This window comes from Cyanobium sp. ATX 6E8 (genome assembly GCF_024346335.1).
Classification (GTDB): Bacteria; Cyanobacteriota; Cyanobacteriia; order PCC-6307; family Cyanobiaceae; genus Cyanobium_A.
Window position 1 is genome coordinate 220,191 of the sequence record NZ_JAGQCT010000002.1, and the last position, 52,961, is coordinate 273,151.

Below are 52,961 nucleotides of genomic sequence, written 5' to 3' on the forward strand. Positions count from 1 at the left end.
AGGCCGTTTCCGATTGGTTGAGGCTGCGGGCGATGCCCTGGAGGGCCTGGTCACCCATGGGCTCGTCCAGGAGCACCACGGCGGCACCATTGCCGCAGCAGGGCCCATCGGCAAAGGCCTCCACCAGCACGGCTGGCCGCTGCACCAGGCCACGAACCAGCTTCGGCTCAACCCGTGGCGGGCTGCTGGTCATGGCTGGGCCCATTCCGGCCGCAGATCGCGCTCCATCAGGGCGCGCACCGCATCCGCCGGGGTGGCGGCGCCATCGAGCACCTGCACCACCTGCTCACAGATCGGCAGGTGCCAGCCCTGGCGAGCGGCCAGCTGGAGGGCCGCCCGGGCGGTGCGGGGCCCCTCCACGGTGGCGGCGATCTGGTCGTAGGTCTGCTCCTCGCTGCATCCCTCCGCCAGCAACAGGCCGCAGCGGTAGTTGCGGCTGAGGCGACTGGTCGCGGTTGCCAGCAGATCGCCCAACCCAGCGAGTCCGTAGAGGGTGCTGGTGACCCCACCGAGCCCCTCCAACACCACGCCGATTTCGGCCAGACCGCGGCAGAGCAGCGAGGCCTTGGCATTGGCGCCCAGGGCCAGGCCGTCGGAGATGCCGGCCGCCACGGCCATCACGTTTTTGAGAGCACCGGCCGCTTCGGTGCCAATCGGATCGCTGTTGGTGTAGAGGCGCAGGGCCCGATCGCTCAGCTGTTGCTGCAGCAGCTGGGCCAGCGCCTCATCAACACTGGCCACCACACTCGCCGCTGGCAGCCCCTGCTGCACCTCCGTGGCGAGGTTGGGGCCGCTCAACGCCGCTAGTGGTGTGCTGGCCAACTGGGCGGCCCAGAGCTGGGTGGCCGTGGTCAGCTGGGTGAGGTCCAGCCCCTTGCTGCAGCTCAGCAGCGGCAGGCCTGCGGGCCAATGGGGGCCAAGCTCCTGGGCCAGGGGCGGGACGCCAGCCATGGCCACTGCCGACACCACCAGATCCTGCTGGCTCAGCAGATCCACAGCGCTGCCGCCGTCGCGCCGGGACCAACCCGACACCGTGTGGCCCTGGCGCTGCCAACGCTCCGCCAGGGTCTGCCCCCAGGCCCCCAAGCCCAACACAGCAATGCGAAGCCCCATCGGTACCGGTGCAGCAGGCCATTTGGCGCTGCCATCATGCGCCAGGGCTGAGGTCGTGTCGCCAGTCCAGGGTTTGCGTGTCTTCAGCTCCCCCTTGCCCCAACCCCCTGCACGCCTGGCAGGGCAGCGCCCTGGTGGTGGGCTGTGGCGGCATCGGGCAGGCGCTGCTGCAGGAGCTCACGCGGCGAGCACCTCAGCTGCAGCTGCTGGGGGCCTCGCGCCGCGACTGGCGACGAACGGGGGATGCCAGTTGGCAGGGCGTGTCGCACCTTCCCCTGGATCTGGTCGACGACGGCAGCCTGGCCCAGCTGGGTCCCACCCTCGGAGCCTTCCCCCCCCTGCGGCTGGTGATCCACACCGCCGGATTGCTCCATGGGCCTGGCTTGCAGCCTGAAAAACGCCTCAGCCAGGTGAGCCGTGCTGCCCTGGAGCAGAGCTTTGCGGTGAATGCCTTTGCGCCCCTGCTGCTGGCCCAGGCCGTGGATCCGGCCCTGCCGGCCCAGGCCCCCTTTCACTTCGCCAGCCTTTCAGCCCGGGTGGGCAGCATCGGCGATAACCATCTGGGCGGTTGGTACGCCTACCGGGCCGCCAAGGCCGCCCAGAATCAGTTGCTGCGCACCTTGGCGCTGGAGTGGCGGCGCAGAAAGCCCCAGGGTTGCGTGAGCCTGCTGCATCCGGGCACCACCGCCACGGCCCTCTCCAGCCCCTTCCAGGCGGGTGTGGCGCCAGAGAAGCTGTTCAGCCCCGCACGGGCCGCCAGACAGCTGCTGGACGTGCTGGAGGGGCTCACGCCGGAGCAGAGCGGCCAGTTCTGGGCCTGGGACGGCCAACCCATCCCCTGGTAGGCGGTGGTGCCGGGCCAGAGCGCCAGCCTCAGGCTGCGTTGGCCTGCAACAACTCCAGCGGAATCACCTCCAGGGCTGTGTTCTCCGTGGCCTCCAGACGCACCGGCGGGGCCATGCCGTCTTCGTAGGCCTCCAGCCAGCGCGGGGCGCAGACGCACCAATGGTCGCCGGGCTTGAGGCCGGGGAAGCCGTAGTCCGGGGCCGGGGTGCTCAGATCGTTGCCCTGGGCCTGGCTGTAGCGCAGGAAGGCTTCTGTCACCACGCAGCAGACGCTGTGGCGACCCAGGTCGGCCGCATTGGTGCGGCAATGACCATCCCGAAACCACCCGGTCATCGGCTGACAGCCGCACACCACGAGGGGTTCGCCCAACACGTTGAGGTCGGGGCTGGGTCCGGCGCTGAACTCGCTCACGGGATGACGTTCTCTGGGGCGGTGGCCCAAGTCTGGCCAATGGTTCGCGCCGTTGCAGGGCCTTCGAGGCGCGTCAAGACCCAAAGGTTCCAAGGCAACACACCGGCACAAAGTTGGCCAGGGTGGTTGACGGATTCCGGGGGGTAGGCGTTAAAGGTCGGTGAGCGCGTTCACCTTGTTTTTCAGCGCGGCCCCCTTCATGAGCTGGGAATTCACCGAAGATGCGGCCTTTCTGGCCCTCTGCGACGCCTACAAAGAAAGCGGTGAACCCTCCGCCATGGAGTTCCTCGCCCACGGCGAAGGGGCCTTCCATTTCCAGGAACTCACCCAGAACGCCGCCGGCGAGGGGATCGATCTCAGCGACTCTTCAAATCTGGAGGAGTTTCAGCAGGAGGTGATCGATACCCTTGAGGACATGTGCAGCTAGAGCTCAGGAGTAGAAGAAGGCAATCTCCTTCGGCTTGAGTCCTTCCCATCCCGCAGCCTGCAATCGGGCATCGAGGGTGGCCTGATCAAAGTGCTTGGAGCCCGTTTTCACGATCCGGTTGCGCATCGATTTCTTGACGCCACTGCGGGCACGCTGGCTCTCCAGGTCCATCACCTCCGTGTAGAGGGCCACCATCTCGGCGGGGATCGGAGTGCCGTCGAGGTCGATCCCCGCGGCGATGGCAGCGTCAACGCCGCCGGGTCCGGCAATGGCCATGGCCGTGCTTCACAAGAACGATCAGGCTAGAAGGACCCACACGCGCTCCCAGGCCAGAACGGCCTTGTTTTCAGGCCGAGAAGTAGCGGGCCTGGCTGTGCAGCGCCACCAGAGCCGTGGTGCTCTGCTCCGGCTCCAGCTGTTCGCTCTCGTCCATCGACAGCCCAATGCGATCAGCCCCGAGCCAGGTGAGCTGCTGGCGGGAGTCGGCCACATTCGGGCAAGCCGGGTAGCCGAAGGAGTAACGGCTGCCGCGATAGCGCTGGGCCAGCACATCCCGCAGCGGCATCTCGGCTGGATCGGCGAAGCCCAGCTCGCGGCGAATGCGGGCGTGCACCCACTCCGCCAGGGCCTCCGCCATCTGCACTCCCAATCCGTGGAAATACAGATAGTCGCTGTATTGAACCGCCTTGAACAACTCCTGGGCGAAGCGGGTGGCCCGTTCCCCCATGGTCACGGCCTGCATCGGCAACACATCGGTTGGCCTCGCCGCGCCATCGGCTCCCACGGCGAGATCGCGGTAGAAATCGGCGATGCAGTAGCGGTTGCCGGAGCGCTGGCGCGGCAGCGCAATGCGGCCGAGCTCGCGTCCATGCTCAACGGGGTCGAACAGCACCACCGCATTGCCGCTGCGACCACAGGGGAAGTAGCCATAGGCCACGCGAGGCGACAGCAGCCCTTCCGCCAGGCAACGCTGCTTCCACTGCTGCAGAACGGGCTCCGCCTTCTCGGCCAGCATGGCGTCGTAGTCGCTGCGGCTCTGCTGCTGGGTTTTGCGCAGCTGCCATTGGCCGGCGAACAGGGCATTGCGATCGAGGTAGGCAAACACCTCCTCCAGATCGATCTGCTCCTCGGTCAACACCGCACTGCCCCAGAACGGTGGCTCCAGGGCGGGCTCTTCAGGCACGGCCTCGGAGCGCTCGTCGTTGGGGGCGAGCTCCGGTGCCGTGCCCGCGGTGGCGGGCTCGGCTGGAGCCACTGGCTCCGTGCTGCTGGCCGGCGCATCTGCAGCATCACTGGCTGCCAGGCCCAGGCCTTCCGGGATCGGCCCCAGGAAGCCCTGGTGATCGTTCCAGACATCGGCGGCCTTGGCCTCCATCAATGCATCCATGAAGCGCAGATCGGCAAAGGCGTCGCGCCCGTAGATCACCTGCCCGTTGTAAGCGGCGCGGCAGTCGCCGTTGACGAAGCGGGGCGTGAGGGCGGCTCCGCCGAGGATCACCGGCACAGCGATGCCGGCCTTGTTAAAGGCCTCCAGGTTGTCCTTCATGAATGCCGTCGACTTCACCAGCAAGCCGCTCATGGCGATGCAATCGGCCTGGTGTTGTTGCTGGGCCTCGATGATCGCCTCGCAGCTCTGCTTGATGCCGAGGTTGATCACCTCGTAGCCGTTGTTGGTGAGGATGATGTCGACAAGGTTCTTGCCGATGTCGTGCACGTCACCCTTCACGGTGGCGATCAGAAACTTGCCCTTGGCCGAGCTCTCCCCTTCAACCGTCTCCATGTGGGGCTCAAGCTGGGCCACGGCCGCCTTCATCGTTTCGGCGCTCTGCAGCACGAAGGGCAGCTGCATCTGGCCGGAGCCGAACAGGTCGCCCACCACCTTCATGCCATCGAGCAGGAAGGTGTTGATGATCTGCAGGGGCGGGTAGGTCTGCAGCGCTTCATCGAGTGAGGCTTCCAGGCCGATGCGTTCGCCATCAATGATGTGCTGCTTGAGCCGCTCCTCCACCGGCAGGTCGGCCAGGGAGGGTCCTGAGGCCCGGGCCTCTTTGGCACTCACGCCCTCAAACAGGGTGGTGAGCACCGTCAGGGGGTCGTAGCTGCAGATTGCGCCCGGCTGGTCGGTTTCGAAACGGCGGCGGTCGTAGATCAGGTCGCGGCAGACCTGCTGATGTTCCGCACTGATCTTGGCCAGGGGCAGGATCTTGGCGGGGCTCACGATCGCCGCATCCATGCCGGCTTCGCAGCAGTCGTGCAGGAAGACGGAATTGAGCACGATCCGCGCCGCCGGCGACAGACCGAAGCTCACATTGCTGACCCCGAGCACCACGTGCACTCCGGGCAGATCCGTGCGAATGCGTCGGATCGCCTCCACGGTGGCCGCACCATTGAGGCGGTCCTCCTCGATGCCGGTGGAGATCGGCAGGGCGAGGGGGTCGTAGAAGATCTCGTGGGCGGGAATCCCGAACTCGAGGGCATCGCGATAGGCCCGCTGGGCGATGGCAAACTTGCGCTCCGCCGTTCGCGCCATGCCCTCCTCATCGATGGTGCCCACCACCACACCGGCGCCGTAGGCCTTGGCGAGCTCCAGCACCTTGAAGAAGCGTTCATCGCCGTCTTCGTAGTTGGTGGAGTTGAGGATGCACTTGCCCCCGGCCACCTTGAGGCCGGCCTCCATCTTCTGCCACTCCGTGGAGTCGAGCATCAGCGGCAGGTTGACGTTGGTGACCAGACGGCTCACCAGCTCATGCATGTCCCGCTCGCCATCGCGACCGACGTAGTCGACGTTGACGTCGAGCACATGGGCGTTCTCCTTCACCTGGCCCCGGGCCACGGCCACCAGGCCATCCCAGTCTTCTTCAGCCAGCAGCTCGCGCACCTTCTTGCTGCCACTGGCGTTAAGCCGCTCGCCGATGATCAGGAAGGAGTTGTCCTGGTGATAAGGCGTGGTGCCGTAGATCGAGGCGGCTGCAGGCTCTCCCTGCAACAGGGGTCGCGCGTGCTGGCTTTCGGGGGTACGCACCGGCCTGGGCGCCGCCTGCAGCTCGGCCGAAAGGTCTGCCAGGGCGCCGATGTGAGCGGGCGTGGTGCCGCAACAGCCGCCGATCACCTGCACCCCGAGGTCTTCGACGAAGTGCATCAACTGCATCTTCATCTCCACCGGCGTCAGCCGGTAATGGGCCACTCCGCCGATGTTCTCCGGCAGGCCGGCGTTGGGGATGCAGCTCACCACAAAGGGGCTGTGCTCGCTCAGGTAGCGGATGTGCTCCTTCATCTGCTCCGGGCCGGTGGCGCAGTTGAGGCCGAGCACATCAATCGGAAACGGCTCGAGAATCGCCACCACAGCGGCGATGTCGGAGCCCACCAGCATTGTGCCGGTGGTCTCCATTGTCACGCTCACCATCAGCGGCCGGCGTTGGCCGGTTTTGCTGAACGCGGCCTCAATGCCCTGCAGCGCTGCCTTGATCTGCAGCACGTCCTGACAGGTTTCGACGATGAACAGGTCGACGTCGCCAGCCAGCAGCCCTTCGGCCTGCTCGGCGAAGGAGGCTTTCATCGTGTCGAAATCGACGTGCCCCAGGGTCGGCAACTTGGTGGTGGGCCCCATCGAGCCGGCCACAAAGCGGGGCTTCTCTGGGGTGGAGTAGGCATCCGCCATCTCCCGGGCCAGTTCGGCAGCGCGCTGGTTGAGGGCAAAGGCCTGATCGGCGATGTCGTATTCCGCCAACACCAGGGAGGTGGCTCCGAAGGTGTCGGTCTCGATCACATCGGCACCCACCTCCAGAAACTGGCGATGCACCGCCTGCACCGCATCCGGGCGGGTGAACACCAAGACTTCGTTGCAGCCCTCCAGCGCTGGACCGCCGAAGTCGTCGGCGCTCAGGTCCATCTGCTGCAGCGAGGTGCCGGTAGCACCGTCGAACACGAGCACGGGCCGCTCGGGCGCGTGCAGCCGCTCCAGAAAACCCATCCTCTGTCCCACCCGGGGTGCCACCGCCGTGCCCATCTCGCTCAACCGTCCACGCGGATCCGTGTCACCCAACGGTCATAGGCGGGATCGCGGCCCTCCGTGATCGCTGTGAGGCGCTCGCGAATCGCCTTCATCACCGGCCGAGCGCTGGGCAGGTCAGTGGATTCGACGCGACGCACCGGGGTGACCTTGGCGGCGGTGCCACTCAAGAACACCTCATCGGCAATGAACAACTCGCTCTTGTCGACGGGGCGTTCCAGGGTGGGGATGCCCATCGACTTGGCCAGCTCCAGCACGCTGGCGCGGGTGATGCCCTCAAGGATGTCCTGATCAACGCCGGGGGTGATCAACACGCCATCGCGCACGATGAACAGGTTCATGCCGCTGGCCTCGCTCACCTTGCCGCGGCTGTTGAGCAGCAGGGCTTCATCGAAGCCGCTCTTGACCGCCTCCGTTTTGGCGAGGGAGCTGGTGATGTAGGCGCCGCTGATTTTGCCGCGCAAGGGCAGGGAACGATCTTCCTGGCGGGTCCAGGAGCTGATGCGGCAACTCACTCCCTCGGGGGAGAGGTAGTCGCCCAGCTCAAGCCCATAGATCAGGAAGTCGGTTTCGATGTTGTGCAGCCGTGGGGCGATCCCCAGGTCGCTGGTGTAGACAAACGGCCGCAGATACACCGGGCAGGTGGGCTTGTTGGCCCGCAGAAAGACGCCGATGGCGTCGTGAATCGTCTGCTCCGGCAACTCGGTGAGCAGCAGCCGGGCGCTCTGGCTGAGGCGCCGGGCGTGCCGGTCGGCGCGGAACAGCAGGATCTCAGCGGGGTCGCTGGGATTGGGCAGGGCCCGCATGCCCCCGAAGGCGCCGGTGCCGTAGTGCAGGGCATGGGTGGCCACCGACAGGGTGGCTTCGGCAAAGGGCACGCATTTGCCACCAAACCAGGCGTAGGGCAGGAACTGGTGCATGGTGGGGCGAAGCGGGCGGAGCTGAGGCGTCGGCCGGAGGCCGTGATGCCCCGATCTTCTCACTGCAGCAAGCAGGATGGGGCCATGCATCGCTTGGCATCGGTACCGGGAGGAGGGGAGGCAGCCGATGTCGGTGCCCTGGTGGAGCAGCCCCCCGCACCGGTGCTGCTGCTCAGCAGTGCCGACACCGACCTGCTGGCCATCGACCAGTTGCTGGCGCAGGAGCCGCAGCTGTTGGGGACCGAACTGCGGGGCCTGAACCTCGCGGCTCTGGCCCATCCCGCCCAGATCGACCACTACCTCAGCTCCACGGTGCGCCATGCCCGGCTGCTGGTGGTGCGGCTGCTGGGTGGGCGGGGCCACTGGAGTTATGGACTGGAGCAACTGCAGCTCTGGGCGGCAGCCCAGCCAGATCGCCAGTTGCTGGTGCTGGCCGGCACGCCGGAGGAGGAAACCGCCCTAGCCGAACTGGGCACGGTGGCGCCTGAGCTGGCGGTGGGCCTGGCCCAATGCTTGCGGGAGGGCGGGCCGGCCAATCTGCGTCGCTTGCTGGTGTGCCTGCGGGGGCTGCTCGATGGCGAAATCCCGCCACCACCTTGCGCCGAGCCCCTGGCCGATCCCCTCCCCCACGACTGGCGCGAGGAGCCGGGAGCACGGGTGGGGGTGATCGCCTACCGGGCCCTGCTGCAAGCCGGCGACCTTGCGCTGATCGAGGCCACCCTCGCGGCCCTGCGGGGGGCTGGTCTCTGCCCGCGGGCGCTCTGGGTGAGTGGGCTGCGGGATCGGGCCGTGCAACGGGGCGTCGCCGACCTGTTGCACCAGCAAGGGGTGCAGGCGGTGCTCTGCAGCACGTCGTTTGCGTCGGTGCAATTTGAGGAGGCCGGTTTGGGGGCTCCCCTGTGGGAGCAACTCGGGGTGCCGGTGCTGCAGTTGCTGTGCAGCAGCCAGCCCCGTAGCCAGTGGCAGGCCAGCAGCATTGGCCTGGGCCCCATCGACCTCAGCCTGCAGGTGGCTCTCCCCGAACTGGATGGCCGGCTCACCACCCGCATCGGCGCCTTCAAGGAGACGGTGGGGGCCAGTGAGCGCCTGGCTTCAGCCCTGCAGCGCTACCAACCAGACCCGGAGCGCCTGGCCTGGATTGCCCAGCTCAGCGCCAATTGGATTCGCCTGCGGCAGACCCCAGCCAGGGAGCGGCGCATCGCGCTGGTGCTGGCCAATTACCCCGCCCGCAACAGTCGCCTGGCCAATGGCGTGGGGCTCGACACGCCGGCCTCCACGGCCCTGATGCTGCAGTGGCTGGCCGAGGCGGGCTACCAGCTCAGTGAGGGCCTGCCCAGCAGCGGCGAAGCCCTGATCCAACAGCTGCGGGCCGGCCGCAGCAACGATCCCGAAAGCGAACACCGCCCGCCCCTGGCCCTGTTGCCCCTGGCCGACTACCAGGCCTGGTATGCCGGACTGCCGCGGGAGGGACGGGAGCTCCTGGAGGCCCGCTGGGGGCCACCGGAACGGGATGCGGGTCTGGTGAGCGCCCCCGGCCCTGGGGCCGCGCTGGGGTTCCCGATCCGCGGACTCCAATTGGGCCATGTGGCCGTGCTGATCCAGCCGGAGCGTGGTTACGACCGCGACCCCGCCCTCAGCTACCACAGCCCCGACCTGCCCCCCACCCACGCCTACCTGGCCCAATACCTGTGGCTGCGTCAGACCTTTGGGGCCCATGCCGTGGTGCACGTGGGCAAGCACGGCAACCTGGAGTGGTTGCCCGGCAAGGGTCTGGGGCTCTCAGACCAGTGCTTCCCGGAGTGGGCCCTCGGGCCGCTGCCCCATCTCTACCCCTTCATCGTCAATGATCCGGGCGAGGGCTCCCAGGCCAAGCGCCGCAGCCAGGCCGTGATTCTCGACCACCTCACCCCACCGCTGGGTCGCGCCGGGCTGCACGGCGCCCTGCAACAGCTTGAGGTGCTGCTCGACGAATACTGGGAGGCCAGCCAGCTGGGCAGCGAGCGGGCCGCACTGCTGCGGCAGACCCTGGCGGAACAACTGGAGACCCTGCAATTGCCCCTGGGCACCGCCGCGGAGCTGGATGCGCGCCTGGATGCGGCTGATGGCTACCTCTGCGAACTCAAGGAAGCCCAGATCCGGCTCGGGCTGCACACCTACGGCACCCTGCCGGAGCCCCAGCGGTTGGCGGAGCTGCTGCTCTGCCTGGTGCGCTGCCCCCTGGCCAACCAACCCGGCCTCACCCAGGCCCTGGCCCATGACCTGCAGCTCAGATTCGACCCCTGGGCCGATGCCGATGCCACGGCGCTCGAACCTGGCGACCAGCTTCGCCTCCAGGCCGCTTTTGGGGGTGAGTCGCCTCGCCTGGTGGGAGATGGCGTGGCTTTGCTCGAGCGGCGGGCCCTGGCGCTGGTGGAGCAGGAGCTGCGGGAGGACGGGCCAGGGCCAGTCGAGGCCGGTGAGCTGGGGCCAGCCGTGCAGCAGGCCTTGCAGCATCTGCGTCAGGCCGTGCTGCCACGGCTGCTGGCCTGTGGCGCCGCTGAGCGCGAAGCCTTCCTGCGGGGGCTCGACGGGGAGCGCATCGCCGCCGGGCCCTCCGGAGCCCCGACCCGAGGCCGGCCCGATCTGTTGCCCACCGGCCGCAATTTCTACAGCGTCGATCTGCGCGGCCTGCCAACGGAGGCCGCCTGGGACCTGGGTCGTCGCAGCGCTGAACTGCTGCTGGAGCTGCATCTCCAGGAGCAGGGGGAGCACTTGCAGACCCTGGCCTTGTCGGTGTGGGGCACGGCCACGATGCGCAATGGCGGCGAGGACATCGCCCAGGTGCTGGCGTTGCTGGGCGTGCGGCCGGTGTGGGATGGCCCCACCCGCCGGATGGTGGACCTGGAGGTGATCCCCCTGAGCCTGTTGGGTCGGCCGCGGGTGGATGTGACCCTGCGAATCTCGGGGCTGTTCCGCGACGCGTTCCCCCAGCTGGTGGGCTGGGTCAACCGGGCGACAGCTCTCGTGGCGGCGCTCGAGGAGCTGGATGCCGACAACCCGCTGGCGGCGGCCTGGCGGCGGGACGGTCACAGCGCCCGGGTGTACGGCTCAGCCCCAGGCGCCTATGGGGCGGGGCTGCAGGGCCTGATCGACAGCGGCCAGTGGGAGCAGCGCGGCGACCTGGGCGAGGCGTTTCTCAACTGGAGCAGCTGGCGCTACGACAGCCAGGCGGGCATTCCGGGCCAAGCGGGCATCGAGGCCCAGGCCGATCGGGACGGCCTCGAGCAACGGCTGGGTGCCGTCCAGGTGGTGTTGCACAACCAGGACAACCGCGAGCACGACCTGCTGGATTCCGACGATTACTACCAATTTCAGGGGGGACTCAGCGCCGCCGTGGAAAAGCTGTCGGGGCAGAGGCCGGCCCTTTGGTTTGGCGACCACTCCCGCAGCGCCCGGCCAAAGCTGCACCGCCTGGAGCGGGAATTCGACAAGGTGCTGCGCAGCCGCGTGCTTAACCCACGCTGGATCGAGGCGATGCAGCAGCACGGCTACAAGGGCGGCTTCGAGATGGCTGCCAGCCTCGACTATCTGTTTGCCTACGACGCCAGCACCGGCCGGGTGCCCGACTGGGGCTATGGGGCCCTCTGCGACCAATGGCTGAGCGATCCCGCCGTGCTCGCTTTTCTAGAGCGGAGCAATCCCTGGGCCCTGCGGGACATGGCCGAGCGGCTGCTGGAGGCCCACAACCGTGGGCTCTGGGACGGCGCACAAAAAAACCAGCTGGAGCATCTGCGCCAGCTGGTGTTGGAGAGTGAAAGCTTGATCGAACAGAACTGAGCTGAGCCAGCTGAGCGAAGCACTCAGCTGTTGAGATCTCTCACCATCTGCTTGAACGGATCGATGGCACCGGCCTTGCCGGTGGGCTGCTGGCTGATCTGGGGTTGGGCCTGTGGCTCGGCCTGCACCTGCTCCTGCTCCTTCTTGATGGCGGCAGTACCCCCGGGCACATTCACCCCAAAGGCCGTTCCCTTCATCCGTTGGTCCAGCTCCGCCTGGGACATCGTCTGGGCGAAGGTTTTCTTCACCGGCTTGGGGATGCCACCGGTGAGGTTGATCGACTCCTGCTGGCTGGTCTGGCCGCCAAGGCCTTCGGACATCTTCTCGAGCTTGGCCTCCATCGCGGCCACCTCAGCCACCATCTCCTTGTTGCCGGGGCTGTCGACGGTGCCGGGGAAGGTGCGGCGGATGGTGTTGGAGCGCCGCATGAACTCGACATTGCCCATGCTGCTGGAGGCGTCGGCATCGAGGAAGAAGGTTTCGGCCTCCTTCTTCGGCTGGGCGGGCACATTACCGTTGTTGGTGTTGCCGCCACGGGCGGCGAACAGGCGATCAAACAGACCCATCGACTGGCACGGGAAAGCGTCGCCAAACCCTAGCGGCCGTGAAGCGCTAAGCCATGGGTATCCGTACCACAACTCATCAAAAGGCCCCGTTGCTGGAGGTCGGCGGCGATCGCTTCGCACACCACCGGTGTGGGCGCCCAGCGGGGCTGCATCTGGTAGTCGTACCAGGCCTCTGCTCCATCAAAGCCCAACCGATCGGCGGCGGCGATCAGCCGCTGGAAAGGCAGGCGGTAGCGGGCCGGATGGGCGAGCAACAGCAACGCCCCGGCCTGGCGGCCGGCTTCCAGCACGGCTTCGGCCTGTAGCGCCGGACCCACCACGGACTGTCCGTGCAGGTAGGGCCCCAAGCTGGAGTGATGCTCGCCAAAGCCCAGCGCCAACACGTGCACCAGGCAGCCTTCGAGCAGGCAACTGATCTCCACTCCCCGCCAGAGCCTCGGCACCGATTGGCCTGAGTGGGATGCAGCCTCAAAGTGTTCCAGCACCGGCCCGTAGGCGGAGATGCTGTGGTGGTCGGTGATCGCCAGGTGCTCCAGGCCCAGAGCGACGGCCTGCTCAGCAAGCTCCTGGGGGAGCAGGCTGCCGTCGCTGCAAGTGGTGTGGCAGTGGAAGTTGACCCGGCCCGGGCAACAGCGCGGCGTCAGCTGCTGCAGCACGGTCCGCAGCGGATGGTGGGCTGGCTGGGGATTAAGCACCGGCAGCCAGGCGTTCGGCCCGCAGCCGCCGCCAGCGGGCATAAAACTGGATCGAGGCCGCCATGAACACCACCAGCGCCACGATGAACCAGGTGGCAGCACCTGTAGGAAACTGGTTTTTGAACACCACCAGCATCACCACGATCACCAACAGCAGGGTGGGCAGCTCGTTGAGGGCCCGCAGTTGTTTCGGGCTCCAGCTGCACTGGCCGGACCGCAGCTGCCCCATCAGCCGGTAGCAAAAGACGTGATAGGCAAGCAGCGCCGCCACAAAGGCCAACTTGGCGTGCAGCCAACCCTGCTGGAGCCAGGCCGGGTTGACGCTCAACAGGCCCGCCGCACAAACAACAGCTACCACCATGCCGGGGGTGGTGATGATGTTGGCCAAGCGGCGCTCCATCAGCCCGTATTGCTCCTGAAAGGCCAGGCGCAGGGGGGTATCGAGCTCCTCAGCTTCGCGGTGGTAGATGAACAACCGCACCAAATAGAAGAGTCCGGCAAACCACACCACCACACCCACGATGTGGAGCGTTTTGAACCAGAGATAGGCCTCCGGGGGCCAGCTCAGGGCCAGCAGGGGCATGGCGGTGGTTGTCAGGGCGAGCCACAACGTAAAGCCCCAGGCCCCCTGGCCTGGGTGGCGCAATCCATGATCCCATCAATCCCAGCGAGCTGGATCCTGGCTAGGGCGGAAGCTGCCGAAATCCAACGGCCGTTGCATCAAGTCGTTGGTGATCGTGCTGCAGATGGCATTGAGGGGTAGCGAGAAGCTGCTGCCATCGCGATCAAAGGGTCCCTCCACGTAGGAACCGATCCGCTCGGCGGTGAGAAAGCCCATGAACAGCACCACCCCAACCAGGATGTGGCTGGAACGTTGAAATTCCAAGAGCAACTGCAGGCCATAGAGCCAGGTGATCATCCGCACGAACACGTCGTAGGACGCGGGAATGGGTGTGTTGCGAATGCGTTGCAGACCACCAATCGCGTCGTGGCAGAGGTTGCTCACCTCGCTCAATTGTTGCCGGCCCCAGCCATCAATCCAGCCATCGCGATGCAACCGCTCGATCGCCTGGGCCCGTTGCCGGCAAACCTCCTGCAGGGAGGTGGCGGGCTGGAGCTGCAGGTCGGCCAGCAGGCCCTCAACGCCGCGGTGCAGATCGGTGCGCCAGAAATTGCGCAACTCGAAGTTGAGCAGCCACACCTGGGCCACCTGATACTCCATCAGGCAGCGTCCCCGCTGGGTGGCGAGCTGCCGCTGGGGCAGCAGGGCCAGAAGCACATCGCGCCACTTGCGGCTGTGGTTCACCATCGCTCCCCAGAGGGTGCGGGCTTCCCACCAGCGGTTGATGGCCTGGGTGTTGCGAAAGGCGATGAAGATCGACACGGCGATCCCCAGCACCGAGATCCCCATGGGGGTGAGGCCCCAACGGGTCGGCAGGGGGCCGCGCCACACCGCAACGGCCACCAGGAGCCCAAATAGCAGCAGATCGAGGCGCATCCTCCAAAACAGCTGCAGCACCACCAGTCCGTAGTCGTAACGGCGGGTGCGGGGTGGATCACCATGACCACCCGTCAACAGCGTGGACATGGTGGGACGCGAACGCCCGACCATCATCCCGGACACGCTTCAGCGCCCAGGTGGGCCTCAGCTGCAGACCGGATCGCGACAAGTTCGTCGTGAGGGATTTTCTCGAGCTGCTTCATCACCAGGCCCATGCGGGGATTGCGCCGCAGGGTTTCGGCGTGGCGGCTCAGAAAGTCCCAATAGAGGGCATTGAATGGGCAGCCCGTCGGGCCCGTGCGCTGCTTGGGGTTGTAGCGGCAGCCCTTGCAGTAGGTGCTCATCCGGTTGATGTAGTTGCCGCTGGCCGCGTAGGGCTTGCTGGCCAGCAAACCGCCATCGGCAAACAGACCCATGCCGAGCACGTTGGTCTGCATGACCCAGTCGTAGCCATCGACAAACATCCTGTGAAACCAACCGGTGAAGGCCTGGGGATCGAGGCCGGCGATCAGGCCGTAGTTGGCGAGCACCATCAGCCGCTGGATGTGGTGGGCATAGCCGCTGCTGTCCAGCTCAGCCAGCACCGTGTCCATGCAGGCCATGCCACTGCCGCCCAGCTGCTCGAGCCACACCGGCAGGGGGCGATCGGCGCCGAAATGATTGCGCTGGGGATAGTCGGCCCCAAACCACCAATACAGCCCGTGGGTGTATTCACGCCAACCCAGGATCTGGCGGATCACCCCCTCCAGCGACGCCAGCGGGGTATCCCGCTCCAGGCCCGCCTGCTCCAGCCGCCGGATCACCTCCAGCGGGTGCAGCAGGCCCAGGTTGAGGTACGGAGAGAGCAGGGCATGCCAGAGGGTGGGCTGGCCACTCACCATGGCGTCCTGGAACGGTCCGAAACCATCGAGGCGGGTGGCGATGAACTGCTCCAGCACCGCCAGGGCCTGGCTGCGGGTGACGGCCCAGCGGAACGGTTCGCTCTGTCCGGGTAAGTCCTCGGCGCCACTCGCCGCCAGTTCCGCGGCCAGGCGCTCAACCTTGGCGATCACCGCCTGGGTGGTCGCATCGGGCGCGAAACCCAGCGGTTCTGGGCCGGCCAGCCCCTTGGGCGGGGCCTTGCGGTTGTCATGGTCGAAATTCCACTGGCCGCCCAGCGGCTGGCCGGCGTCGCCCATCAACACACCAAAACGCTTGCGGCCCTCCCGGTAAAACAGCTCCATGCGTAGCTGCTTGTAGGGCTGGGCCCAGGCCGCGAAGTCCTCCTGGCTCCAGAGGAAGGCAGTGGAGCGCTGCCACACCAACGGCACCGTCAGGTCCAGGCGCTCGATGGCCGTCCGGAAGGGACGCTCGGCCGGGTCCATCAGGTGCAGCTCACGGATGCCGTGCTGCGTGATCCAGGTCTGCAGAGCAGCGGCGAAGGTGGTGGCTTCGCAGTAATCCACGCTCCAGCCCAGCTGACGCAGCTCAGCGGCGAAGTGGCGCATCGCACTCCACACCAGCACCAGCTTCTGGCGGTGATAGCGGCGCTGCTGCAGCACCGATGTGCTTTCGATCAGCAGCACCCGAGCCTCGGCAGGTGCGAGGGAGGCCAGGGCCGGATGGGTCTGCGAGAGCTGGTCGCCCAGGATCCAGATGCCGGCAGTCATGCGGCGGAATCACCGGCCAAGCGGCAAACCCGTCGCGCCACAGCGGCGGCATAGCCCCGCTCCACCGGACCAGCCAAGGGGCTCACGACCCCATTGCGGCAATCCACCACCAGGCGCTCGTGCTGGCCCTGCTGGTCGCTCACCCGCAGGCGCAGCTGCCAATGGTGCTTGGCGCTGCGGCTGATCTCATCACCGCACACTGGGCCGACGCAAATCCCGGGTGCTGCCCAGGCCGGACCAACCCTCCCCGGCAGGAGCTGCAGCAGCAGCACCAGCAGGGGAAGCAGCACCACAGCAGCAAGATGCCTCAACTGGCCAATTCCTCGCCGGCGAGGTCGTCACTGGGATGAAAGTAGTCCCACACCTGGCGGGCCAGAGCCGGCCCCACCCCCGGGGCCGCCGCGATCTGATCGGGACTCGCCAGCTGGATGGCATCGATCGAGCGGAAGTGGGCCAGCAGCTCCTTCACCCGCTTGGGGCCCAGGCCGGGAATGTCGGAGAGGCGGGAGCGCTTCATCCGCTCGCCCCGCTGCTGGCGATGGAAGCTCACCGCGAAGCGGTGGGCCTCATCGCGCAGGCGGCGCAGCAGCTGCACCCCCAGCTGGTCGGGTTCGCTCTCGAGCGGCTGCTTCGCCCCCGGCACGAACACCTCCTCCCGCTGCTTGGCCAGCGAGCAAACCACCAGCTCCTCGTCCAGGTTCAGCTCGCGCAGAGCCTCCATCACGGCGGAAAGCTGGCCCTTGCCGCCGTCGATCATCACCACATCGGGCCAGTCGTTGAGCCCGCCGGAGTGCAGGGCCGTGTTGGCCGCCCGACGCAGGGCCCTCAGATCCGCTCCCTCCGCTTTGGCCTGGGCCCAGCGCCGGAAGCGCCGCCGCATGATCTCGGCCATGGCCATGAAGTCGTCGGAGTGGCCGGCGCGGATCGAGCTGCTCTGGATCTTGTATTTGCGGTAGTGCTGCTTGGCCGGCAGCCCATCGATGAACACCACCTGGGAGGCCACCGCATCGCTGCCCTGAATGTGGCTGATGTCGTAGCCCTCGATGCGCCGCGGCGGACTGGGCAACTCCAGCAGCTGGGCCAGGTCTTCGGTGGCCAGCAACTGCTGTTCAGCACCCCGTTGGGCGCGTTGCAGCTCGTAGCTGGCGTTGCGCTCCAGCAGCTCGATCAGATCGGCCTTCTGCTGCCGCTGGGGCACGGCCAGCTTGACGCGCCGGCCGCGGCGCTCCACCAGCCACTCCTCGATCAGGGGCTGCTGGGGCAAGGGGTGCTGCAGCAGCAGCTCGGGCGGAATCTCCACCGGCTCCACCTGGCTGTAGTGCTCCTCGACCACCCGCTGCAGAATCCGGCCGGGCTCCAGGGGCACGCCATCGGCGCCAACGGCATCGGCGGTGAACCCCAAGCGACCCACCAGCTTGCCGGCCCGCATCTGGAACAGCTGCACGGCCGCCACCCGCGCATCGGCCGCCAGGGCGAGCACATCGCGGCTCACCGAGCTGTCGCCGAGGCTCATCTTCTGGTCGGCCGTGAGGGTGTCGATGCCCTGCAGCTGGTCGCGCACCCGGGCGGCACTCTCGAAGTCGAGCCGCTCGGCGTACTTGCCCATCTGCTCGTGCAGCAGCTCCAACAACTCCTCGTTGCGCCCCTGGAACACCATCGCCACCTGGCGCAGGGTGCGGTGGTAGTCGTCTGAACTGATCTTCTCCTGGCAAACGCCCGGGCAGCGGCCGATGTCGAAGTTGAGGCAGGTGCGGTCGCGGTAGAGCGGCTGGGGCCGCTGGCGCAGAGGGAACACCCGTTTCACCAGGGTCAGGGTGCGGCGCAGCAGGCCCACATCCACATAGGGGCCATAGAAGCGATCGAGGGGTGAGCGGAAGCGGCGCCGCCTGGTGATGAAGATGCGCGGGTAGGCCTCACTCCAGGTGATGCAGAGGTAGGGATATTTCTTGTCGTCTTTCAGCAGCACATTGAAGTGCGGCTGGTTCTGCTTGATCAGGTTGGATTCCAGCGCCAGCGCCTCGGCTTCGCTGTCGGTGACGATGAACTCGATCTCGGCCACCTGGCGCACCATCAGTGAGATGCGCGGGCTATGGGCGTGGCCGCTGCCGCTCTGGAAGTAGCTGCGCACCCGGTTGCGCAGCAGCTTGGCCTTGCCGATGTAGAGAATCCGGTCGCTGGCGTCGCGCAGCAGATAGCAGCCCGGCTCGGAGGGAACCTCCCGCAGCCGGGCCTTGAGCCGATCGGGCTGCTGCAGCAGGGGCAGGCTCAACCGCCGTACTGCCAGCCGGTGCCTCCCAGCTCCAGGGCAGCGCCATCGCGGTGCAGGGTGGCGCTTTTCACCTCGCCGACAAACACGGTGTGGTCGCCATGGGCCACCTGCCCCACCAGTTCGCACTCCACTGCGCCCAGCGCGTTGTCCAGGATCGGCAAGCCCAGCTCCCCGAGCTGGAACGGGGCGGCGTCAAAGCGCCCACCCACCCCTTTCTGGGGCTTGAAAAACACGGCAGCCAGGTCTTTCTGGTCGGCAGCCAGCACGTTCAGGGAAAACTTGCCGGTGCGCTGGATCATGCCGTTGCTGGTGCTGTCGGCCCGCACCGCCATCACCACCAGGGGCGGCTCAAAGCTGCCCTGGGTCACCCAGCTGGCGGTGAAGCCGTTCACCTCCTCAGCTTCGGCCACCCCGCAGATGAACACCCCATGGGGAATCTTGCGCAGCAGCGTCTTCTTGGCTTCGGCGTTGAGGGTGGCAATCGGGGCCATGGCGGCAGAGGCGCCCGGGGGCGCGGGGAACTGGCCCAACTCTAGAAACGCTGGGGGCGCCCATAGGCTGGCTGGATGCGTGCCCTTTACCCCGGCAGTTTCGATCCCCTCACCCTGGGCCATCTCGATCTGATCGAGCGGGCGGCCCGGCTGTTTGACGGTGTGGTGGTGGCGGTGCTGCAGAACCCCGGCAAACAGCCCGCCTTCAGCCTGGAGCAGCGCCTGGAGCAGATCCGCAGCGCCACCGCCCACCTCAATGGCGTGGAGGTGGGCAGTTTTGATGGGCTCACCGTGGATTTCGCCGGTCGCAGCGAGGTTCAGGTGATCCTGCGCGGGCTGCGGGCCCTGAGCGATTTCGAATTCGAGCTGCAGATCGCCCACACCAACCACAGCCTGGCCCCCCAGGTGGAAACGCTGTTTCTCGCTACCGCCGTGCGCCACAGCTTTCTGAGCAGTTCGGTGGTGAAGGAGGTGGCGCGGTTCGGTGGCGATGTGCGCCACATGGTGCCTCCTGGAGTGGCGGATGACCTGGCCAGGCTTTTTAATCGGACATCTGTTTAGAGCCGTCCATGGCCGAGGCCACCATCACCGTGCTCGATCAGCTCGATCAACTCGAGGAGATCGTGCTCGAAGGCAGCCGCATTCCCTTCAGCGGTTGCCGCCTGGTGAACGAACAGGACGCCATTGAAGTGATGGATGCCCTGCGGGAGGCGCTGCCAACCCAGCTGAGCCAGGCGGTCGAGCTGATCCGGCAGCGGGAGGACTTCATCGGCCAGGCCCGCCAGCAGGCCGACGAGATCATTGCCACCGGCAAGCGCGAGCGTGAACAGCTGATCAACGGCGCCGCCATCCGCCAGGAGGCGGAGCGACAGGTGGCCGAGTTGCGCGACCAGGCCCGCCAGCAATGCGAGCAGCTGATGCTGCAGGCCCGCCAACAGGTGGCCCAGGCCGAGCAGGAACACCAAGCCCGCACGGCCCAGATGGAGCAGCAATTTGCGGCCCGCCGCCAGCAGCTGGAGCAGGAGGCCGCCGAACGCAACCGTCAGCTGCTGGAGCAACACGAGCGCAACCGGCAACAGGCGATGGCGGAGCTGGAGCAGGTGCGCCAGGAGGGGATGCGGGTGCAGCGCGACAGCCAGGCCGAAGCGGAGCGGCTGCACAACGACGCCCTGCAGTTCCGCCAACAGACCCAGCAGCAATGCGATGCCCTGGTGTCCCGCAGTCGCCAGGAGGCCGCCGCCATCCAGGAAGGGGCAAACCGCTACGCCGAACAGGTGCTCGGCGAACTGGAAGGGCGCCTCAAGGAGATGAGCCAGGTGGTGCTGGGAGGCCGGCGCGAACTGGTGCGGCTCCAGACACCGGAAGTGGCGTCCGCCGGTAGTGAGGAGCCGGTCAGCCGCCGCCGCCGGGTGGCCAACACGCTCAAGCAGCTGGCGGGTTAGAGCGGGCAGAGCTGGGTGATCTGCGCCTGGCGCAGCACCCGGCCGATGGTGTCGTTAGGGGAGCTGGCGCCATTGCTGATCGCACTCACGTAGCGAGGGCCAGCACTGGTGAGCAGCACGCCACTGATCGATCGCACCCCGCTGATGGTGCCGGTTTTGCCGAAGAATTGGCCCTGCAGAGGGCTGCCCACGTAGAGATTGCGCAGGGTGCCTCGCTGACCAGCAACAGCCATGGAAGCCAGGTAGGCACGGCCGTAGGGGTGTTGATCCATCCGCAGCAACAGGGCCGTCAGGAAGCGACTGGTGAGGCGATTGGCCCGGTCGAGGCCACTGCCATCGGCGATCCGCACGCCATCCATCGGCAGGCCCTGCTCACCCAGCCAGAGGGTTTGGCGCTGGGCGGCCTGACCCAGATCCCAGGTGCCGGCAGCTTGCCGCAGCAGCACCTCGGCGGTGAAGTTGTGGCTCTCGGTGTTGGCCAGGCTCAGCAGGTTGTGCATCGGCGCTGAGGGTTCCTGATGCAGCAGCACCGCATCACCCGGCAGGGGCGCGCGCGACGACACCTGAGACACCTGCACCTTGCCGCCCTGCTGGCCCACGGATTTCTGCAGCAGGGCTTGCAGACGGGAGGGCGGATTCATCACCGAGTCGTGGATGGCATTGCTGGTGACGGCCAGCCGGGTGATCGGGGCCCCGTAGGCGTAGTAACGATCATCGGGATGCCAGCCCTGGGGCCACCACGCCTGGCGAGGCTCTTCGGCGATCTGGAGGCGCACCAGCGAAGGGGTCTCGCCGCTGCTGCCACCCGATCCCAGGGCCAACTTGGCAAAGCGTTGCAGCTGGGGCAGGGCCAGATCAGGGTCGCCCTCACCGGTGAGACGGAAGCTGCCGTCGCTGAGAAGCCAGAGCTGGGTGTTGAGGCGGTAATCAGGCCCGAGCCGATCGAGGGCATAGGCCGTGCTCAGCAGTTTCTGGTTGGACGCCGGAATGCGCGGGCGGGTGCCGTTGAGATCGGCCAGCAGTCGCCCCTGGCTATCGGCAATGCTGATGCTCCAGACCGGTGCCTGGCTGCCCACCGTGGTCAGGAGCCGCTGCTGCAGCGCCGGGCAGCTCACCTGCAACTGCAACTGGGGCAGGCCCACCGGAGGGGGCAGCGGCGGCAGGGTGGCCAGCGGTGCCGGCTCCAGCGCGTAGGCGGTGATCGCCGGGGCTTGCTGGGCCAGGGCTGCCGCTGGCAGCACCGCCAGCGTGATCAGCGCCCCAGCAGCTTGAACGGAACCACAGATGGTGCCCATCTCACTGGCCTCCGAGTTGCAGGCCACTCACCGTGCCCCCAACGCGGTACTGCAACCCCTCAATTTCCACGGGGGCGCCGACCTTGAGGTTTTGGTTGCCGAAGACGACGCCGCCGCCGCTCTTGCGGCCCTGGCCCTGCAGCACAAAGCGGGCATCCAGGCTGCCCAGGGTGGCCTGGTTCGGATCCACTGCCGTCACCACCGTGCCGTTCGGCTGCACGGCCGTCAGCAGACGCTGCAAGGGCAGCACCTGCTTCACGTCCACCGAACCATGGGGCTGGTTGCGGATCACGATGGCCACCTTGCCCTCGCGCTTGGCCGCCTGAATCAAGGCGGCGGGATCCGCCACCGGCACACCGCGCACATCCACCAGCACCGTCACCTGCGTGAGGGCACCGGTGGCCTGGGCCACAGCGCCACTGAGCTTGGGACTCCAGATCACACCAACGGCGGCGAGCACCACCGCGGCTGCGGCGCCGAGGTCCACCAGGCTCCAGGAGCGGCCGTTGCGTGCAGATGACAGGTCGCGCTCGGGGGCCATCGGGCTGTGCAAGGGTTCGGCGCAGTGTACGGAGGTTCGCCGGGTCCCACCAGAGCCGATACCGGCCAGCGGCAGGCCAGAACCTAGTTGCGCAGCCCCTCGATGAAGGCATCCATCACCTTGAGGTTGCCGCCGAGCCCCAGCCCGCCCTCACCGGCCAGAGCCAGGGCCTGCTGCTCCGCATCCGGTTTCTGATCGAAGTGGGCCACAAAGCGGTAGCCGTCGGGATCGCAGCGGTAGAGCTCCCAGGGATCAGGGCAAGCCCGGCGCAGCGCCCCATCGCCGGAGGGGATCAGGGCATAGGCGCTTTGCCAGCCCGACAAAAATCCTTTGCGGCGCTGCCGGGCGACGCTGCCGATGCCCACCGCTGCATCCTCCAGGCTGCCGTTGAGCAGCACCACTGCCCCACGGTGCAGGGCGCACACCTGCTCCACCTCCTCATAGTCGGCGGGGGAGGGGGCCACCAGCAGCAGCACGCCCTCGCTGCCGCCATCGGCCTGTTGCAGGCGCATCTGATCCCGCAAGCTGGCGATGCGGGCGGCGAAATCCGGGGCATCGCGCTGGGCCAGGGCCGTGGCGCCGGCGTCCGGGCACAACAGCCGCAGGCTGGGCTGAGCCGGGCTGAGGGCCGCCTGCAGACGCAGGGCCAAGGGCAGTATCCGCAGGCCCTCAAAGCGCAGCTCCACGGTCCACAGACCCTTGGCACCGCCGCTGAGGGCTGCCTGGACCGCCGTGATGGCTTCAGCCTCGGCGCTGCGCAGGTCGGGGGGGAGCATCAAGCCAGCACGTGTCGGCTGACCCTAAGGGCTCCCTGACCAAGGCGTCAGTCTGCTGGGTGTTCAGCTTGCAGCCACAACCGGGCCTGCTCGAGCGCCGCGGGAACACCCGCCAGATCGGCAGCGGTGAGCCAGGGCCCCAGGCTCAGGCGCACACCACTGGCGGCCGCCGCATCGGCATAGCCCATGGCCTGCAGGATCGGACTGGGAGCCAGCCCCCCCGGCTGGGCAGCGCGCCCACTGCTGCAGGCCGCACCACTGCTGACCGCATACCCCTGCTGCCAGAGGGCCTGCACCAGGCGACGGCCCGACAGGGGCGTGCCGCATGGGCTGGCCACCAACAGGCTGAGGTGGTGGGGTAGGCGGGGAGGATCGCCGGGGTGGCGGGGATCGGGGCCGCTGAGGCACACCCCCTCCAGCGCCAGCACGTGGGCCAGCAGGCCATCACGCAGATCCGTGATCGGATCACGGCCCCCGTGGGCCTGCAGGCGCGTTTGGGAGAGCTCCAGGGCACGGGTAAGACCCGCCACCAGGGCCACCGGCTCGGTGCCACCTCGCCGCCCATCTTCCTGGCCGCCGCCGGCGATGAAGGGAGACAGCGTCAAGCCTGGGCGCACCAACAGGGCGCCGACGCCCCGGGGCCCCTGCAGCTTGTGGGCCGCCAGGCTGAGCAGGTCGATCGGCAGGGCGTCGAAGGCCAACGGCCGATGGCCCAGCACCTGCACCGCATCCACATGCAACAGCACGCCGGCATCGCGGCAGCGGGCCCCGATCGTTTCGATCGGCTGGATCGTGCCCACTTCGCTCTGGCCCCAGATCAGCGACACCAGCCGTGTGGGCGGCACCAGCAGGCGATCGAGGGCCTCGAGATCGACCACCCCCAGGTGGTCCACCGGCAAGATCTCCACCTGCCAGCCGAGCCGTTGCACCTGTGCCGCAGCAGCCAGGGTGGCCGGGTGTTCGACCGCTGAAATCAACAGCCGGCCTGGCGTCCCCTGCCCGGCAACTCCAAGCAGGGCCGTGTGGATCGATTCGGTGCCCCCCGAGGTGAACACCAGCTGACTGGCGGCACAGCCGAGCAGCTCGCTGAGTCGCCAACGGCTGCGCTCCAGCTGCTCGGCGGCGGCCAACCCAAAACCATGCAGGCTTGAGGGGTTGGCCCAGGCATCAGCCTGAACCGCAGCCATGGCCTCGAGCACCTCCGCTGCCGGTGGGGTGGTGGCGCAGGCGTCGAGGTAGATCGGTGCGGAGGCAGCCGGTGCGGAGGGTGCCAAGGCGCTAGCTGAACAAACCGCTGTCCCGCTCCACCCGAGCCCGCGTGCGCGACTCCAGGGAGCTGGTGGCCAGGGCCACCAGGTCGTCGAGGGAGCTGCTGCTGAGCAGGGCCGCCACCCGGGCCCGGGCCTCCGCGGACGGACAGGCATCCGGCCGCAGACAACCGTTGATGCAGACCGTGGCGCAATCGATCTCGGCCTCTGCCGACCCGGCAATCGCGATGTCCTTCGCTGGTTGTTGAACGTTCACCGGGAGTCCGGTTGCAGGCTCATCAGAGCCTTCGAGGTCTGCGGCACTTTCACCCCACAGCTCGGGGGTGACGACACCGTCAAACACCGCCACCGCCGGACCGGTCATAAACAGATGGCCGCTGGTTTCATCCCAGGCAATCTCCAGCGGGCCGCCAGGCAGATCCAGGCGGGCGCAGCGCTCCGCCAAGCCGAGGCGATGGGCCACCACCAAGGTGGCGCAGGCCCCGGTGCCGCAGGCCAGGGTCGGCCCAGCACCCCGCTCCCACACCCGCATCACCAGATGGGTGGGGCTGAGGGCCTGCACGAAGTGCACGTTGGTGCGGGCGGGGAAGGCCGGATGCACCTCCAGGGCGGCGCCGTAGCGCTCCAGATCGACAGCCGCCACATCGTCCACAGGAATCACCACATGGGGATTGCCCATGCCAGCGGCTCCCACCGCGAAGGTCTCACCCGCAACCTCCAGGCTGCCCTGGGCGATCCCGGCATCGCCAAGCGCAAGGGTGGTGGGGATGGCCGCCGGCTCGAGGAAGGGGGCGCCCATGTCCACCCGGATGGTGCCGTCGGCGCAGAGCTCAGGAACGATGCGCCCGGCCAGGGTTTCGATCTGCCACTGCCGGCCCGGGGCATCCCCATCGCTGTCGGCCAGGAAGCGCGCCAGGCAGCGGATGCCGTTGCCGCACATCTCCGGTTCGCTGCCATCGGCATTGAAAATCCGCATGCGCAGTTCTCCACCCTCCCGGGGCGGAAGGGCCAGGATCACCCCGTCACCGCCCACGCCGAAGCGGCGGGCGCATAGGCGTTGAATCCGTTCCGGAGTGAGGCCCAGATCGCTGTCGCTGCTGCCCGCCCCCCGGGCATCGAGCATGAGGAAATCGTTTCCCAGACCTTGATATTTGCTGAACTGGAGCACGATGGGGGCAAACGCAGCCACCGCCAAATCCTATGCAGAGCTTTTTCGAGAAGCGCTTGGCGGCTCTCGATACCTCCCAGCCGAGCATTCGCCATCTGCAGGATCTGATCCGCCACAAAACTCCCGTGGCCATCCAGGTGATGGGTGTCGGTGAACTGGAAGGAACCCTGCATTGGCAGGACGTCGCCTATCTCGCCCTCAGCCAGGCGGAAGGCCGTCCTCTCACCTTGATCAACCGTGCTGCGGCCTGCACGATCCGCGCCCTTGGCTGATCCCGCCCTCACCGACTGGGCTGTGGCACGATCACAACTCTGATCCAGGCCTGGCTGCTGTGAGCGACGCACCCCGCTACCAACCCCAGGCCCTTGAATCCCGCTGGCAGCAGCAGTGGGATGCCGCCGGGCAACACCGCACGGCCGCTGCTGATGGCGAGCCCTATTACGCCCTGTCGATGTTTCCCTATCCCTCGGGGAACCTGCACATGGGCCATGTGCGCAACTACGTGATCACCGATGTGATCGCCCGGGTGCAGCGCATGCGCGGCAAACAGGTGCTGCATCCGATGGGCTGGGATGCGTTCGGCCTGCCGGCGGAGAACGCCGCGATCGAGCGGGGCATCGATCCGGGCGTGTGGACCGATCAGAACATCGCCTCCATGCGCGCCCAGCTGCAGCGCCTGGGTCTCTCGATCGACTGGGACCGGGAGGTGGCCACCTGCCACGCCGATTACTACCGCTGGACCCAGTGGCTGTTCCAGCAGTTTCTCGAAGCCGGCCTGGCCTACCAGAAAGACGCCACGGTCAACTGGGATCCGATCGACCAGACGGTGCTCGCCAACGAGCAGGTGGACAGCGAAGGCCGCTCCTGGCGCTCCGGTGCCCTGGTGGAGAAGCGCAAGCTGCGCCAATGGTTTCTGAAGATCACCGCCTACGCCGACCAGCTGCTCGACGACCTTCCCAAGCTGCAGGGCTGGCCGGAGCGGGTGCGCACCATGCAGGCCAACTGGATTGGCCGCAGCACCGGCGCCGAGCTCAGCTTCCCGGTGGTGGATGGCGAGGGCGCAGACACCGGCGAACACATCACCGTGTTCACCACCCGGCCGGACACAATCTTTGGCGCCTCCTATGTGGTGCTGTCCCCCGAGCACCCTCGGGTGGCCTCACTCACCACTGCGGAGCAGGCGATCCACGTGGAGGCTTTCTGTGATCTGGTGAGTCGCCAGAGCGAGCAGGAGCGCACGACCGACGACAAACCCAAGCGCGGCGTGCCGATCGGTGCGCAGGTGCGCAACCCCGCCAACGGCGAACTGATCCCCCTCTGGATCGCCGACTACGTGCTGGCGGACTACGGCACCGGCGCCGTGATGGGGGTGCCCGCCCACGACCAGCGCGACTTTGTGTTTGCCCGCCAGTACGAGCTGCCGGTGCAGCAAGTGGTCATCCCGGAGGGCAGTGATGAGCACGCTTACGAGGGTGGCGCCTGGACCGAGCCCGGCGTGCTGATCCACTCCGGCCGCTTCAATGGCCTAGCCAGCGCAGAGGCCAAAACGGCCATCACCGCCGCTGCGGAAGCCGAGGGCTGGGGTCGGGCCCGCATCACCTACCGCCTGCGCGATTGGCTGATCTCCCGCCAGCGCTACTGGGGCTGCCCGATCCCGGTGATCCATTGCGACAGCTGCGGCGTTGTGCCCGTGCCGGCGGAGCAACTGCCGGTGGAGCTGCCCAAGGGCGCCAACCTTGAGGGCAAGGGCGGCTCACCCCTGGCCCAGCTCGAGAGCTGGTGGCGTGTCGAGTGCCCTTGCTGCGGTAAGCCCGCGCGGCGCGAAACCGACACCATGGACACCTTCATGTGCTCCAGCTGGTACTTCCTGCGCTACAGCGATCCCCACAACTCGGCCCTGCCCTTCAACCGCGAGGCGGTGGATTCCTGGCTGCCGGTGGACCAGTACGTGGGTGGCATCGAGCACGCCATCCTGCACTTGCTCTACTCGCGCTTCTTCACCAAGGTGCTGCGCGACCGAGGCCTGCTGGGCTTCGATGAGCCCTTCGCGCGCCTTCTCACCCAGGGCATGGTGCAGGGCATCACCTACAAGAACCCCCATAGCGGCAAGTACATCGCCCCGGCCGATGTGGCCGATCCCAGCGATCCCCGTGATCCGATCACGGGCGAGGTGCTGGAAACCTTCTACGAAAAGATGTCAAAGTCGAAATACAACGGCGTCGATCCCGCCGTGGTGATCGACAGATACGGCGCTGACACCGCCCGCATGTTCATCCTGTTCAAGGCGCCGCCCGAGAAGGATCTCGAGTGGGATGACGCCGATGTGGAGGGTCAGTTCCGCTTCCTGCAGCGCCTCTGGCGCCTGGTGGATGGGGCCGTGGGCCAGGGCCAGGGGCTGGGGGATGGCGGCTCCAGCACCGCGTCCAGCAGCCTCAGCCCGGAGGACAAAGCCCTGCGCCGCGCCGTTCACACCGCCATCAGCGAGATCAGCGATGACCTCGACGGCGACTACCAATTCAATACGGCCGTTTCGGAGCTGATGAAGCTGAGCAACGCCATGGGCGAGCACCTGCAGGGGGCTTCCGCGGCCGTCGCCAGCGAAGCCCTGCGCACCCTGCTGGTGCTGCTGGCGCCTTTCGCGCCGCACCTGGCCGAGGAGCTCTGGCAGAGGTTGGGGGGCAATCCCGATGGCCAAACGAGCGTGCACCACCAGGCCTGGCCAAGCGCTGATGCCAGCGCCCTGGTGCGCGACACGATCCCGCTGGTGATCCAGGTGAAGGGAAAGGTGCGCGGCAACCTCGAAGTGCCCGCCGATGCCGACAAGGCCACCTTGGAGCAGCTCGCCCTAGCCAGTGAGATCGCCACCAAATGGCTGGAGGGCAAAGCCCCCAGCCGAGTCATCGTGGTGCCAGGCAAGCTCGTTAACCTGGTGCCCTAAAGCGTCAGAACCACTCGGCGACTGCGTCCTCCACGGTGTTGACGTTGGCTTCGGGGGTGGAACGGCTGAACTCGAGGGTGATGTGGCGGCGCTGCTCGCCATCGGCCGCCACTGCCGTGATCGGATACTGCTGCTGACCGTCGCGGAACGGCACCTGGATGCGGAAGGTGCCGTCTTCGGCGAGGGGTACCAGCTCCTCGCCGATGCGCAGGGTGGCCGAGGGATCGGTGGCGCCGTAGACGATCAACTCGGCATCGGCAACCAGCCAGAAGGAGCGCTGGCGTGAGGCAACCCCACCGGCACCCGATGCCGTGCGGCCGCTAGCCCAAAGGCCAGCACCGGAGGCGTTGAGCCCCTGGCTGGAATCGGCGAAGGTATCCACCTCATGGAAGGCTTCCGAACCGCGACCCGTCGCCCTCCAGGTGGAGGTGGCCACCTGGTAGACGCGCTCGTGAATTCCCGGTGCCGCCTCGGAGATCAGCGGCGCAGCCGGGGCCTCGGTCACCGGAGCCTCGAGGGTGAAGGGCACGAATTGATCCAGGATCAGCTCGCTGGGATGGAGCGAGGGCACGTGGGCCACGGCGGAAAAGGCCAAGGAACGCCAGGCACCGCCCGCAACCCGATAACCCAGTTCAACCCGGTAGGCGCGGTCACTCAGGGGCACTGGCAGGTACCACTCGGTGGCGTGGCTGTTGACCACCACTTCCTGCATGGTGTGGGGATGGGCGCCGCCTTCACCAAGTCCGGTGACATCGGCGATGCGCAACACCAACTGGTTGGCTCCGTCGGCCATCGCCTGGCGTCGGTCGGCATCAGAGAGCTCCCAGAACACATAGGCCCACTGGGGATCACGGGGCAGAAAGACCACGGACGTTTGGGCCTCCGGCCGAGGGGCCGGAGCCATGCCCGCCTCCAGGGCGCGGAGGTCGGCTGGGCCCTGCCCAGGCTCGCCCGGAGAGGGCGCCTGACGCTCGATAGCCCGCAGCAGCTGATCTTTCAACATGCGGCTGTAGCGCCCGATGCCGAGGCTGCTGGCCAGGTGACGCAACTGCCGCAGGGTGAGGTCGCTCGCCTCAAGACTGTCACCGGAGATCGGGAAACCTGAGGAACTCGCCACTGCGCATATCGAAAAAAGATGGGGCAATTTTGTCGGTCTTCCGCGTTTTTGGTCGAGCGTGTCAGCAGATCACTATCCGGGAGCAGCAAGTCAGGAGCTCAGCCGGGCTTTGCTGTCAGCGGGAGCAAACCAAGGCATCACGGCCATGACGAAGCGATTTGGCCTCAGTCGTGACCGCTGAGCTGCACCCAGCAGCGCGGCAGCGCCTCACCGGAGGGAAACACCAGATGATCCTTGCTCACGGGCCCCGGATCCTGTAGCTCCTCTCCGGCATGGAGACGCACCAGCACATCGGCAACAAAAGGATCCAAAAGCTGCTTCAGATCGAGCACCTCCACCAGGCTCTCGTCGTCGGCATCACGCAATTTGAGAAACATCAATCCCCCCTCCCATCGCTGTTATCAGTCTGATGCGATCTTCCGGAGTTGGATGCACACGATCATGCAGCTCGCGTGCTGCAACATGCTTTGGATCAAACTTTCTGACTGAGCCGCCACAACTCATTGACGTGCTCACCAGACTCCACTGCCCGCAGACGCTTGACCAGCTCAAACACCTCGCTGGCAGCCAGCTCACCGTTGTCTTGCCATTCCAGACTGCGGGGCTCAAACAGATCACCGCTGGAGTTGAGCTCCTCCCGGGAAGCCATGACGAAACCGCACGTTTGTGAACCCTATGGAGATTTGGAGCTGATCGAGGCTGGAGCAGCAGGTTTTCTACGGAAGATTGTGTGAAGAACGCCGCCTAACGGGTCGAAGCCCCCTAAGGCATCGCCAAGGTGCGGCGGCCAAGAGCAGCCAGCTGCAAACCCGCTGCCAACTGACGACCTCGACGTGACCGCTTAGGCCTGATCCAACTTGGCCGCGAGCACCGCATCGGCGCGGGTGAGCCCATCCACCTTGTGGGTGTACACCAGCGCTTCAGCGTGGCCCCAGCCCAGGGTGAACTCGGCGTGATGGCCCTGTGCCTCGCAGATCGCGCCAGCACGGTTGACCCAATCGAGAGCCTGCTGAAAATCGGCAAAGGTCCAGGACTTGTGCAGGTGGTGCGCCTCGATCACCTGCCAACCCGGCAGCTCCGGCAGAAGGGCGGCGAGCTCGGTGTCGCTGAGGGTGGGCGCACCATCGGTGCAGGGAATGCAGGTTTCCTGAGAGAGAGCCATGGGTTCGCAGCCAGTCGGGATCCCTCAATCATGGCGAGATCAGTCTGGGTGAGATGGGCGCAGCCGCAGCTGTTGCCTCCAGCCGGGGAGCCCGCTTCCGAACAAAGGGCCTTGCTCGCCCTGGGGGAACAGGACGTCGATCCGGCTGGTCTGGGCCCACCGGTTGGGGTGACGATCCGGGGAGCCTCGAGTGATCACCTGGTGGTCGGATGCACGGGCACCGCTCCCCAGGTGGGCGATGAACAGCGCTACCAGCTCAGCTACAGCGCCCTTTTGCGCGCCATGACGTCACCCTTTGTCAGCCGTTGTTTCATCAACGACCGTTCCTAGGGTTGTTAATTGGCACGATTCCCCGATGCAGTCGCCCCTTCGCTCCGCCGCCAGTCCAGAGGGGCCGGGAGCAGCCTTCAGCCTGATCATTGCCGTGGTGGTCGGGCTGGCGATCCTGCTGAGCCAGACCGTCTTCATTGTTCCGGCCGGCAACGTGGCCGTGGTCACCACCCTCGGCAAGGTGACCGGTGTTCCGCGCAATCCCGGCGCCAACATCAAGGCGCCGCTGGTGCAGAACACCTCGTTGTTTGACGTGCGCACCCAGGTGCGACCCGAGCAGTTTTCCACCCTGACCAAGGATCTGCAGGTGATCCAGGCCACGGCGACGGTGAAATATGCGATGAAACCGGCCGAAGCCGGGCGCATCTACGAAACGATTGCCACCGACGACCAGCAGATCTACCCCCGGGTGATTCAGCCATCCCTGCTCAAGGCGCTGAAATCCGTGTTCTCGCAATATGAGCTGGTGACGATTGCCACGGAGTGGAACTCCATTTCCGAGCTCGTGCAGGAGAAGGTGGCGGAGGAACTGCGCAAATTTGACTACGTCACCGTGCAGGGCCTCGACCTGACGGGCCTGCAGATCGCCGAGGAATACCGCGCCGCAATCGAGCAGAAGCAGATCGCCGAGCAGCAGCTGCTGCGGGCCCAGACCGAAGTGCTGATCGCCGAACAGGAAGCCAAGCGCTACGAGACGCTCAACACCAGCCTCGATGACCAGGTGCTTTACAAGCTCTTCCTCGACAAGTGGGATGGCCAGACCTCCGTGGTGCCGGCGCTGCCCGGTGCCGCTGGCGGCTCTGGCAACGCGGTGATCGTCAACGGACGCCGCTAGACGTGGGTGGGCTCACGCGACTCATCTGCCTTGAAGACCTTCCTCGTCACCGGTGCCAACCGGGGCATCGGCCTGGAGTATTGCCGCCAGCTGCAGCAGCGGGGAGAGCAGGTGATCGCCGTCTGCCGCACCCCCTCACCTGAGCTGGAGGCACTGGGGGTGCGCATCGAGGCGGGGGTGGACCTCACCCGTGAGGCCGCTGTTGCCGATCTGGTGGATCGGCTGGCGGGCCTGCCGCTGGATGGGGTGATTCTCAACGCCGGCGTGCTGGAGGCCACCAGCCTCGAGCACCTGGATCCAGACAGCCTGCGGCGCCAGTTTGAGGTGAATGCCCTGGCACCACTGCGGCTCACTCACGCCCTGCTGCCCCAGCTGCAGCGCGGCTCGAAGCTGGTGCTGATGACCAGCCGCATGGGATCCATCGACGACAACACCTCCGGCGGCTCCTACGGCTACCGGATGTCGAAGGTGGCGTTGAACATGGCCGGCACATCGCTGGCGATCGACCTGAAGCCCCGGGGCATCGCCGTGGCGATCCTGCACCCCGGCCTGGTGCGCACCCGCATGATCAACTTCAACCCCCAGGGGATCAGCCCGGAGGAGTCGGTGCGCGGACTGCTGGCCCGCATCGATGCCCTCACCCTGGACAACTCCGGCAGCTTCTGGCATGCCAATGGAGAGCGGTTGCCCTGGTAAGGGGCTCCAGACCCTTCAGCAGCCGCAGCCCGTTGGCGATCACGCAGGATTGCTGCAGCACTGATCGGCAGGTTGGGGGCAGCTCCTCATGGGCTCTGGCGTCTTGCCTAAGACCATGTTGTTCAGGTCTGTCGTTATGGCTCAAACCACCACTCCCACCCCAACCCCGTTGCATGCCACGTCCCAGGAGGTGGCGATCCACATGATTGCCGCCGGTTGAGCGTGAACGAAGACGGCGAACCTGCGGATTAGCTGCCCCCGCCAGGTGCCGTCTGCTGCAACCAGCGCACCAGGGCCTTGCGGGGATCGCTGAGCTCGTCAATCGAGCCGTAGAGGGAATCCTGCCAACCGTGCTGCGGCAGGCCGCTGAACACCATCAGGTTGAGCGGATAGTCCTCCGAATCGCTGCAGCGGCGGAAATCGTCGCGATACAGAAACACCGGTTTGACCAGGGCGATCGCCGCCCCCAGCTCCAGCATCACCCCCTCATCGGGAGGGGTTCCGTTGACGATCGCGAGCAAAGCATCAGCGTCGCGCACGTCCTGCAGGTCGGCCTGGGCCACCCGCCAGGCCCAGCCCTCCTGCGCCAGATCCACCTGGCCATTGCGGCTGAAGGGCTCCCACACCTCCAGCCCCAGGGCCTCGAGGGCGGTGATGAAATCCGGCAGCAACCGTTCGCGCCAGTGGGGCGAGAAGCCGTAGGGGGAGGCGAGGTAGAGGGTGGGGCTGGGCATCGCTGGCATCGCTGAGATCAGCTGCGCGAGCTGCGGTAGCGCTGCTCATCGGCGGCGGCGGCAGCCTGGGTTTCCCACGGAAACACAATCCAGTCGCTGGAGCTGGTCACCTCCACGGCATGCCACCACTGCGGTTCCGCCTTGCTGATCCACACCACCGCCTGGGCTTCGGGCAGCTGCCGGTGGGCCTCCAGGGTGAGGCCGGTCTCGTAGACATCGTCAACCAGCAAGCAACCAGGGCGGGCGTCAGCCAGCAAGGGCAGTGCCAGCCGGTGGCTCAGGGCCACCGCCAAGCACAGGCCACCGCGGGGAATGCCGTGAATACCGCTGAAGCGGCGCTCGGCGCAGCGGGCGGCGATGTGATCCACGGCGCGATCGAAATCGCTCCAGCTGAGCAGGCGCATGGTGCTGGTGCTGGCGCCCATCAGGCCACGAAGCGCTTGTAGAGCCAGCGCACGAAGCCGCCCACCAACGGCACCGGCGCAAAGGTGGGGCCAACGAAGTCGAAGTAGTCGCGATGGTCAACGATGCGGCCATCAGCCCCGAAGCGCAGCCGACTGGTGCCGGGATAGAGGAATTCGATCCCCTTGATCTTCAGGCCCATGCGCCATTCCACGAAGGCGGTGTCGCCATCAATGGCCACCGCATCGGCCTCCAGAAACACGTCATCGCAACGTTGCACCAGGCCCTGCTGGGCGGCGATGTAGGCATCCACGCCGTCTTTGCTCTGGGTGGGGTCTTCAAAGTGCACGGTTTCGGCGTACACCTGCCTCCACTTTTCAGCCGAGGGCGCGGCCACGCCATAGGGCTTGGTGAACAGCTGGCGCAGGCTGTCGTGGTTGAAGGGCGGGGTCAGGGGTGCGGACATATCAGGAGGGACAGGACTGGTGGTCATGATTGTGCTGCCGCATCAGGAGCCTGCCCTTCGGCACTAAGGGAGCTGCGGCGGCGACGGCAGCGGTCGGAGCAGTAACGCACCTCGTCCCACACGTCCTTCCACTTCTTGCGCCACTGGAAGGGGCGCTGGCACACGGGGCAGATCTTGGTGGGGCGGTCAGCGTGGTGGGGCATCGCAGAGGGGTAAGGGTCAGGGATTGAGGCGCTGCTCCGCCCAGCCATCCTCGCGGCACCAGCGGCGGCGGCGGTGGGGGTGGTTGGTGAGCTCCAGCAGCTCCACCTGCTCCAGGCCGATGCGCAGCAGCTGGAAGCTGGTGGGGATCGGCAGCTCATCGCCGAGTTCGGCAGGGAAGCACGCCTCGGCTTCGAGCGGCTGGCCCGGGGCCGGCCAGCCCCAGAGCGCCCGGCCGCCCGGGGTGAGGCCCTGCCAGTGGCGTTGCCGCTCGCGGGCCTCCAGCTCCGCCGGAAGGTGCAGCACCGCGCCGCGCAGGCGGAACTGGCAGCGAGCCTTGGGCAGCAGCCAGCCCAGCTCAACCGCTGGCTGATGGTGCAGCTCAGCAGCCTTGGCGCTGCGGCCATCGGTGAGCAGATCCAGCTCCGTTGCGCCGGCCCAGCCGCGGAACACCAGGGTGCGCAACCGCGGCGTGCCGTCGGTCGCCACGCTGGCCAGCTGCAACCAGCGGGCCTGGGGGGAGCGCCCCTCCCGCTCGCGCGCCCCCCGCAACAGGGGCCGCCAGGGCGGCAGTGGATCAGCGCTGGCCATGGAGGGCGGCCTCACCCCGGCGGTGGATCTCCGTGGCGTAGTCGGTCCAGGTGCCCTGGCCCCAGTAGCGGAAGCAGCTGGTTTGGAGCAGCAGCAGCTGCAGCAGGGCCTCTTGATAGGGCGCCCTGCGGGTGACGGCGGGATCGGCCGCCACCAGGGCATCGAAACGCTGGTGAAAGTCAGCGCTGAGGCGGTTCATTGGCTCCAGCACGTTGGCGTAGCCCTCCACCCAGCTGAGGTTGTTGGTCCAGGAGGCACCGGCCATCGAGAAGCTGGAATCGCCGGCCTGGAGCTCGGCGATGGCGGCCTGCACGGACTCCGGGCTGGCTGGCCCATCCAGGTGTTGCCACAGCTTGTGCTGCTGCACCGCCTGGATCTGGGGGTAAGCCTCAGCTGTCACACCGCCAGCGTCCAGCAGTTCAAGGTATTCCGTGCCGTTGAGGGCCACCGTGCGCTCGCCTTCGCCGCCGCTGTCACCGGCCAGCTTGCGGTGCGCCTGGAGAAAGGCCTGAGGGAATTCGTTCATCATCACGCCGCCGTTTTCGCCATCAGCGATCTGGGACACGAGGGCGGGAATGGTGGTGTCGCCCAGCGGCATGCGCCCGAGGCTCAGGGCCTCGTAGCAGGGCTGCATCTGGCCCACCAGCTTGGTGTCGGAGCCCTGGGTTTTGATCAGGGTGGTGATGCTCACCGTGTCGCCGCTGGAGCTGCGTGCCACCAGCTGATTGGGGATGTACTTCTGCGCGTGGCTGAGGCCGGAGCCATCGAGGTTTTCGACGCTGTGTTCCTGCACCAGCAGCCAGCGGTAGCCGCACTCCCGCAGGGCCTTGACGAATTCATAGAGGGTGTCGGGGTGGTTGGGCAGGTGCATCTCCGGTGGTGAGAAGCCCTTCACCCGCTGCAGGGCCGCTTCACCAAACAGGGCGGCGAAATGCTGTTGCCAGGCCAGGATCTGCAGCTTCAGATCGGGGATCGGCGTGGAAGGAGCCACGGCGTGACTCCAGAAGGTGCCGAGCCACTCAACGTGGGGTTGCATGGTGGGATCGCAGGCCAGAAAGCGCAGCGCCTCGAGGATGTCGGCGCGGCCCATCTGCTCGAACCCCCAGAGCAAATTGCCGGAGTAATCGAGCATGATCCGCGGGTTGCAGCCCTCGCTGATCAGCTGGGGAATCAGCTCGGCGAGGCGCCGGTAGCACTGGGCGAAGGGTTCGGCGTTGTGGTTATCGCCCTCGCCGGGATGCTCGAGCATGTACTGCAGATGGGAGATCAGCTCCCCATTGGCCCCAGCTGGAATCGTGGGCTGGTGCATGTGCAGCGCACAGGCGAAGGCCGAGTGGATCTGCGCGAGATCGCGTCTGCCGGCGGGCAACAACACGGGCCGGTTCTGCTGCACCAGGGCCAGGATCTCGGCTTCTCGCCCGGCGATCGGCGGCAGAGCATTGGGATTCATCCAGATCAGACAGGCCAGCTGCCGCAGTCTGCAGGGAGCGGCGCGTCTGAACCTGGAGCAACCAGGGTTTTCGAGAAGATCGGCAGTTTTGGCAGGTTTACAGCGTTCCGCTGACGTATTTGTGCAGCACGCTGCTGATCAGGGTTTGGTACGGGATGCCCTCCTGCAGTGCACGCGTACGAAGAGCTTGCAGATCACCGCTTGAGATGCGGATGTTGATGCGCTGGTCTTTCAGGCCTGTTGCCTTGGCGGACTGACTGAGCTCTTGCAGCAGCTCTGGGCTGGATGTGCTGCGCAGGGCACCGGCTTCAAAATCGTTGAGCAGCTGGTGTTCCTCTGCATCCAGGCGAGGAGTGGCGGGAATCGTCTTCATGGTTCGGTTTGGTCGGTTTTTTCAGAGGTGTACTGCCGATGGGCCTTACGGCTGGGAATGATCGTTTTTAGAAAAAAATGCTCGTCGGTTTCCACAATGGGTACCAAGTGCACGTATCCCACAAGGCGCACGATGAGGATCCGTTGGCCTGGGTAGCGCTGCGGGTTGGGATGCTCCAGCACATCCAGCAGATCTCCCCCCTCTATGGCGATGACGACAGCTTCGAAGCAGACTTGCCGCTCCACCATCAGCTGAGCATTTTTCTCAGGACTCCACGCGAAGGGCTTCATTTCACCAGCGTAGCGACTCTGTGTGCCTAATGTCCTCACCAAGGCTGCACTATGGTGGCTGCCTCAGGGGTTAGTGGTGACGCTCGAGCAGCTCAAACACTTCCTGGCCCGCGTGCAGCGTGATCCGGCCCTGAAGCGGCAGGTGGGAGACGCGATCACGGCCGATGAAGTGGCGCTGCTGGCCCAGGAGCTCGGCTTTTCGGTGTCTGGAAGCGACATCCTGCGCTTCTCCGGCCAGTCCGCCTCGGGCGTGCGGGTGCGTCGGATCGAGCATCCGGGCGAGTATCCCGGCCGGTATTACTGAATCCCGGGCTGTCGCCTGTGCACCACACCATGAGCCGCTACCAGATCCTCCGCGACGACGGCATCCGCGACGGCATCGCTGGTGAGCTGTTCACGAGCTACGGCGCAGCCCACGCAGTGCTGGAGCGGTACTACGCCGATCTGTGCTGCTCCGACGATCGGGAGTACTACCGGATTGAGGCTGTGGCCGACGAGCCTGGTGGAGCCTCCAAGGTGGAACACGATGGTTGACCTGCCTGCATCACCCCGGCCCCTGCCCAGCACCGGCGCCAGCACGGGCGCGCTGGAGGCCCTGGCGTTTTTCCGCGACGCAGACTTCGCCCAGCAGCGCTTTGAGCAGTTTGGCAACGTGTATGAAACGCGGCTGCTGGGCCAGCCGCTGGTGTTCATCCGCGGCGGCCGGGCAATCACCGATCTGCTGGCCCAGCCCGACGCCACCGAGGGCTGGTGGCCCGAGAGTGTGCGCCAGCTGCTGGGCAGCCGTTCGCTGGCGAACCGCAATGGCGCCGACCACCGCGCCCGACGGCGGGTGGTGGGGCAGTTGTTTTCGGCGGCGGCGCTGCGGCGGTACACCCCCACGATCGTGACGCTGGTGGAGGAGCTGGCCGCGGAGCTCAAGGCCGCCAACACACCGGTGCCGCTGGTGGCGCGCATGCGCCGCTTTGCCTTCACGGTGATCGCCACGGTGGTGCTGGGGCTGGAGGGCGACGACCGCGACGCCTTGTTTGCCGACTTTGAAATCTGGACCCGCGCCCTGTTTTCGATTCCGATTGCGCTGCCCGGCAGCCCCTTTTCCCGAGCGCTGCAGGCCCGCAGCCGCTTGTTGGCACGCCTGGCCGGGGTGCTGGAGCGGGCCCGCCAGCAAGTGGCGGAGGGAGAACCCCTGGCCGGTGGCCTGGATCTGCTCAGTGGCGGCCTCGATGAAGCAGGCCTGCCGCTCACCGACGACGACCTGGTGGAGCAGTTGCTGCTGCTGCTCTTCGCCGGCTACGAAACCACCGCCTCCTCCTTGAGCTGCCTGATGGCGGCGCTGCTGCAGCACCCGGAGGTACTCCCCTGGCTACACGCCGAGCTCGATGGCCTGAGCTGGCCGTTGGCCGAGCAGGAGGCCACACCACGGCTTTCGGCCGTGGTGCAGGAGGTGATGCGGCTTAACCCGCCGGTGGGCGGCTTCTTCCGCCGCACCACCCGCGACTTGGTTCTCGATGGCGTGCTGGTACCGGCGGGCCGGGTGGTGCAGGTGGCCCTGGCCGCCTCCAACCGCTTCAGCAGCGCTGCCGACGGCGGATTTGATGGTGGTGCCGGCGACGACGATCTGGAGCAGTTCCGCCCGGAACGCCATCTCAATGGTGATAGCGGGCTCACCCTGCTGCCCTTCGGCGGCGGCGAGCGGGTGTGCCTGGGCAAGGCCCTGGCCGAACTGGAAATCCGCCTGATGGCAGTGGGCCTGCTGCGGCAACTGACCCTGCAGCTGGAGCCGGATCAGGACCTCAGCCTGCAACTGATCCCCAGCCCCAGCCCGCGAGATGGCTTGCTGGTGCGGGCTGAGCCCAGGAGCTGAACCGCACCCCTTTGCAACGAAACGGAAGCAATCCGGTGGATCATGTGGTATCAACCGCTACCAAGCGCTTAAATAGAGATACGTTGATCCACCCAGCGGTGGATGCAGATCGTTCCGCGCCAGGCAACGGGGACGCGGACACTGTGGAGAGCGTGATGAACGTGCTCGAACTGATCCGCACCCGGATCCTCAAGGCCCAGCGTCTCGATGACGCCCAATACCTGATGGCCAAGTCCTACCGGGGGGTTCCCTACGTGGATGCCCACCACGACGAGCCCAAGCCCGGCGAGGTGACCAAGCAACTCACCTACCGCGGCCACCACTACGCCCACCACTGATCGGCAGAGCTTTCAGCCGATCAGGAATCACAGGGGGGCCGCAAGGCCCCCTTTTTTGCGCCGAATGCTCAGCGCAGATCGGTGTCGGCAGTGATCGCCCGCCGCCCTTTGACGATTGCGTTGATACGGCTCTCCGGTACGCCGATCGCCAGCGCAAGGGTTCCGTAGCCCAGCCGGATCTATCGGTCCATCGGGTGCTCCACTCCAGCAGCGCAGTGGCCCGCCGAGCCAAGGAGCCTGGCTCCTTGGTGTACGAGGCCATGAGCGAGGGTGTTTTACTCGATGGCCAGGCCGGAAGCGCTGAGGCTGCAAGATCCCGTTTCGGTGCGGCCTCATCCTTCTGGATAGAAGTCACAGCACTGCGCTCAAGCAGACGTCCGCTGCTCCAGCCGACGGCGACGCGCACCGCCGAGGTCAAGTGCCTCGAGCACGGACTCGCCGGCATCGAAACGTTGATCGAAATCAGAACTGTTCATAGAGCTCCACCTCTTCTGGTCTGGACCGCCGAACGGAAATCAATCGGATGCACTGGTCGCGGTAGGTGATCACGGCCAGTCCTCACGCCGCGTCAAGGATCGGGCCATGCGCCCTCCTGTGTCGGGCGTCCTTGTCGCCGCGCTGCGGCCGGCCGGTGGGGGTGGGGTTCTCCGCCGTCCCCCAGATGGCTTCCCCGCTTTCCCCTGTCCCGCCGCCAGAAGCCGGCTCAAGCCCTAAGCCGCTCTGCTCTCAAGGCCCGCAATGCCTTGGTGCTGGAGCACCTGTCCTTGGCCGATTCCATCGCTGCCAAGGTGGCCTGGCGCTTCTTCCCGCTCGTTGATCGGGAAGATCTGATCCAGGTGGCCCGGGAGGCTCTGCTTCTCTCAGCTCCCAGCTGCCGCGCCGGCGAGCCTGCAGCTCCCTATCTCCGCCGCTGCATCAGCGGGGCCCTGCAGCATCACCTGCGCGATCGGGTCCGCCTGGTGCGGGTGCCCAGGCAGGTTCACGAAGCAGGTGATTGCCCCCTGGGCCACAGCAGCCTGGATGCCAGCTTCGATGGCGAGCCGTGCCTGCTTGATCAGCTGGCCGCTCCAGAGCCCGAGGCAGCTGATGGGAATTGCGCCGATGGGCTGGCGCTGGAGCAGCTTGTGGAGCAGCTCCCCGCTGCCCAGGCGATGGCCCTGCGGCTCACGATCCTCGAGGGCCTCTCGCTGCGGGCTGCAGCCGAGCGGCTGGAGATCAGTGCCATGTCGGTGCAGCGGGCTCAGAGAAAGGCCCTTGCCGCCCTGCAGCAGGCCCGGTTGATCCGGGCCTGGCTCCATCCACTCGCTCCCGCACGGGATTGCGCCGCCTGCGGCCCCATCAACGCTTGGCCAGGGTTTCTACGGTGCGGCAATGGCTCCAGACCTCAAGCATCCCGCCACCGGCGATCTGATCGTGTTGGCGGAGGGTGAGCAGCTCTGGCGGATCGACTGGCCTGGCAACCCCGTGCTGGTCGTCACCAAGAGCGGGCCCGATGGCAAGGCCCTCTACCGGCTGGCCGACCCGAGATGCAAAACCTGGAACAAGGTCGGCGACATGCGGCTGGTCCCCTGGCCGGATGCCACCAGCTGAGCCGGGCCGCGCCACCAGGAGTAGAACGGCTGTACTGCTACTGATGGCTTGATGTTGGCCGACCTGCCCATTGGCGAGCCTGTGCCGTGCCGACAGGGCTCACTGGAGGAGGACCTTGATCTCCACGCCGTCCTGGTGCCCAACCCGGTCTGCACCTTCTACATGCGGGTCAGCGGTAATGCCATGCGCCAGCACGGGATTCAGGACGGCGACCTGCTGGTGATCGACCGCAGTGTCGAGCCAAGATCTGGCCATGTCGTCGTCGTGGCCCACCAGGGCTGCTTCCTGTTGCGGCCCCTGCGGCGTCAGGGCGAGCAGTGGTGGCTGGAGCCGCTGCGGCCCGGGGAGGCGGCGATTCCGCTGGATCTGGACAGTTTTGATCGCTCAGGGCTCTTTGGGGTAGCGGTGCATGCGGTGCATCACCTTGGCAAGAAGCGGCTGAGAAAAATCTGAGCTTGGGTGATCAGGGAAGCAAGCCGACTCAAACAACTGAAATTCGAATGTTTGATCGCTCGGCGCTTCCACCCGCTTGCTCCCGCTCGGGGATTCCAGCTCTGCGCTCAACAGGCTGCAGACCCGGCCTTGCTCCACCCGTTAGCGCCTGCTCAGGGATTCCGCTGCAACCCAAACAGCCCCAGACCTTGATCCCCTGGGTTGTCCACCAGTGGCTTGCTCCGGGCTTCCTCAGTCTGAGGCATTCCTGCGTCATGCCTCGGCTTCTGGAAGTCCCTTCGCTGCGCCAGATGGCGCAGAAAATCATGGCTTCTCTTTCAGCTACCGCTTCACCGTTCTGCCGTCCAGAAGAAGATCCGTTCCTGCTGCTCGAATCCACTCTCCGCTCGATCGAGGTGGTGCTGATGCTGCGGCGCGATCTGCCGCTGCGCCGCACCTGGATCGAGCAGCCCTATGGAGAGGAGGAAATCACCCTTTTAGAAGAAGAGGTGCTGCCCGCCATCCGCCAGTGCCTGGCCCGGGTGGATGAGCTCGATGAGCGGCTGCTGACCCAGCAGGAGCTGCTGCACCGCTGCACGATGGAGGTGCAGCGGCACGCCCTGGTCTAGGGCCCAGGGCCCAAAAGCTCAGGCCCTGCCGGGGGCCTAATCCCGGCTTTCTTTCCCCTGTTGACCCACTGGAGTTCAGGGTCAGTAGTGGTGCACCGCAGGGGAGAGCACTTCCCAGATGGTTCGCCCAGGGGCCAGCACCCAGATCAGGTCCTGGGCTGGTAGTGCCGCAGCGTCAAGGCCAAGGTGAGCGCCCGTTTGGCTGCGCAGCGGGCGGCCTTGACCCTGCGGCTTGATGGGCGCGGGAGGGGGGCGTTTTTTCTCCGTCCTGCGATGCAAGCCACTTCCAAGCTGCTCCGCTCCAGCAGCACCAGGCAGCGCAAGCCGGCTCCGGCCGTTCAGCAGCTGCCCCATCCCACCCCTGGCGGCAAGGATCAGGCCGGGCCGCGGTTTCAGCCAGCGCACCTCGGTGCGACGCGGTCCTTGCCTCCTGGAGCAAGCCAGGGCCTGACGCGAGTGTCCCTCGCCTTCCTCGTGATGGCCACCTCTTTTCCCCGCTACAAAATCCGCCAGCTAGCGGTATGCGTCTATCCCGGCGGGATCAAGGCGCCCGATGCCGAGCGCATCACGGTCTTCTGTGACCGTCACGGTCACCCCGTAAAGAAGCCCCGCTTCATTCCGGCGCAGCTGGTCCATCAGCTGGCCCGCGACCTCCAGGCCCGGCGCCTCGGCACCGTGGCGGTGCTCTGAGGCCCTGGGGCTCCGGCCCCTTGCCCCGGTGGGTCTGCGGGCCCTCGGGGCTTTTCGCTACTGGTTGGAGCTGATCACTGTTTGATCACGGCCCGGCAGATGCGCTGGGCTGCCTCCCGTCCGCCGAACAGATTCCGGGCAGCAGGGCCGATTTGCAGGGCGCTGAGACCACCCATCACATGCACGGCGCTGCCTGGCCAGCTCAGGTCGGCGGCGAGCACGGGCCAGTCATTCACCAAGTCGATCGGACGCTGCTGTTGAAGCTGCCGCAACAGCGGCTGCTGGCTGACGCCCTGGCGGTGCCCTGTGGCGAGCCAGATCCGATCGACCTCAAGCCCATGGCCATCGGTGCAGCGCACAGACCAGTGACTGGCGCACCATCGCGCTGAATGCACCTCGCAGTGTTCGTGAAGCTGAAGCGCGCCTCCTCGTTGGGCCTGCCTTAGCTGGGCGGCCGTTTCCGGGGTGATGGAGCCACCGTCACAAGCCTCCAGCACCTGCCGATGACGCCGCTGCATGCAGGGTTCGGCATGAAAGGCCTTGAGGTATTTGGGCCCGAGCCAGCCTGGATCGGCATCGAAGGACTTGTGCTTCAGGGTCCGGCGACAGAGCAGATGCACCAGCGCACCCCGCCGCAGCGCGCCCAGGGCCAGATGGGCACTGGTGAGCCCGCCGCCCACGATCAGGATCCGTTGGCTCTGCAGTGAGTGCAGCGACGGGAGATGGATCCTGTCGCTGTGCTGCAGCGCCTCCGGCGGATGATTGCCTGCGATCTCCCCGAACCAGGAGGGCATCTGAGGTGTGCCGCTTCCCGTGGCGATCACCAACCGGCCGGCGGCCACGGTGGTGCCATCGCTGAGTGCCAGCTCCATCGGGCCGCTTCTCAGCTGGGGCAGCCGGATGCGCTCCACGCTCTCGGCCCGTACGCAATCCGTCAGCTGGTACTCGCTGATGACCTGACGGCAGAAGTCCCCGAACAGATCGGTGTGGGGGAGGCCATAGGGGCCCTCCAGCTGACGGCTGCGCTGCCGGAACTGCGCAAACTGCCGCAGGGCATGGGCGTTCGGATGGGGGTGATGGGGTGAGGGGGAGCGCAGCCAGGGAATCTCGTACCGCTCCATCTGCCGCTGCCAGTGGCTCAGCCAGCGGCCGCTGGGGTCCACGATCCGCAGGCGTCGCTGCAGCCGCGGTCGTTTCTGGAGCAGGAGACAACTGAGGGTGAGCGCCTGGGGCCCGGCCCCGACAATCACGATGTCAGCCATGGGCCAACGGCTCGCTCTGCTGGCAGGAACGGCAGAGGCCGTGGATCTCGAAGGTGTGAAACAGGGGTTTGAACCCCTGCAGCAGCACCTTGCTCAGGCCTAGGCCACCGGTTCCCACCGGGCAGATCGGCAGCGGTTCGCTATAGCCGCAGCTCACGCAGGTGAGGTGATGGTCATCGCGCTCCAGGGGGGCATAGACGCTTTCCCCATTGGGCAACTTGCGGCAGCGCACCAGACCGGAGCGTTGCAGGAGCCGCAGGTTCCGGTACACGGTGGCAAGGCCATGCCGCTGGGAGCCTTGCTTGAGCCGTTCATGCAACTCCTGGCCGCTGAGCTCGGCATCCGACTCGCGCAGCACGGTCAGCAAGGCCTGCTGGCGGGGCCCAGGGGTCGGCGGGGCCTGATCGGAGGGATGGGCGTGGTGAGCCATGGCCATGGCGCCAGGAGTGAACCTGCTAGAACGAGAACCATTTTCACCCTAAGGGGTCCTGTCTCCCCGTCGCCTCTATGGCCTTCTCCAGTTCTGTTCCCGCCGCCGAGCGCCTGCCAGTGACCGTGCTCACCGGTTACCTCGGTGCCGGCAAGACCACCCTGCTCAACAGGATCCTCACCCACGAGCACGGCCTCAAGGTGGCGGTGATCGTCAACGAGTTCGGCGAGGTGGGCATCGACAACCAGCTGGTGGTTGATACCGATGAGGAGATCTTCGAGATGAACAACGGCTGCATCTGCTGCACCGTGCGCGGCGATCTGATCCGGATCATCGGCAACCTGATGAAACGGCGCGACCGCTTTGACCATCTGGTGATCGAAACCACCGGCCTGGCCGATCCGGCGCCGGTGATTCAGACCTTCTTTGTGGATGAGGATCTGCGCGATGAGCTGCGGCTCGATGCAGTCGTGACCCTGGTGGATCTCAAACACGTCGAGCAGCACTGGGACACAGAAGAGGTGCAGGAGCAGCTGGCCTTTGCCGATGTGCTGGTGCTCAACAAGGCCGATCTGGTGAGCGACGCCGATCGAGCGGCGATCGAGCGACGGGTGCGCGCCATCAACCCCGTGGCCCGCCTGCTCACCAGCCACAACGCGGATGTGCCGATGCAGGAGCTGCTGGGGGTGGAAGCCTTCGAGCTGGAGCGTGCCCTGAGCCTCGATCCGGGCTTTCTGGCCGAGGAGCACGACCATGAGCATGACGATGCCGTCAGTTCACTGGCCCTGGTGGAGGACCGTCCCATGGACCTCGAGAAGCTGGGCAGCTGGATCTCCGATCTGGTGGCCCAGCGCGGCCCGGATCTGTTCCGGATGAAAGGCATCATCCAGCTGGCAGGCAAGGACGAGCGCTACGTGCTGCAGTCGGTGCACATGCTGATCGACGGTGATTTCGATCGCCCCTGGAAGCCAGGTGAGCGGCGCCGCACTGAATTCGTGATCATCGGCCGCGATCTCGATGCCGATGGCCTGCGCGCGGGCTTCCACGCCTGCGTGGCCTGAATTCGCAATGGCACCGGCAGCTCCCCTGGTGAGCGAACGGCTCTGCGGCGATCTGCAGCAGCCGATCTCAGCCCTGACCTGGTCGGCCGACGGAGGCTTTCTGGCGATCGCCAGCGCCGGTGGTGAACTGCTGCTGCTCGATTTCCGCGCTGGCTGTGAGGAACTGCTGCGGGGCGAGCGCGACAGCAGCCTCGATGTGGTGGGCTTCAGTGGCGATGGCCAGTTCCTGATGGCCGCCGGCCAGGCCGGCGAGCTGCTGCTCTGGGAGCTGGGCGGCACCGGGGTGCGCCCGCTGGCCATGGATCCGATCCCGTTGGGCGGCGGCTGGATTGATGCGGCGGCCTGGCAGCCGGGTGGCCTGTTGCTGGCGGTGGCGGTCGGGCGAGAGCTGCGGCTCTGGGATGGGGCGAGTCGTCAGTGGCGTGAGCCACCGCTGGAATTGCCTGGCACCATTCAGGCCCTGGCCTGGAGCGCCGATGGGGTGCAGCTGGCTGCCAGCTGCCACGGTGAGCTGGTGCTCTGGCAGCCATGCCTGAGCACGCCGGCCGATCCGCCGCTGCGCAACCCAATCGCCTCGGCCGGCCTGGCCTTGGCCTTCTCCGGGCCGGGCCATCAGCTGGCCTGCGGGATGCTTGATCGCTCGTTGCTGGTGTGGCCGCAGGGCTCCCACGGCCAGCCCTGGCAGTTCAGCGGTTTCCCCGCCAAGGTGCGCCAGCTGGCCTGGAGCGAGCAGCCCGGCCGCCTGGCCCCGCTGCTCGCTAGTGCTGCCGCAGAGGCCGTGATCCTGTGGACCCAGGTGAAGCAGGGGGCCAAGGCCTGGCAACCCGAACCGTTGCTGTGGCACGGAAAACGCGTCAATGCGCTGGCCTTTGCGCCCAGGAGCACCCTGCTGGCCAGTGCCTCAAGCGACGGCACTGTGGCGCTCTGGGATGGCAAGGGGCAAATGTTGCAGCCGCTTGAGGGACAGGGCTGCGGCTTCAATGCCCTGGCCTGGCGACCTGATGGCCTCCACCTGGCTGCTGGTGATGCCGAGGGGCGTTGGTGGCTGTGGCCGGTGGTGGTGCCGGCCCGTGAGCGTCAGCGGCGTTCTGCCGGCAGCGGTTTTGGCTGAAGGACGTTCCAGCAGTCCGGCCTCCAGTCAGCTGCCGGAGCTGCGATTGGGATCGCACCCTCGCCTATGCTGAGAATGATTCTCGTTCTGCTCACGGCCAGGTTTGCTGCCGGTCTGGCTCCTTCCCGTCGCCCAATCGTCCCTTGCCGATCAAGCCCATGACCACCTTGCTGACCCGTGCAGGCGCTTTCTCCTTGGCTCTGGCTCTGGCCGCCTGCGGCGCGCCCCGCCAGGAGACTGGGGTCACTGCCTCTAACAAGGCGTTCAAGGTGGTCACCACCTTTCTGCCGATCACCCTGTTCACCCGCGCCGTGGCGGGCGACTGCGCCACGGTCACCGCACTGATCCCTCCCAACCTGGGCCCCCACGACTTCCAGGCCAAACCGGGCGATCTGACTTCCCTGCGCCAGGCCGGGGTGCTGGTGAAGAACGGCCTAGAGATGGAGAGTTTCCTAGATAAATTGGTCGCATCCGCCGAAAACCCGCAGCTGGTGGTGATCGACTCCAGCCGCGGCGTCGCCACCCTGGAGTCGGCGGATCACGGCCATGATCACGGCCATGACCGCAGCCATGATCACGGAGCTGCTAATCCCCACATCTGGCTGGATCCCTTGCGGGCGGTGCAGCAGGTGGAGACGATCCGCGACGGTCTGGTGAAGGCCGACCCCAGTTGCGCTGAGGGTTACAAGCGCAACGCAGCGGCATACACCGCCGAGCTGAAGCAGCTCAACAGCGACATCGCCAGCCAACTTGAGCCCTATCGGGGCAAAACGTTTGTGGCTTTCCACGACTTCGCCCCCTACTTCGCCCAGCGCTATGGGCTCAAAGCTGATTACCTGGTGGATGTGCCCGAGCTCAATCCAGCACCGGCTGATCTCCAGCGGGTGGCGGCCGCGGTGAAGACCAGCCAGCTCAAGGCCCTGCTGAGCGAACCCCAGGAAGGCAACCGCTCCTTTAATGCCTTGGCTAAGGATCTAGGGGTGAAGGTGGTGGTGTTTGATCCGATGGAGACAGCCACGGAGGATGCCTCGCGCGATCCCTCGACCTATCTGAAGCTGATGCGCCGCAACGTGGCTGATCTGCGCCAAGCCTTCGGCCAATGACAGACAACGCCCCAGTGCTGTCGGTTGATGGCCTGAGTGTTCGCCGTGGCGAGCAGCTGGCTGTGGAGCAGGTGAGCTTTCAGCTCGCCCGCGAAACTGACACGGCCCTGGTGGGTCCCAACGGTGCCGGCAAGAGCAGCCTGGTAGCTGCTTTGTTGGGTCTGCTTCCCAGGGCCTCAGGCAACGTGGAGATCCTTGGCCATGCGCTGGGTCCGGCGGGTGAATTGCCCCGTTCGGTGCGTGCCCAGATCGCTTACTTGCCCCAGAGCCTGGCATTGCAGGGCCGCTTCCCCCTCACGGTGGGCGAATTCGTGGGCTTTGGCTTTGATCAACCAGGCCTGAGCTTGGCCTGGCTGGGCAACAAGCGCCGAACCAAGGCCATGCTCCGTGCCCTGGAGCGCACCGGCTGCCAGGACCTGGAGGAACGCCGGCTCAGCGAGCTCTCCGGTGGCCAGCTCAAGCGAGTGTTGCTGGCCTTCTGTGTGGTGCGGCCCCGTCAGTTGCTGGTGCTCGATGAGGCGCAGGCCGGTCTCGATGCCCCCAGCAGCGAGCAGTTCCAGGAGCTGCTGCTGGACCTGCGTCGCCAGGAAGGCTGGACCGTGCTGCAGGTGTCGCACGATCTGGAGATGGTGCGCCGCAGCTGTGATCAGGTGTTGTGCCTAAATCGGCGCCTGCGTTGCAGCGGTGCCCCCGACCATGCCCTCAGCCCAGCGCGGCTGGCCGAGCTCTATGGCCCCAATGTGGTGCCTTACCGCCATAACCATGCCGGGATTGCTGGCCATGGCTGATGCCGCAGGCTTGCTGGAGATTGTTGGCCAGCCATTCATGCAGCGGGCCCTGCTCGGCGGCTTGCTTACCGGCGCCCTGGGCGGGCTGCTGGGCAGCTTCGCAGTGCTGCGTCAGCTCTCGTTCTTCAGCGATGCCCTCGGTCATTCCGCCCTGCTGGGCATCAGCCTGGGAATCCTGCTGGGGGTCAATCCCACCCTGGTGCTGATCCCTTTCGCAGTGGTGTTCGCCCTGCTGGTGAACCAGCTGGTGGCCCGCAGCGGCCTACCGGCAGACGCCCTGCTGAACATCGTGTATTCCACCTCCCTGGCCTTTGCGGTGGTGGCCCTGAGCCTGGTGGAGACCTACCGCGGCGGCATCCAGCAGCTGCTGTTCGGCGACATCCTCGGCATCAGCTGGAGCGATCTGACGGTGATCGCGGTGCTGTTGCTCGGTGCCTTGCTCTATCTCGCCTTGAGCCTGCGGGCCCAGGTGCTGCTCACCCTCAACAGCGATCTCGCCGGAGCCTTCGGGGTGGGAGCCAACCGTCACCGCCTGATCTTCATCGTGCTGCTGGCGGTAGTGGTGGCGGTGTCAATCAAAGCGGTGGGGGTGCTGCTGATCAGTGCCTTTGTGGTGATCCCGGCCTGCGGGGGGCGGCTCGTGAGCCGCCACTTCCCGCTCTATGCCCTCGCCTCAGCCACCTTGGGCGGTGGCTGTGCCTTGCTGGGCCTACTGGGCTCCGGCCTCACCAACCTGCCCTCCGGTCCGTGTGTGGTGATCGTGCAATTCCTGGGCTTTCTGGCGGCGCTGCTGGTGAGCCAGCTCAGTCCCAGGAGCGGGGTGCTGGCTTCAGCCACAGCAGTGGCAAGCAGAAGCAAGCCATCAGGGGCCCGGGAGGCAGGTTGAATCCCAGCGCTAGGCCGCAGCCGGTGACGCCTACCCCCACGCCCAGCCCGGCTACCAGGCGTAGGGCCTGAGCCAAGCTCTCGGCGCGTGAAAGAACTGCCAGAGAAGGGGCGCAGATCAGCGCCATCACCAGGGCTAGGCCCACGGCGGCGGTGGCACTGACTACGACCAGGGCCGTGAGAGCGGCCATCAGCAGCCGCAGGCCGCGCAGCGGCAGTTCGATGTCAGCGGCGCCCTCCGGGTCTAGCCCCAGCCACTGCAGCTGGTGGAAGCGCAGCCGCAGCACCAGTAGGAGTAGGGCCAGGGCCGCTAGCAGGCGCAGCAGGTCTGCGGGGCCTGCCACCAGCAGATCGCCGAACAGCAGGCCATCGAGATCCACCGGCAATTCCAGGCCTTGGACCAGGAGCACCCCCAGTCCGAGGCTGGCGGCCAACACGGTGTTGAGCACGGCCTCCGCCTGGCCGCTGCCGGAGGGGCGGCCCGCCATCAGCAGCTCGGCCAGGAGCACCGCACCGATGGCCCCGCCCATGCCACCCAGCAGCTCCGGCAAGCCAAGGGCCTTGGCTATCACGACGCCGGGCAATACGGCGTAGGCCATTAGATTCGTGGTAAGCACTCGTTGCTGCACCACCAACAGCGTGCCCAGCAGGGGGCACACCAGGCCACACAGCCCGGCCAGGAGGAAGGGAATCAGCCACCAGGGCTCCATCAACACGTTCATTGCCGATCCCCAGGCCCCAGCTGGCCGTGCTCTAGGTGCATTTGCGGCACCTGCTCCAGGCTGCTTGGTAGATCCCCGTGGGCGGTAAGAACCACCGCCGTTCCATCAGCCGCCAGCGCCTGGATCAGGGCGCCGAGCTGCTCGCGGCTGCGGTTGTCAAGGCAGGCAAAGGGTTCATCGAGCAGCAGCACGGCCGCCTGACGGGCCAGGGCGCGGGCGATCAGGGCCCGTTGTCGCTGGCCGCCCGAGAGGCTTGCGATCGGGGCTTTGGCCAAGGCGGCCAGACCCACCTGCTCCAGGGCGGTGTGGCTGCGTTGGGGGTGGCCGCCGCAGCCCAGGCCCACCAAGCCGGCCAGGGTGATTGGGTAGTGCCAGCGCAGGCTTGGGGCCTGGGGCACCAGGGCCAGTCGCCTCCGCTGGCCTTTAAGGGGGCGGCCGCATAGGCGCACCCAGCCTGCGGTGGGCTGCAATTTGCCTTGCAGCAGCTGCAGCAGGGTTGATTTGCCGGCCCCGTTGTCACCCCGTATCAGGGTGCATGAACCGTTCGTGACATCCAGGTTGATGGACCGCAGAACGGCGGTTTTGGCGTAGCCAAAGGCGAGCTGGCGAGCCTGAAGTAAGGGCGCATCCACGGGCGGAGCCAAGAAACAGCGGGGCCAGTGCCCCATGTGGCACCCATTGTGCCTGGCAATGAATGAGAATCGTTATCATTCTCATTATGCTGCAGGGTGCTGATGTCCGTGGTTTTTGTCAGTCGGGTGTGTCGCCCGGGGCTGCTGGGTGCGCCGGCGTCGGCTCTCGTCACCCTGCTTGCTTGCCTGCCCCCTGCCGCTGCTGCCCCGGCTCCGATGGTGGTAGCCGCTGATGGTGTGCTGTGTGACCTCACCAGCACCCTCGCTGCCGAGCAGGTCAAGGTGCTCTGCCTGATCCCGGCCGGCGCCGATCCCCATCAGGCGGTCCTGCGCCCCCGGGATCGTCAGGCCCTGGCCGAGGCCAAGTTGGTGCTGGTCAATGGCTATGGACTTACCCCTGCCCTGCAACGGGTGAAGATCTCGGTTCCGCGGGTGGCGGTGGCGGAGCTGGCTGTTCCGGAAAGCCCCGGCCGTGATCCGCACGTATGGCACAACAGCAGCCAGGTCGCCGCCATGGTGTCAGTGGTGGAAGAGCGTTTGATCGCACTATTGCCAAGTAGCGCAGCTTCGGGCGTGCGGCAGCGCAGCCAAGCTGCTCGCGCTGTGTTGGATGGGCTTGGCAACTGGACCGGTGCTCAGATCCGCACCGTGCCTGAGTCCACACGAGTTCTGGTTACTGAACACCGTGCATTCAGCAGCTTCGCGCGGCGTTATGGCATCCGGGAATTGCCCCTGCTGGATGCCTACACAACTGCTGGCGCGCTGCGGCCAGCCACTCTCGCCGCGATGACCAAGGCAATCCAGGAATCGGGCACCCGTCAGCTGTTCGCCGAATCATCGCCGGTGTCGAAAACCCTGCGGCGGGTTAGTCGCAGTAGCGGGGTGCCGGTGAATCCCACCCCCCTGGTGGCCGATGGCCTGGCGCCAGGGCGCTCCACCGTGCAGACCGCCACGGGCAATGTCTGCACCTTTGTAAATGGCCAGGGCGGGCGTTGCGATCGCGCCGCTGCCGACCAGCTCGCCCAGCGCTGGGCTGCCATCCGCTGACCCGGGTCGCCGCATCAGTCCCCACCGCGCCAGGCACCCCAGCCTCCAACACCCCAGTTTTGCCTGCATCAGCCATGCCTTTGTTTCGCCCATCCCCGTTGGCTCTGCCGCTTTTTCTGCTGGCCCCAGCTGGGATTGCCCTGGCCTGCGCCTTGCCCGCTCCGGTGCGGGCCCATGGCGCCGCCGGCGGCGCTGAGCTTGCCCCCGGCGAGTTTCTAATGGCCCCGGTGCTCACCATCGAGGGCCATGCCGGCCTGGAAAACAACCTGGAGGATCGTCCCCGCCACTACGCCATCGATGGCCTGATTGGTGTGGTGATGGAGTGGGGGCTGCCCAATCGGGGCAGTTTTGCCATCGAAGCCATGATCGGCCCGGCCTTTGTGTGGGGGGAAGCTGAACATTTCTATGGCCGGGTGCATCAACACGACGACCACGACGACCACGACGAGCACGACGACCATGCTGGCGACGACGACCATGACCACGACGAGCACGATGTAGCTGAGGGCCATGGCGGTGCCCCTTTCCAGCGCGTCGACATCAAGGGGCAGCTGCAGGCCCGCTATGCCCCGAACGATCGTCTCTCATTCATGGCCGAATGGAAGCCTTATTACGTCACCCGCAACCAGGGGGAAGATGTCAAGGGGCTCAAGAATGAGGTGGGGGTTGGCGTGGTGTGGGCCCTGGGGGATGGCGATGTGAATTTTGCCCTGGGCGATGGCCTCGAAACCATTGCCGATGGCTTTTTTCTATCCCTGGAAAATCGTACGGGCTGGGAATCTGATGGCACCTACATTGGCAACTACACAGACCCATGGCTGGGATTTGGATTCAATGTTGACAAGCTCAATGTGACCCTTACTGGGGGGCCGCGTTTCTATAGCCCCGGCAGCTACTCAGGCCTTTCCAGCCGCACCGACTGGGGTGGTGAGTTGGCACTGGAAGTGCCTGTGAGTCCCGGCACAGTCTTGTTCGCCCACTGGAAGCCGATCTACAGCAGCCAAGGGGGCGATGGTTGGGGCCGTGGCTGGCAGCACCACATCGGCACGGGGGTGACCTTCCGGTTCTGAGTCAGGCGTGGGCCAGCAACTGCCTGCCCGGAATCACGCTGAGCCGTGCCGTCACGCGAACCCCCGTGCCCGCTCCTGGGACCTGCTGCCGGCGGTAAGAAAGTCAAAGCGATCAGTGCCGGGGTCGTAGATGGTGTAGTTGACGCCAGCCCCGATGCCGATCACCTGGCGCTTGGGAACGCTCTGCTGCTGGTGCCGTTGGCCCTCCAGATCCCGCACCTGCGACTCAATGCCGCCGCCAGTGAGTTCGATGCTGAACTGCTGGCCGCTGCGCGCCGTGAACAGCCGGTTCACCTCCATGCGGGTGAGCCGATCAAGCAACAACAGCGGTGAGCTGTCCGGGCCCAGGCTGTCTTCCACGGTGGCCGAGCTGGCATGCAGCAGGGCGCAGTCGAGCTCGATGAAGCCGAACTGCAGCTCCGCCAGCCAGCCCATGTGGCCGGGATCCACGGCCTGGAGCAGGGCATCCACGGCCGTCTCCCCCTGGCTGAGGCGCAGGGCATCGGCTCGCCGCCCGCC

General features: G+C 66.5%; 62 protein-coding genes (2 of these 62 cut by a window edge). 26 read left to right on the forward strand and 36 right to left on the reverse strand.

Features of this window, described 5'->3' with window-relative positions:
• Both KBY70_RS03200 and KBY70_RS03205 read right to left on the reverse strand, forming a co-directional pair.
• Positions 1-193 carry the 5' end (the start) of a PhzF family phenazine biosynthesis protein gene (locus KBY70_RS03200; RefSeq protein ID WP_233128670.1) on the reverse strand. The gene continues 764 nt to the left of window position 1, outside the view, so only the first 193 of its 957 coding nucleotides appear in the window; its start codon is at positions 191-193; its stop codon lies off the left edge, out of view.
• Positions 190-1,113 carry an NAD(P)H-dependent glycerol-3-phosphate dehydrogenase gene (locus KBY70_RS03205; protein WP_254987352.1) on the reverse strand — a complete coding sequence of 308 codons (924 nt, stop codon included), beginning with the start codon at positions 1,111-1,113 and terminating at the stop codon, positions 190-192. Before KBY70_RS03205 ends, KBY70_RS03200 begins: the two co-directional genes overlap by 4 nt.
• Positions 1,114-1,190: 77 nt before the next feature.
• On the opposite strand from KBY70_RS03205, the gene KBY70_RS03210 reads away from it, so the two are divergent.
• Complete coding sequence (locus tag KBY70_RS03210) at positions 1,191-1,958, forward strand: SDR family NAD(P)-dependent oxidoreductase (protein ID WP_254987353.1); 768 nt, start codon at positions 1,191-1,193, stop codon at positions 1,956-1,958.
• A 28-nt stretch (positions 1,959-1,986) separates the two neighbouring features.
• Here the strand turns inward: KBY70_RS03210 and KBY70_RS03215 are convergent, their stop codons facing one another.
• Positions 1,987-2,370 carry a DUF2237 family protein gene (locus tag KBY70_RS03215; RefSeq protein WP_233128669.1) on the reverse strand — a complete coding sequence of 128 codons (384 nt, stop codon included), beginning with the start codon at positions 2,368-2,370 and terminating at the stop codon, positions 1,987-1,989.
• Positions 2,371-2,569: 199 nt separating this feature from the next.
• On the opposite strand from KBY70_RS03215, the gene KBY70_RS03220 reads away from it, so the two are divergent.
• Positions 2,570-2,797 (forward strand): hypothetical protein, encoded by a 228-nt coding sequence (locus tag KBY70_RS03220; protein WP_094561232.1) that lies wholly within the window; start codon positions 2,570-2,572, stop codon positions 2,795-2,797.
• 3 nt (positions 2,798-2,800) lie between these two features.
• On the opposite strand, the gene KBY70_RS03225 is transcribed toward KBY70_RS03220, so the two are convergent.
• The 3 genes from KBY70_RS03225 to KBY70_RS03235 form a co-directional block, all read right to left on the reverse strand.
• Positions 2,801-3,073 carry a DUF4090 family protein gene (locus KBY70_RS03225; protein ID WP_094561216.1) on the reverse strand — a complete coding sequence of 91 codons (273 nt, stop codon included), beginning with the start codon at positions 3,071-3,073 and terminating at the stop codon, positions 2,801-2,803.
• 70 nt (positions 3,074-3,143) lie between these two features.
• A complete protein-coding gene (gene metH / locus KBY70_RS03230) occupies positions 3,144-6,803 on the reverse strand; it encodes a methionine synthase (RefSeq protein ID WP_409996013.1) in 3,660 nt (1,219 codons plus the stop codon).
• A 5-nt stretch (positions 6,804-6,808) separates the two neighbouring features.
• Complete coding sequence (locus tag KBY70_RS03235) at positions 6,809-7,726, reverse strand: branched-chain amino acid transaminase (protein WP_254987354.1); 918 nt, start codon at positions 7,724-7,726, stop codon at positions 6,809-6,811.
• An 84-nt stretch (positions 7,727-7,810) separates the two neighbouring features.
• Between KBY70_RS03235 and cobN the strand changes: the two genes are divergently transcribed.
• Complete coding sequence (gene cobN / locus KBY70_RS03240; protein WP_254987355.1) at positions 7,811-11,542, forward strand: cobaltochelatase subunit CobN; 3,732 nt, start codon at positions 7,811-7,813, stop codon at positions 11,540-11,542.
• A gap of 23 nt (positions 11,543-11,565) precedes the next feature.
• On the opposite strand, the gene KBY70_RS03245 is transcribed toward cobN, so the two are convergent.
• The 8 genes from KBY70_RS03245 to KBY70_RS03280 all read right to left on the reverse strand — a co-directional run bounded on the left by KBY70_RS03245 (position 11,566) and on the right by KBY70_RS03280 (position 18,713).
• A complete protein-coding gene (locus KBY70_RS03245; protein WP_254987356.1) occupies positions 11,566-12,108 on the reverse strand; it encodes a hypothetical protein in 543 nt (180 codons plus the stop codon).
• 29 nt (positions 12,109-12,137) lie between these two features.
• The gene (locus KBY70_RS03250) at positions 12,138-12,803 is read right to left on the reverse strand and encodes a PHP domain-containing protein (RefSeq protein ID WP_254987357.1); all 666 of its coding nucleotides are present in this window, start codon (positions 12,801-12,803) and stop codon (positions 12,138-12,140) included.
• Positions 12,796-13,386, reverse strand: coding sequence for a protoporphyrinogen oxidase HemJ (gene hemJ / locus KBY70_RS03255; protein ID WP_094561230.1), 591 nt, complete (start codon positions 13,384-13,386; stop codon positions 12,796-12,798). Before hemJ ends, KBY70_RS03250 begins: the two co-directional genes overlap by 8 nt.
• Before the next feature lie 75 nt (positions 13,387-13,461).
• Positions 13,462-14,391, reverse strand: coding sequence for a bestrophin family ion channel (locus tag KBY70_RS03260; protein ID WP_094561211.1), 930 nt, complete (start codon positions 14,389-14,391; stop codon positions 13,462-13,464).
• A gap of 23 nt (positions 14,392-14,414) precedes the next feature.
• Positions 14,415-15,953: a cryptochrome/photolyase family protein gene (locus tag KBY70_RS03265; RefSeq protein WP_254987358.1), complete on the reverse strand. Its 1,539-nt coding sequence runs from the start codon at positions 15,951-15,953 to the stop codon at positions 14,415-14,417.
• Positions 15,950-16,246, reverse strand: coding sequence for a hypothetical protein (locus KBY70_RS03270; RefSeq protein ID WP_409996009.1), 297 nt, complete (start codon positions 16,244-16,246; stop codon positions 15,950-15,952). The genes KBY70_RS03265 and KBY70_RS03270 overlap by 4 nt, the downstream gene beginning before the upstream one ends.
• Before the next feature lie 14 nt (positions 16,247-16,260).
• On the reverse strand, positions 16,261-18,222 hold the full coding sequence (gene uvrC, locus KBY70_RS03275; protein ID WP_094561209.1) for an excinuclease ABC subunit UvrC: 1,962 nt from the start codon (positions 18,220-18,222) through the stop codon (positions 16,261-16,263).
• A complete protein-coding gene (locus KBY70_RS03280; protein WP_094561208.1) occupies positions 18,219-18,713 on the reverse strand; it encodes a flavin reductase family protein in 495 nt (164 codons plus the stop codon). Before KBY70_RS03280 ends, uvrC begins: the two co-directional genes overlap by 4 nt.
• Before the next feature lie 75 nt (positions 18,714-18,788).
• Between KBY70_RS03280 and coaD the strand changes: the two genes are divergently transcribed.
• Both coaD and KBY70_RS03290 read left to right on the forward strand, forming a co-directional pair.
• Complete coding sequence (gene coaD, locus KBY70_RS03285) at positions 18,789-19,274, forward strand: pantetheine-phosphate adenylyltransferase (protein WP_254987359.1); 486 nt, start codon at positions 18,789-18,791, stop codon at positions 19,272-19,274.
• Positions 19,275-19,282: 8 nt separating this feature from the next.
• Positions 19,283-20,155, forward strand: a complete 873-nt coding sequence (locus KBY70_RS03290) for a hypothetical protein (RefSeq protein ID WP_094561206.1) — start codon at positions 19,283-19,285, stop codon at positions 20,153-20,155.
• Here KBY70_RS03290 and dacB read toward each other — a convergent pair.
• The 5 genes from dacB to dapF all read right to left on the reverse strand — a co-directional run bounded on the left by dacB (position 20,152) and on the right by dapF (position 25,203).
• A complete protein-coding gene (gene dacB, locus KBY70_RS03295; RefSeq protein ID WP_261355928.1) occupies positions 20,152-21,450 on the reverse strand; it encodes a D-alanyl-D-alanine carboxypeptidase/D-alanyl-D-alanine-endopeptidase in 1,299 nt (432 codons plus the stop codon). The two genes, KBY70_RS03290 and dacB, sit on opposite strands and share 4 nt — an antisense overlap.
• A gap of 1 nt (position 21,451) precedes the next feature.
• The gene (locus KBY70_RS03300; protein ID WP_254987361.1) at positions 21,452-21,991 is read right to left on the reverse strand and encodes a DUF4330 domain-containing protein; all 540 of its coding nucleotides are present in this window, start codon (positions 21,989-21,991) and stop codon (positions 21,452-21,454) included.
• Positions 21,992-22,074: 83 nt separating this feature from the next.
• Positions 22,075-22,767 carry a DUF1995 family protein gene (locus KBY70_RS03305; RefSeq protein ID WP_254987362.1) on the reverse strand — a complete coding sequence of 231 codons (693 nt, stop codon included), beginning with the start codon at positions 22,765-22,767 and terminating at the stop codon, positions 22,075-22,077.
• Positions 22,768-22,814: 47 nt separating this feature from the next.
• Positions 22,815-24,041 (reverse strand): cysteine desulfurase family protein, encoded by a 1,227-nt coding sequence (locus KBY70_RS03310; RefSeq protein ID WP_254987363.1) that lies wholly within the window; start codon positions 24,039-24,041, stop codon positions 22,815-22,817.
• A 4-nt stretch (positions 24,042-24,045) separates the two neighbouring features.
• The gene (gene dapF, locus KBY70_RS03315; protein WP_254987409.1) at positions 24,046-25,203 is read right to left on the reverse strand and encodes a diaminopimelate epimerase; all 1,158 of its coding nucleotides are present in this window, start codon (positions 25,201-25,203) and stop codon (positions 24,046-24,048) included.
• 32 nt (positions 25,204-25,235) lie between these two features.
• On the opposite strand from dapF, the gene KBY70_RS03320 reads away from it, so the two are divergent.
• Positions 25,236-25,475 carry an Hfq-related RNA-binding protein gene (locus KBY70_RS03320; RefSeq protein WP_094561201.1) on the forward strand — a complete coding sequence of 80 codons (240 nt, stop codon included), beginning with the start codon at positions 25,236-25,238 and terminating at the stop codon, positions 25,473-25,475.
• Positions 25,476-25,495: 20 nt separating this feature from the next.
• The gene (gene leuS / locus KBY70_RS03325) at positions 25,496-28,141 is read left to right on the forward strand and encodes a leucine--tRNA ligase (RefSeq protein WP_409996014.1); all 2,646 of its coding nucleotides are present in this window, start codon (positions 25,496-25,498) and stop codon (positions 28,139-28,141) included.
• A gap of 4 nt (positions 28,142-28,145) precedes the next feature.
• On the opposite strand, the gene KBY70_RS03330 is transcribed toward leuS, so the two are convergent.
• The 4 genes from KBY70_RS03330 to KBY70_RS03345 form a co-directional block, all read right to left on the reverse strand.
• Positions 28,146-29,258 (reverse strand): DUF4912 domain-containing protein, encoded by a 1,113-nt coding sequence (locus KBY70_RS03330; RefSeq protein WP_254987364.1) that lies wholly within the window; start codon positions 29,256-29,258, stop codon positions 28,146-28,148.
• A gap of 164 nt (positions 29,259-29,422) precedes the next feature.
• A complete protein-coding gene (locus KBY70_RS03335) occupies positions 29,423-29,635 on the reverse strand; it encodes an acetyltransferase (RefSeq protein ID WP_254987365.1) in 213 nt (70 codons plus the stop codon).
• A gap of 95 nt (positions 29,636-29,730) precedes the next feature.
• Positions 29,731-29,907: a hypothetical protein gene (locus KBY70_RS03340; protein ID WP_158217068.1), complete on the reverse strand. Its 177-nt coding sequence runs from the start codon at positions 29,905-29,907 to the stop codon at positions 29,731-29,733.
• 192 nt (positions 29,908-30,099) lie between these two features.
• Positions 30,100-30,420: a 4a-hydroxytetrahydrobiopterin dehydratase gene (locus KBY70_RS03345; RefSeq protein WP_094561197.1), complete on the reverse strand. Its 321-nt coding sequence runs from the start codon at positions 30,418-30,420 to the stop codon at positions 30,100-30,102.
• A gap of 72 nt (positions 30,421-30,492) precedes the next feature.
• On the opposite strand from KBY70_RS03345, the gene KBY70_RS03350 reads away from it, so the two are divergent.
• Genes KBY70_RS03350 through KBY70_RS03360 form a run of 3 tightly spaced genes read left to right on the forward strand, consistent with a single transcriptional unit; the run spans position 30,493 to position 32,281 of the window.
• A complete protein-coding gene (locus KBY70_RS03350) occupies positions 30,493-30,750 on the forward strand; it encodes a hypothetical protein (RefSeq protein ID WP_254987366.1) in 258 nt (85 codons plus the stop codon).
• Positions 30,751-30,775: 25 nt separating this feature from the next.
• Positions 30,776-31,585, forward strand: a complete 810-nt coding sequence (locus KBY70_RS03355; RefSeq protein WP_094561196.1) for a prohibitin family protein — start codon at positions 30,776-30,778, stop codon at positions 31,583-31,585.
• Positions 31,586-31,615: 30 nt separating this feature from the next.
• On the forward strand, positions 31,616-32,281 hold the full coding sequence (locus KBY70_RS03360) for an SDR family oxidoreductase (RefSeq protein ID WP_254987367.1): 666 nt from the start codon (positions 31,616-31,618) through the stop codon (positions 32,279-32,281).
• Positions 32,282-32,529: 248 nt separating this feature from the next.
• Here the strand turns inward: KBY70_RS03360 and KBY70_RS03365 are convergent, their stop codons facing one another.
• From KBY70_RS03365 to KBY70_RS03400, 8 genes are all read right to left on the reverse strand, one after another.
• Positions 32,530-33,015, reverse strand: coding sequence for a nucleoside 2-deoxyribosyltransferase (locus tag KBY70_RS03365; protein ID WP_254987368.1), 486 nt, complete (start codon positions 33,013-33,015; stop codon positions 32,530-32,532).
• A gap of 17 nt (positions 33,016-33,032) precedes the next feature.
• Positions 33,033-33,440, reverse strand: a complete 408-nt coding sequence (locus KBY70_RS03370; protein WP_315859682.1) for a phosphoribosyltransferase — start codon at positions 33,438-33,440, stop codon at positions 33,033-33,035.
• Entirely contained in the window at positions 33,440-33,883 is a 444-nt protein-coding gene (locus KBY70_RS03375) for a nuclear transport factor 2 family protein (RefSeq protein WP_254987369.1), read from the reverse strand. The genes KBY70_RS03370 and KBY70_RS03375 overlap by 1 nt, the downstream gene beginning before the upstream one ends.
• Positions 33,884-33,906: 23 nt before the next feature.
• Positions 33,907-34,086 carry a DUF2256 domain-containing protein gene (locus KBY70_RS03380; protein WP_254987370.1) on the reverse strand — a complete coding sequence of 60 codons (180 nt, stop codon included), beginning with the start codon at positions 34,084-34,086 and terminating at the stop codon, positions 33,907-33,909.
• Positions 34,087-34,102: 16 nt separating this feature from the next.
• Positions 34,103-34,675, reverse strand: a complete 573-nt coding sequence (locus tag KBY70_RS03385; RefSeq protein ID WP_094561192.1) for a pyridoxamine 5'-phosphate oxidase family protein — start codon at positions 34,673-34,675, stop codon at positions 34,103-34,105.
• Positions 34,662-36,125, reverse strand: a complete 1,464-nt coding sequence (locus tag KBY70_RS03390) for a glycosyl hydrolase family 57 (protein ID WP_094561191.1) — start codon at positions 36,123-36,125, stop codon at positions 34,662-34,664. The genes KBY70_RS03385 and KBY70_RS03390 overlap by 14 nt, the downstream gene beginning before the upstream one ends.
• Before the next feature lie 97 nt (positions 36,126-36,222).
• Entirely contained in the window at positions 36,223-36,498 is a 276-nt protein-coding gene (locus tag KBY70_RS03395) for a hypothetical protein (RefSeq protein WP_094561190.1), read from the reverse strand.
• Positions 36,495-36,788 carry a toxin gene (locus KBY70_RS03400; protein ID WP_254987371.1) on the reverse strand — a complete coding sequence of 98 codons (294 nt, stop codon included), beginning with the start codon at positions 36,786-36,788 and terminating at the stop codon, positions 36,495-36,497. Before KBY70_RS03400 ends, KBY70_RS03395 begins: the two co-directional genes overlap by 4 nt.
• Positions 36,789-36,864: 76 nt before the next feature.
• Here KBY70_RS03400 and KBY70_RS03405 point away from each other — a divergent pair, with 76 nt between their 5' ends.
• From KBY70_RS03405 to KBY70_RS03445, 9 genes are all read left to right on the forward strand, one after another.
• Positions 36,865-37,092, forward strand: a complete 228-nt coding sequence (locus KBY70_RS03405) for a Nif11-like leader peptide family natural product precursor (protein ID WP_094561225.1) — start codon at positions 36,865-36,867, stop codon at positions 37,090-37,092.
• 29 nt (positions 37,093-37,121) lie between these two features.
• Positions 37,122-37,322 carry a hypothetical protein gene (locus tag KBY70_RS03410; RefSeq protein ID WP_094561188.1) on the forward strand — a complete coding sequence of 67 codons (201 nt, stop codon included), beginning with the start codon at positions 37,122-37,124 and terminating at the stop codon, positions 37,320-37,322.
• The gene (locus KBY70_RS03415) at positions 37,315-38,652 is read left to right on the forward strand and encodes a cytochrome P450 (RefSeq protein ID WP_254987372.1); all 1,338 of its coding nucleotides are present in this window, start codon (positions 37,315-37,317) and stop codon (positions 38,650-38,652) included. Before KBY70_RS03410 ends, KBY70_RS03415 begins: the two co-directional genes overlap by 8 nt.
• Positions 38,653-38,807: 155 nt before the next feature.
• On the forward strand, positions 38,808-38,990 hold the full coding sequence (locus KBY70_RS03420; RefSeq protein WP_254987373.1) for a DUF4278 domain-containing protein: 183 nt from the start codon (positions 38,808-38,810) through the stop codon (positions 38,988-38,990).
• A gap of 764 nt (positions 38,991-39,754) precedes the next feature.
• Positions 39,755-40,420, forward strand: a complete 666-nt coding sequence (locus KBY70_RS03425) for a sigma-70 family RNA polymerase sigma factor (RefSeq protein WP_254987374.1) — start codon at positions 39,755-39,757, stop codon at positions 40,418-40,420.
• Positions 40,362-40,580, forward strand: a complete 219-nt coding sequence (locus tag KBY70_RS03430) for a hypothetical protein (RefSeq protein WP_254987375.1) — start codon at positions 40,362-40,364, stop codon at positions 40,578-40,580. The genes KBY70_RS03425 and KBY70_RS03430 overlap by 59 nt, the downstream gene beginning before the upstream one ends.
• 51 nt (positions 40,581-40,631) lie before the next feature.
• Positions 40,632-41,033, forward strand: a complete 402-nt coding sequence (locus KBY70_RS03435) for a LexA family protein (protein ID WP_409996010.1) — start codon at positions 40,632-40,634, stop codon at positions 41,031-41,033.
• 290 nt (positions 41,034-41,323) lie between these two features.
• On the forward strand, positions 41,324-41,641 hold the full coding sequence (locus tag KBY70_RS03440; protein WP_254987377.1) for a hypothetical protein: 318 nt from the start codon (positions 41,324-41,326) through the stop codon (positions 41,639-41,641).
• A 477-nt stretch (positions 41,642-42,118) separates the two neighbouring features.
• A complete protein-coding gene (locus KBY70_RS03445; protein WP_254987378.1) occupies positions 42,119-42,331 on the forward strand; it encodes a hypothetical protein in 213 nt (70 codons plus the stop codon).
• Between the two features lie 74 nt (positions 42,332-42,405).
• On the opposite strand, the gene KBY70_RS03450 is transcribed toward KBY70_RS03445, so the two are convergent.
• Together KBY70_RS03450 and KBY70_RS03455 are read right to left on the reverse strand one after the other, a co-directional pair.
• A complete protein-coding gene (locus KBY70_RS03450; RefSeq protein WP_254987379.1) occupies positions 42,406-43,593 on the reverse strand; it encodes an FAD/NAD(P)-binding protein in 1,188 nt (395 codons plus the stop codon).
• Positions 43,586-44,029, reverse strand: a complete 444-nt coding sequence (locus KBY70_RS03455) for a Fur family transcriptional regulator (RefSeq protein WP_254987380.1) — start codon at positions 44,027-44,029, stop codon at positions 43,586-43,588. The genes KBY70_RS03450 and KBY70_RS03455 overlap by 8 nt, the downstream gene beginning before the upstream one ends.
• 71 nt (positions 44,030-44,100) lie before the next feature.
• Between KBY70_RS03455 and KBY70_RS03460 the strand changes: the two genes are divergently transcribed.
• The 5 genes from KBY70_RS03460 (at position 44,101) to KBY70_RS03480 (ending at position 48,972) form a co-directional block, all read left to right on the forward strand.
• Positions 44,101-45,084 (forward strand): CobW family GTP-binding protein, encoded by a 984-nt coding sequence (locus tag KBY70_RS03460; protein WP_254987381.1) that lies wholly within the window; start codon positions 44,101-44,103, stop codon positions 45,082-45,084.
• A 7-nt stretch (positions 45,085-45,091) separates the two neighbouring features.
• Entirely contained in the window at positions 45,092-46,195 is a 1,104-nt protein-coding gene (locus KBY70_RS03465; protein ID WP_254987382.1) for a WD40 repeat domain-containing protein, read from the forward strand.
• A gap of 158 nt (positions 46,196-46,353) precedes the next feature.
• Positions 46,354-47,298 (forward strand): metal ABC transporter substrate-binding protein, encoded by a 945-nt coding sequence (locus tag KBY70_RS03470; RefSeq protein WP_254987383.1) that lies wholly within the window; start codon positions 46,354-46,356, stop codon positions 47,296-47,298.
• Complete coding sequence (locus KBY70_RS03475; protein ID WP_254987384.1) at positions 47,295-48,086, forward strand: metal ABC transporter ATP-binding protein; 792 nt, start codon at positions 47,295-47,297, stop codon at positions 48,084-48,086. The genes KBY70_RS03470 and KBY70_RS03475 overlap by 4 nt, the downstream gene beginning before the upstream one ends.
• Entirely contained in the window at positions 48,079-48,972 is an 894-nt protein-coding gene (locus KBY70_RS03480) for a metal ABC transporter permease (RefSeq protein ID WP_254987385.1), read from the forward strand. The genes KBY70_RS03475 and KBY70_RS03480 overlap by 8 nt, the downstream gene beginning before the upstream one ends.
• On the opposite strand, the gene KBY70_RS03485 is transcribed toward KBY70_RS03480, so the two are convergent.
• Complete coding sequence (locus KBY70_RS03485; protein WP_094560403.1) at positions 48,890-49,693, reverse strand: metal ABC transporter permease; 804 nt, start codon at positions 49,691-49,693, stop codon at positions 48,890-48,892. The genes KBY70_RS03480 and KBY70_RS03485 overlap by 83 nt on opposite strands.
• The gene (locus tag KBY70_RS03490) at positions 49,690-50,337 is read right to left on the reverse strand and encodes a metal ABC transporter ATP-binding protein (RefSeq protein WP_158217053.1); all 648 of its coding nucleotides are present in this window, start codon (positions 50,335-50,337) and stop codon (positions 49,690-49,692) included. The genes KBY70_RS03485 and KBY70_RS03490 overlap by 4 nt, the downstream gene beginning before the upstream one ends.
• A gap of 90 nt (positions 50,338-50,427) precedes the next feature.
• Here KBY70_RS03490 and KBY70_RS03495 point away from each other — a divergent pair, with 90 nt between their 5' ends.
• Entirely contained in the window at positions 50,428-51,372 is a 945-nt protein-coding gene (locus KBY70_RS03495; protein ID WP_254987386.1) for a metal ABC transporter solute-binding protein, Zn/Mn family, read from the forward strand.
• Positions 51,373-51,446: 74 nt separating this feature from the next.
• Positions 51,447-52,442, forward strand: a complete 996-nt coding sequence (locus tag KBY70_RS03500) for a hypothetical protein (protein ID WP_409996011.1) — start codon at positions 51,447-51,449, stop codon at positions 52,440-52,442.
• Between the two features lie 51 nt (positions 52,443-52,493).
• Here the strand turns inward: KBY70_RS03500 and KBY70_RS03505 are convergent, their stop codons facing one another.
• Positions 52,494-52,961 carry the 3' portion of a phosphoesterase gene (locus KBY70_RS03505; RefSeq protein WP_094560397.1) on the reverse strand. The gene runs 243 nt beyond the window's last position, so 468 of the gene's 711 nt are visible here — the last part of the coding sequence; its start codon lies off the right edge, out of view — the gene reads right to left on this strand; its stop codon occupies positions 52,494-52,496.

What these genes read in the sequence shown, in the direction of transcription:
- KBY70_RS03205 (WP_254987352.1), bottom strand. Translation starts at nt 1,113, where the DNA reads ATGGGGCTTCGCATTGCTGTGTTGGGCTTGGGGGCCTGGGGGCAGACC.
- KBY70_RS03220 (WP_094561232.1), top strand. Translation starts at nt 2,570, where the DNA reads ATGAGCTGGGAATTCACCGAAGATGCGGCCTTTCTGGCCCTCTGCGAC.
- KBY70_RS03225 (WP_094561216.1), bottom strand. Translation starts at nt 3,073, where the DNA reads ATGGCCATTGCCGGACCCGGCGGCGTTGACGCTGCCATCGCCGCGGGG.
- metH (WP_409996013.1), bottom strand. Translation starts at nt 6,803, where the DNA reads ATGGGCACGGCGGTGGCACCCCGGGTGGGACAGAGGATGGGTTTTCTG.
- KBY70_RS03235 (WP_254987354.1), bottom strand. Translation starts at nt 7,726, where the DNA reads ATGCACCAGTTCCTGCCCTACGCCTGGTTTGGTGGCAAATGCGTGCCC.
- cobN (WP_254987355.1), top strand. Translation starts at nt 7,811, where the DNA reads ATGCATCGCTTGGCATCGGTACCGGGAGGAGGGGAGGCAGCCGATGTC.
- KBY70_RS03245 (WP_254987356.1), bottom strand. Translation starts at nt 12,108, where the DNA reads ATGGGTCTGTTTGATCGCCTGTTCGCCGCCCGTGGCGGCAACACCAAC.
- hemJ (WP_094561230.1), bottom strand. Translation starts at nt 13,386, where the DNA reads ATGCCCCTGCTGGCCCTGAGCTGGCCCCCGGAGGCCTATCTCTGGTTC.
- KBY70_RS03260 (WP_094561211.1), bottom strand. Translation starts at nt 14,391, where the DNA reads ATGTCCACGCTGTTGACGGGTGGTCATGGTGATCCACCCCGCACCCGC.
- KBY70_RS03265 (WP_254987358.1), bottom strand. Translation starts at nt 15,953, where the DNA reads ATGACTGCCGGCATCTGGATCCTGGGCGACCAGCTCTCGCAGACCCAT.
- KBY70_RS03280 (WP_094561208.1), bottom strand. Translation starts at nt 18,713, where the DNA reads ATGGCCCCGATTGCCACCCTCAACGCCGAAGCCAAGAAGACGCTGCTG.
- coaD (WP_254987359.1), top strand. Translation starts at nt 18,789, where the DNA reads ATGCGTGCCCTTTACCCCGGCAGTTTCGATCCCCTCACCCTGGGCCAT.
- KBY70_RS03290 (WP_094561206.1), top strand. Translation starts at nt 19,283, where the DNA reads ATGGCCGAGGCCACCATCACCGTGCTCGATCAGCTCGATCAACTCGAG.
- dacB (WP_261355928.1), bottom strand. Translation starts at nt 21,450, where the DNA reads ATGGGCACCATCTGTGGTTCCGTTCAAGCTGCTGGGGCGCTGATCACG.
- KBY70_RS03300 (WP_254987361.1), bottom strand. Translation starts at nt 21,991, where the DNA reads ATGGCCCCCGAGCGCGACCTGTCATCTGCACGCAACGGCCGCTCCTGG.
- KBY70_RS03305 (WP_254987362.1), bottom strand. Translation starts at nt 22,767, where the DNA reads ATGCTCCCCCCCGACCTGCGCAGCGCCGAGGCTGAAGCCATCACGGCG.
- KBY70_RS03320 (WP_094561201.1), top strand. Translation starts at nt 25,236, where the DNA reads ATGCAGAGCTTTTTCGAGAAGCGCTTGGCGGCTCTCGATACCTCCCAG.
- KBY70_RS03335 (WP_254987365.1), bottom strand. Translation starts at nt 29,635, where the DNA reads ATGTTTCTCAAATTGCGTGATGCCGACGACGAGAGCCTGGTGGAGGTG.
- KBY70_RS03340 (WP_158217068.1), bottom strand. Translation starts at nt 29,907, where the DNA reads ATGGCTTCCCGGGAGGAGCTCAACTCCAGCGGTGATCTGTTTGAGCCC.
- KBY70_RS03345 (WP_094561197.1), bottom strand. Translation starts at nt 30,420, where the DNA reads ATGGCTCTCTCTCAGGAAACCTGCATTCCCTGCACCGATGGTGCGCCC.
- KBY70_RS03355 (WP_094561196.1), top strand. Translation starts at nt 30,776, where the DNA reads ATGCAGTCGCCCCTTCGCTCCGCCGCCAGTCCAGAGGGGCCGGGAGCA.
- KBY70_RS03365 (WP_254987368.1), bottom strand. Translation starts at nt 33,015, where the DNA reads ATGCCCAGCCCCACCCTCTACCTCGCCTCCCCCTACGGCTTCTCGCCC.
- KBY70_RS03370 (WP_315859682.1), bottom strand. Translation starts at nt 33,440, where the DNA reads ATGGGCGCCAGCACCAGCACCATGCGCCTGCTCAGCTGGAGCGATTTC.
- KBY70_RS03375 (WP_254987369.1), bottom strand. Translation starts at nt 33,883, where the DNA reads ATGTCCGCACCCCTGACCCCGCCCTTCAACCACGACAGCCTGCGCCAG.
- KBY70_RS03380 (WP_254987370.1), bottom strand. Translation starts at nt 34,086, where the DNA reads ATGCCCCACCACGCTGACCGCCCCACCAAGATCTGCCCCGTGTGCCAG.
- KBY70_RS03385 (WP_094561192.1), bottom strand. Translation starts at nt 34,675, where the DNA reads ATGGCCAGCGCTGATCCACTGCCGCCCTGGCGGCCCCTGTTGCGGGGG.
- KBY70_RS03390 (WP_094561191.1), bottom strand. Translation starts at nt 36,125, where the DNA reads ATGAATCCCAATGCTCTGCCGCCGATCGCCGGGCGAGAAGCCGAGATC.
- KBY70_RS03395 (WP_094561190.1), bottom strand. Translation starts at nt 36,498, where the DNA reads ATGAAGACGATTCCCGCCACTCCTCGCCTGGATGCAGAGGAACACCAG.
- KBY70_RS03400 (WP_254987371.1), bottom strand. Translation starts at nt 36,788, where the DNA reads ATGAAGCCCTTCGCGTGGAGTCCTGAGAAAAATGCTCAGCTGATGGTG.
- KBY70_RS03410 (WP_094561188.1), top strand. Translation starts at nt 37,122, where the DNA reads ATGAGCCGCTACCAGATCCTCCGCGACGACGGCATCCGCGACGGCATC.
- KBY70_RS03415 (WP_254987372.1), top strand. Translation starts at nt 37,315, where the DNA reads ATGGTTGACCTGCCTGCATCACCCCGGCCCCTGCCCAGCACCGGCGCC.
- KBY70_RS03420 (WP_254987373.1), top strand. Translation starts at nt 38,808, where the DNA reads ATGAACGTGCTCGAACTGATCCGCACCCGGATCCTCAAGGCCCAGCGT.
- KBY70_RS03430 (WP_254987375.1), top strand. Translation starts at nt 40,362, where the DNA reads ATGGCTCCAGACCTCAAGCATCCCGCCACCGGCGATCTGATCGTGTTG.
- KBY70_RS03435 (WP_409996010.1), top strand. Translation starts at nt 40,632, where the DNA reads ATGTTGGCCGACCTGCCCATTGGCGAGCCTGTGCCGTGCCGACAGGGC.
- KBY70_RS03440 (WP_254987377.1), top strand. Translation starts at nt 41,324, where the DNA reads ATGGCGCAGAAAATCATGGCTTCTCTTTCAGCTACCGCTTCACCGTTC.
- KBY70_RS03445 (WP_254987378.1), top strand. Translation starts at nt 42,119, where the DNA reads ATGGCCACCTCTTTTCCCCGCTACAAAATCCGCCAGCTAGCGGTATGC.
- KBY70_RS03450 (WP_254987379.1), bottom strand. Translation starts at nt 43,593, where the DNA reads ATGGCTGACATCGTGATTGTCGGGGCCGGGCCCCAGGCGCTCACCCTC.
- KBY70_RS03455 (WP_254987380.1), bottom strand. Translation starts at nt 44,029, where the DNA reads ATGGCCATGGCTCACCACGCCCATCCCTCCGATCAGGCCCCGCCGACC.
- KBY70_RS03460 (WP_254987381.1), top strand. Translation starts at nt 44,101, where the DNA reads ATGGCCTTCTCCAGTTCTGTTCCCGCCGCCGAGCGCCTGCCAGTGACC.
- KBY70_RS03465 (WP_254987382.1), top strand. Translation starts at nt 45,092, where the DNA reads ATGGCACCGGCAGCTCCCCTGGTGAGCGAACGGCTCTGCGGCGATCTG.
- KBY70_RS03470 (WP_254987383.1), top strand. Translation starts at nt 46,354, where the DNA reads ATGACCACCTTGCTGACCCGTGCAGGCGCTTTCTCCTTGGCTCTGGCT.
- KBY70_RS03475 (WP_254987384.1), top strand. Translation starts at nt 47,295, where the DNA reads ATGACAGACAACGCCCCAGTGCTGTCGGTTGATGGCCTGAGTGTTCGC.
- KBY70_RS03480 (WP_254987385.1), top strand. Translation starts at nt 48,079, where the DNA reads ATGGCTGATGCCGCAGGCTTGCTGGAGATTGTTGGCCAGCCATTCATG.
- KBY70_RS03485 (WP_094560403.1), bottom strand. Translation starts at nt 49,693, where the DNA reads ATGAACGTGTTGATGGAGCCCTGGTGGCTGATTCCCTTCCTCCTGGCC.
- KBY70_RS03495 (WP_254987386.1), top strand. Translation starts at nt 50,428, where the DNA reads ATGTCCGTGGTTTTTGTCAGTCGGGTGTGTCGCCCGGGGCTGCTGGGT.
- KBY70_RS03500 (WP_409996011.1), top strand. Translation starts at nt 51,447, where the DNA reads ATGCCTTTGTTTCGCCCATCCCCGTTGGCTCTGCCGCTTTTTCTGCTG.